At 43.3% G+C, this 57,671-nt stretch carries 51 protein-coding genes, 3 tRNA genes and 1 riboswitch (1 of these 55 running past the window's edge); of the genes, 7 read left to right on the top strand and 47 right to left on the bottom strand.

The features are described from left to right. The 3 genes from dgcN to DXX93_RS08835 form a co-directional block, all read right to left on the bottom strand. Positions 1–131, bottom strand: the beginning of a protein-coding gene (gene dgcN / locus DXX93_RS08845; RefSeq protein WP_116007786.1) for an N-acetyltransferase DgcN. The gene continues 877 nt to the left of window position 1, outside the view; the window shows 131 of its 1,008 coding nt (coding positions 1–131); its start codon is at positions 129–131; its stop codon lies beyond the left edge, outside the window. Positions 132–557: 426 nt separating this feature from the next. Next, positions 558–1,442 carry a LysR family transcriptional regulator gene (locus tag DXX93_RS08840; RefSeq protein ID WP_116007785.1) on the bottom strand — a complete coding sequence of 295 codons (885 nt, stop codon included), beginning with the start codon at positions 1,440–1,442 and terminating at the stop codon, positions 558–560. A 77-nt stretch (positions 1,443–1,519) separates the two neighbouring features. Next, a complete protein-coding gene (locus DXX93_RS08835) occupies positions 1,520–3,241 on the bottom strand; it encodes a Na+/H+ antiporter NhaC family protein (RefSeq protein WP_116009890.1) in 1,722 nt (573 codons plus the stop codon). Between the two features lie 334 nt (positions 3,242–3,575). Here DXX93_RS08835 and DXX93_RS08830 point away from each other — a divergent pair, with 334 nt between their 5' ends. After that, positions 3,576–4,727, top strand: a complete 1,152-nt coding sequence (locus tag DXX93_RS08830) for a M14 family metallopeptidase (protein WP_116007784.1) — start codon at positions 3,576–3,578, stop codon at positions 4,725–4,727. Positions 4,728–5,138: 411 nt separating this feature from the next. On the opposite strand, the gene DXX93_RS08825 is transcribed toward DXX93_RS08830, so the two are convergent. Both DXX93_RS08825 and DXX93_RS08820 read right to left on the bottom strand, forming a co-directional pair. Next, positions 5,139–6,168, bottom strand: a protein-coding gene (locus tag DXX93_RS08825) for an IS630 family transposase (RefSeq protein WP_374188926.1) whose coding sequence is annotated in 2 segments (ribosomal slippage) — positions 5,139–5,708 and positions 5,710–6,168 — 1,029 coding nt in all. Because the reading frame shifts where the segments join, the coding sequence is not laid out codon by codon here. A 459-nt stretch (positions 6,169–6,627) separates the two neighbouring features. Further along, positions 6,628–6,813: a hypothetical protein gene (locus DXX93_RS08820; RefSeq protein WP_116007782.1), complete on the bottom strand. Its 186-nt coding sequence runs from the start codon at positions 6,811–6,813 to the stop codon at positions 6,628–6,630. 319 nt (positions 6,814–7,132) lie between these two features. Between DXX93_RS08820 and sbcB the strand changes: the two genes are divergently transcribed. Beyond that, positions 7,133–8,578 carry an exodeoxyribonuclease I gene (sbcB, locus tag DXX93_RS08815; RefSeq protein WP_116007781.1) on the top strand — a complete coding sequence of 482 codons (1,446 nt, stop codon included), beginning with the start codon at positions 7,133–7,135 and terminating at the stop codon, positions 8,576–8,578. Positions 8,579–8,682: 104 nt separating this feature from the next. Here sbcB and DXX93_RS08810 read toward each other — a convergent pair whose 3' ends face one another. Then, positions 8,683–9,549 carry an NAD(P)-dependent oxidoreductase gene (locus DXX93_RS08810; RefSeq protein WP_116007780.1) on the bottom strand — a complete coding sequence of 289 codons (867 nt, stop codon included), beginning with the start codon at positions 9,547–9,549 and terminating at the stop codon, positions 8,683–8,685. A 469-nt stretch (positions 9,550–10,018) separates the two neighbouring features. Here DXX93_RS08810 and DXX93_RS08805 point away from each other — a divergent pair, with 469 nt between their 5' ends. Next, on the top strand, positions 10,019–10,501 hold the full coding sequence (locus DXX93_RS08805) for a glutathione peroxidase (RefSeq protein ID WP_116007779.1): 483 nt from the start codon (positions 10,019–10,021) through the stop codon (positions 10,499–10,501). A gap of 28 nt (positions 10,502–10,529) precedes the next feature. Next, a complete protein-coding gene (locus tag DXX93_RS08800) occupies positions 10,530–10,970 on the top strand; it encodes a MarR family winged helix-turn-helix transcriptional regulator (RefSeq protein WP_116007778.1) in 441 nt (146 codons plus the stop codon). Positions 10,971–11,106: 136 nt separating this feature from the next. Here DXX93_RS08800 and lysC read toward each other — a convergent pair whose 3' ends face one another. After that, entirely contained in the window at positions 11,107–12,456 is a 1,350-nt protein-coding gene (lysC, locus tag DXX93_RS08795) for a lysine-sensitive aspartokinase 3 (RefSeq protein ID WP_116007777.1), read from the bottom strand. 181 nt (positions 12,457–12,637) lie between these two features. Then, positions 12,638–12,824: riboswitch (Lysine riboswitch) on the bottom strand. Positions 12,825–13,256: 432 nt separating this feature from the next. Between lysC and DXX93_RS08785 the strand changes: the two genes are divergently transcribed. From DXX93_RS08785 to DXX93_RS08775, 3 genes are all read left to right on the top strand, one after another. Beyond that, a tRNA-Met gene (locus DXX93_RS08785) sits at positions 13,257–13,333 on the top strand. Between the two features lie 159 nt (positions 13,334–13,492). Next, a tRNA-Met gene (locus tag DXX93_RS08780) sits at positions 13,493–13,569 on the top strand. A 160-nt stretch (positions 13,570–13,729) separates the two neighbouring features. Continuing rightward, a tRNA-Met gene (locus DXX93_RS08775) sits at positions 13,730–13,806 on the top strand. Between the two features lie 338 nt (positions 13,807–14,144). Here the strand turns inward: DXX93_RS08775 and DXX93_RS08770 are convergent. From DXX93_RS08770 to DXX93_RS08575, 40 genes are all read right to left on the bottom strand, one after another. Then, complete coding sequence (locus tag DXX93_RS08770) at positions 14,145–15,185, bottom strand: hypothetical protein (RefSeq protein WP_116007775.1); 1,041 nt, start codon at positions 15,183–15,185, stop codon at positions 14,145–14,147. Positions 15,186–15,553: 368 nt separating this feature from the next. Beyond that, a complete protein-coding gene (locus tag DXX93_RS08765; protein ID WP_116007774.1) occupies positions 15,554–16,594 on the bottom strand; it encodes a hypothetical protein in 1,041 nt (346 codons plus the stop codon). A gap of 371 nt (positions 16,595–16,965) precedes the next feature. Further along, on the bottom strand, positions 16,966–18,006 hold the full coding sequence (locus tag DXX93_RS08760) for a hypothetical protein (protein WP_116007773.1): 1,041 nt from the start codon (positions 18,004–18,006) through the stop codon (positions 16,966–16,968). 126 nt (positions 18,007–18,132) lie between these two features. After that, positions 18,133–18,402: a hypothetical protein gene (locus DXX93_RS08755; protein WP_116007772.1), complete on the bottom strand. Its 270-nt coding sequence runs from the start codon at positions 18,400–18,402 to the stop codon at positions 18,133–18,135. After that, complete coding sequence (locus tag DXX93_RS08750) at positions 18,403–19,443, bottom strand: hypothetical protein (protein ID WP_116007771.1); 1,041 nt, start codon at positions 19,441–19,443, stop codon at positions 18,403–18,405. A gap of 372 nt (positions 19,444–19,815) precedes the next feature. After that, a complete protein-coding gene (locus tag DXX93_RS08745; RefSeq protein WP_116007770.1) occupies positions 19,816–20,868 on the bottom strand; it encodes a hypothetical protein in 1,053 nt (350 codons plus the stop codon). A gap of 37 nt (positions 20,869–20,905) precedes the next feature. Next, positions 20,906–21,154, bottom strand: a complete 249-nt coding sequence (locus tag DXX93_RS08740) for a hypothetical protein (protein ID WP_116007768.1) — start codon at positions 21,152–21,154, stop codon at positions 20,906–20,908. Further along, entirely contained in the window at positions 21,155–22,195 is a 1,041-nt protein-coding gene (locus DXX93_RS08735) for a hypothetical protein (RefSeq protein WP_116007769.1), read from the bottom strand. Positions 22,196–22,232: 37 nt separating this feature from the next. Continuing rightward, entirely contained in the window at positions 22,233–22,481 is a 249-nt protein-coding gene (locus tag DXX93_RS08730; protein ID WP_116007768.1) for a hypothetical protein, read from the bottom strand. Continuing rightward, positions 22,482–23,534, bottom strand: coding sequence for a hypothetical protein (locus tag DXX93_RS08725; RefSeq protein WP_116007767.1), 1,053 nt, complete (start codon positions 23,532–23,534; stop codon positions 22,482–22,484). A 37-nt stretch (positions 23,535–23,571) separates the two neighbouring features. Beyond that, positions 23,572–23,844, bottom strand: coding sequence for a hypothetical protein (locus DXX93_RS08720; RefSeq protein WP_116007766.1), 273 nt, complete (start codon positions 23,842–23,844; stop codon positions 23,572–23,574). Then, positions 23,845–24,885 (bottom strand): hypothetical protein, encoded by a 1,041-nt coding sequence (locus DXX93_RS08715; RefSeq protein ID WP_116007765.1) that lies wholly within the window; start codon positions 24,883–24,885, stop codon positions 23,845–23,847. 126 nt (positions 24,886–25,011) lie between these two features. Beyond that, entirely contained in the window at positions 25,012–28,833 is a 3,822-nt protein-coding gene (locus DXX93_RS08710) for a hypothetical protein (protein ID WP_116007764.1), read from the bottom strand. Between the two features lie 9 nt (positions 28,834–28,842). Continuing rightward, positions 28,843–29,883 carry a DUF4150 domain-containing protein gene (locus tag DXX93_RS08705; protein ID WP_116007763.1) on the bottom strand — a complete coding sequence of 347 codons (1,041 nt, stop codon included), beginning with the start codon at positions 29,881–29,883 and terminating at the stop codon, positions 28,843–28,845. 34 nt (positions 29,884–29,917) lie between these two features. After that, a complete protein-coding gene (locus DXX93_RS08700; protein WP_116007762.1) occupies positions 29,918–31,066 on the bottom strand; it encodes a hypothetical protein in 1,149 nt (382 codons plus the stop codon). Between the two features lie 7 nt (positions 31,067–31,073). Next, entirely contained in the window at positions 31,074–32,207 is a 1,134-nt protein-coding gene (locus tag DXX93_RS08695) for a DUF2169 domain-containing protein (RefSeq protein WP_116007761.1), read from the bottom strand. Next, positions 32,197–33,480: a hypothetical protein gene (locus tag DXX93_RS08690; RefSeq protein WP_116007760.1), complete on the bottom strand. Its 1,284-nt coding sequence runs from the start codon at positions 33,478–33,480 to the stop codon at positions 32,197–32,199. Before DXX93_RS08690 ends, DXX93_RS08695 begins: the two co-directional genes overlap by 11 nt. 41 nt (positions 33,481–33,521) lie before the next feature. Then, positions 33,522–33,959, bottom strand: coding sequence for a hypothetical protein (locus DXX93_RS08685; RefSeq protein ID WP_116007759.1), 438 nt, complete (start codon positions 33,957–33,959; stop codon positions 33,522–33,524). 52 nt (positions 33,960–34,011) lie between these two features. Then, on the bottom strand, positions 34,012–36,039 hold the full coding sequence (locus DXX93_RS08680; protein ID WP_116007758.1) for a type VI secretion system Vgr family protein: 2,028 nt from the start codon (positions 36,037–36,039) through the stop codon (positions 34,012–34,014). A gap of 141 nt (positions 36,040–36,180) precedes the next feature. Then, positions 36,181–38,943 carry a type VI secretion system ATPase TssH gene (tssH, locus tag DXX93_RS08675; protein WP_116007757.1) on the bottom strand — a complete coding sequence of 921 codons (2,763 nt, stop codon included), beginning with the start codon at positions 38,941–38,943 and terminating at the stop codon, positions 36,181–36,183. 36 nt (positions 38,944–38,979) lie between these two features. Next, positions 38,980–39,993, bottom strand: coding sequence for a type VI secretion system baseplate subunit TssG (gene tssG, locus DXX93_RS08670; protein WP_116007756.1), 1,014 nt, complete (start codon positions 39,991–39,993; stop codon positions 38,980–38,982). 13 nt (positions 39,994–40,006) lie between these two features. Continuing rightward, positions 40,007–41,722 (bottom strand): type VI secretion system baseplate subunit TssF, encoded by a 1,716-nt coding sequence (gene tssF / locus DXX93_RS08665; RefSeq protein ID WP_116007755.1) that lies wholly within the window; start codon positions 41,720–41,722, stop codon positions 40,007–40,009. Positions 41,723–41,785: 63 nt separating this feature from the next. Continuing rightward, positions 41,786–42,190 carry a type VI secretion system baseplate subunit TssE gene (gene tssE / locus DXX93_RS08660; protein WP_116007754.1) on the bottom strand — a complete coding sequence of 135 codons (405 nt, stop codon included), beginning with the start codon at positions 42,188–42,190 and terminating at the stop codon, positions 41,786–41,788. 13 nt (positions 42,191–42,203) lie between these two features. After that, on the bottom strand, positions 42,204–42,539 hold the full coding sequence (locus DXX93_RS08655) for a hypothetical protein (protein WP_116007753.1): 336 nt from the start codon (positions 42,537–42,539) through the stop codon (positions 42,204–42,206). Continuing rightward, positions 42,539–43,072 carry a hypothetical protein gene (locus DXX93_RS08650; RefSeq protein WP_116007752.1) on the bottom strand — a complete coding sequence of 178 codons (534 nt, stop codon included), beginning with the start codon at positions 43,070–43,072 and terminating at the stop codon, positions 42,539–42,541. Before DXX93_RS08650 ends, DXX93_RS08655 begins: the two co-directional genes overlap by 1 nt. Before the next feature lie 83 nt (positions 43,073–43,155). Next, positions 43,156–43,641: an Hcp family type VI secretion system effector gene (locus DXX93_RS08645; RefSeq protein ID WP_116007751.1), complete on the bottom strand. Its 486-nt coding sequence runs from the start codon at positions 43,639–43,641 to the stop codon at positions 43,156–43,158. Positions 43,642–43,801: 160 nt separating this feature from the next. Then, positions 43,802–44,209, bottom strand: coding sequence for a hypothetical protein (locus DXX93_RS08640; protein ID WP_147302664.1), 408 nt, complete (start codon positions 44,207–44,209; stop codon positions 43,802–43,804). Between the two features lies 1 nt (position 44,210). Beyond that, the gene (locus DXX93_RS08635; protein WP_116007749.1) at positions 44,211–44,528 is read right to left on the bottom strand and encodes a hypothetical protein; all 318 of its coding nucleotides are present in this window, start codon (positions 44,526–44,528) and stop codon (positions 44,211–44,213) included. Positions 44,529–44,746: 218 nt separating this feature from the next. Then, entirely contained in the window at positions 44,747–45,184 is a 438-nt protein-coding gene (locus tag DXX93_RS08630) for a hypothetical protein (RefSeq protein WP_147302663.1), read from the bottom strand. Further along, positions 45,159–45,575 (bottom strand): hypothetical protein, encoded by a 417-nt coding sequence (locus DXX93_RS08625; RefSeq protein WP_116007747.1) that lies wholly within the window; start codon positions 45,573–45,575, stop codon positions 45,159–45,161. The genes DXX93_RS08630 and DXX93_RS08625 overlap by 26 nt, the downstream gene beginning before the upstream one ends. A gap of 1 nt (position 45,576) precedes the next feature. Continuing rightward, positions 45,577–45,891, bottom strand: coding sequence for a hypothetical protein (locus DXX93_RS08620; protein ID WP_116007746.1), 315 nt, complete (start codon positions 45,889–45,891; stop codon positions 45,577–45,579). 64 nt (positions 45,892–45,955) lie between these two features. After that, positions 45,956–47,476: a type VI secretion system contractile sheath large subunit gene (gene tssC / locus DXX93_RS08615; RefSeq protein ID WP_116007745.1), complete on the bottom strand. Its 1,521-nt coding sequence runs from the start codon at positions 47,474–47,476 to the stop codon at positions 45,956–45,958. Positions 47,477–47,488: 12 nt separating this feature from the next. Further along, positions 47,489–48,007 (bottom strand): type VI secretion system contractile sheath small subunit, encoded by a 519-nt coding sequence (gene tssB, locus DXX93_RS08610; protein ID WP_116007744.1) that lies wholly within the window; start codon positions 48,005–48,007, stop codon positions 47,489–47,491. A gap of 84 nt (positions 48,008–48,091) precedes the next feature. Beyond that, positions 48,092–49,693, bottom strand: a complete 1,602-nt coding sequence (locus tag DXX93_RS08605) for a TssA family type VI secretion system protein (RefSeq protein ID WP_116007743.1) — start codon at positions 49,691–49,693, stop codon at positions 48,092–48,094. A 3-nt stretch (positions 49,694–49,696) separates the two neighbouring features. Further along, positions 49,697–50,698: a type VI secretion system-associated protein TagF gene (gene tagF, locus DXX93_RS08600; RefSeq protein ID WP_116007742.1), complete on the bottom strand. Its 1,002-nt coding sequence runs from the start codon at positions 50,696–50,698 to the stop codon at positions 49,697–49,699. A 9-nt stretch (positions 50,699–50,707) separates the two neighbouring features. Next, positions 50,708–54,376, bottom strand: a complete 3,669-nt coding sequence (tssM, locus tag DXX93_RS08595; RefSeq protein ID WP_116007741.1) for a type VI secretion system membrane subunit TssM — start codon at positions 54,374–54,376, stop codon at positions 50,708–50,710. 1 nt (position 54,377) lies between these two features. Further along, positions 54,378–55,109: a type IVB secretion system protein IcmH/DotU gene (icmH, locus tag DXX93_RS08590; RefSeq protein WP_116007740.1), complete on the bottom strand. Its 732-nt coding sequence runs from the start codon at positions 55,107–55,109 to the stop codon at positions 54,378–54,380. Positions 55,110–55,146: 37 nt separating this feature from the next. After that, positions 55,147–56,487: a type VI secretion system baseplate subunit TssK gene (tssK, locus tag DXX93_RS08585; protein ID WP_116007739.1), complete on the bottom strand. Its 1,341-nt coding sequence runs from the start codon at positions 56,485–56,487 to the stop codon at positions 55,147–55,149. Between the two features lie 2 nt (positions 56,488–56,489). Continuing rightward, the gene (gene tssJ, locus DXX93_RS08580; protein WP_258872631.1) at positions 56,490–56,954 is read right to left on the bottom strand and encodes a type VI secretion system lipoprotein TssJ; all 465 of its coding nucleotides are present in this window, start codon (positions 56,952–56,954) and stop codon (positions 56,490–56,492) included. A 5-nt stretch (positions 56,955–56,959) separates the two neighbouring features. Next, positions 56,960–57,511, bottom strand: a complete 552-nt coding sequence (locus DXX93_RS08575) for a hypothetical protein (protein ID WP_116007737.1) — start codon at positions 57,509–57,511, stop codon at positions 56,960–56,962. Positions 57,512–57,671: the final 160 nt, after the last annotated feature.

Raw genomic sequence — 57,671 nt, 5'->3', positions numbered from 1 at the left:
TGACAACCTTCAACTTGCATTTCACCAATACAAAGCTCAGGTCGGAAGTCGGCCACGCCACGTGCCATTTTGATAGATAAGGCATCAGTTGCATCGCCAATGAAAAGTAAATAAGGGCCGACAATTTGCATATCATTTCCTTTAGCTAAGTAATTCAAAATTTTAAAACTTGAAATCAGCTTAGAGTGTGTCTGCCATTTTGAAAAATAGCGTCTGTTTCCGCTCTCATAACTTGAGGTTATACAAAATTTGTACAATCAAAGAGGCCAACGGTTATCAATGACTCCTTTCACAACCAATTGAGCATGTGATGATTAAAAACCTTATAAAAATCAACGTGAACCGCAAGCTAGCGTATAAAAAGAAAGGTATCCAATAACAATCACAAAAGGTTTGAAAAAGGCAGAGAATGAGCGAGTCGTTAGCATGAATTTGCCAGAACATAACAGCGTCCATAACCTCTGATCATTAATTATGGGAGCCAAAGGTGATGAAAACAAACCGGGAAAAGTGTTCTTTTCCCGAGTTTTTTAAAACTACTAGAGTAAAAACAGCAGCTAAATACGTTGAATCTGTTGAATGAGGAATTGCATAAAGTCGTCTGCCGCCACCGATAAACGGCGGTTTTCTAAATGCAACATGCTGACATTAAACGACAAGCTTGGATTGAACGATGCATACGCCACATCTTCCATCGCGTTGCCGTAAGCCGTGTATTTATCAACAACACACACACCAGCGCCATTGGCAACCATACGCGCAGCAATAAAATATGTTTGAACTTTTATCGTCGATTGCAGCTTGATATTTTCCTTCATCATGCGCTTCCACAGTTGGTCACCTAATGGACCACTGTCGCTGATATCAATAAACGGCAGGCCTTTTAAATCGGTCAAACTCAAAGATGTTGGCTGCTCTGGAAACAGGGATTTGGGATACATCACCACCAATTCTGATTGATCACACACGGTTTCAACCACACCGGCCATCGCCGTGGGCGAGAAGACCACAGCAATATCACATTTATGCTCGTACAGCGATTGCATAACTTCGTCGTTATGAACCGTTTGTACCTGAAAATTTACTTTCGGATGCACCTTTTGAAAGTCAGCAATAGCCACAGGTAGAGCGTCAAACCCAAGGGCGGGCGTTACCGCAATACTAATATTGCCATATTCCGATTTTTTGATGTTCTCTGCGGTATTGTTGATTGACCGCATTTGCTGATAAATCTTATCTGCTTCGTCAAATAGCATTTCAGCTTCATTGGTAGGGATCAGACGCCCCTTCAAGCGCTCAAACAGTTGAAACCCCAATTGCATTTCAGCATGGGCTAATACTTTACTTACCGACGGTTGCGACACATGTAAAATTTTCGCCGCATTGGTAATTGAGCCTGTTGAATAAATGGCATGAAACACCTCTATATGTCGAAGTCTCATCTGCCCTCCTAATTATTATCTTTATTAACGACTTGGCAAAGCCGAGCAGTTGCTATTCATTGCACAAGGGCTGGCTGTTATGCCGCCAGCCACATCACGCATAATGTCCACAACGCACCAGCCGTTGCTGCCGCAAATGTTGCTGGTACAATTTGTGATTTAACATGATCCATTAAATCACAACCGGTTGTCATCGCACTTAATATTGTCGTGTCTGAAATTGGTGAACATTGATCACCGTAAATACTACCGTTAAGTACCGTTGCAAAACAGATCATCATGTACATTTCTGGGTGTGCAAGCATTTGGTGCTGGCTTATTGCCCAAGCAAGCGGCATTGCTAGTGGAAACGCAATCGCATAAGTGCCCCAACTAGTACCTGTTGAAAACGCAATCACCATGGTAATTAACTGCAAGGTGATGGGGAGCGCCCAATAAGGTAACTGCTCGCCCAATAAAGACACTAAATACAACCCGCCGCCGGTTTCTTTGCTCATAAAGCCAATAATCACCGCCATCATGAGAATCACCGAGGCAAACACCACGCCTTTTAGGCCAAGGTTTAAACCGTCCATCACATTTTTAAGGCTCATGCCTTTTAACAGCGCCATGCCAATCGCTAGCATTAATGCTGCGCCAAATGCCCAGTTTACTTTTGGCGAGCCAATGAAAATAAACGTGAAAATCGCAATACCAATTAAAGTCACCAAAGGGAAAATAAATTCAAAGTAATGTGGTCGGTAACCCTCAGGTACTGCGCTACCTTGCAACTCTTTAGCGCTTAACGGCTGAGCGTTAGGCGCGTCTAGTTGCCCTGTTGTGTTGGCGCGATGATGTGCTTCGCGAATTCTTCGACCTGAAAACGTTGTGATATTTAAACTGAGCAGCAAGGTGCCTAGCACCGCCAAAATACCGTAAAAACTAAACGGCACACTGCTGAAAAAGAAGTCGAGACGATCAGCCTCGGTTGCCAAAAACGCCACGCCAGGCACAAAAATTAGCGCTTGAATGTAAGCCGGCCAAGCATTAAAAGCTAATACAGCAGCAATCGGTGAAGCCGTCGAATCGACGATGTAACTCATTTCTTCGTGACTAACTTTTGCTTTATCGGCCAAAGGTCTTACCGTGGTACCAACAAGTACAGTACTCATGGTTCCCCCTTGGAAAAACAACACACCTAAGCACCATGACACCAGTTTTGCCGAGCGTTGCCCGCGCACAAACTTTCGCGTCATCATATCCGCGAAGGCTTGCGCTGCACCTGTTTTCGCCCAAACCCCTAACAAGCCCCCAAGTAACCAAAGGTACAGCAATAAGAGCGCAGCACTGCCCTCTTTGGCAAGTTGCGGAATAATTACACTGTCGGTAATGTCATACTCCCCGAGCATTAATGCACCGGTAATAATGCCAGTAAATAATGCACTGAGCGGCTCTTTGGTGATAAGGCACAAAGCAACGGTAATAAGTGCTGGTAATAATGACCAAAAGCCATAGTGGAATGCGGGTTTAAGCTGCTTAATGATCCCCTCATCATCAATTACCCATTGCTCACTTAACGCTGGTTCAGTGACATTGTTGAGTGTGGCTTGATTGAGCACTGAATCGCGATACGGCACTAGGTCATCAATAATGACTTGCTTATCGCGATAAGTGTATGCATTTTGACCGTTGTCAGTTTGGTAGACTTCGTAAACTAGCGTTTGCTCTAACCAAGTTTTAGGCACAAATTGGCTCACATAGATCGCAGAAATTAACCCCAAGATAACCACGAACAGTGCTGATTTGTTATAATTTCTCACACGCTTTCTCGCTGTTTTTTTGGTACACGTTTGTACCTGCGTTTTAGATATTATTTTAACGGTAGCAATTTTTTCCGCTATCGTACTGTAGCGAATCAGCCCGAACCCATAACCTAAGGTTATAGCACAACACTTAACAGTCAATTGTTAATTCTTCTAATTTTAACCAAGGTTAGCGGTATTACAGTTATCCTGCCCAAATTAGCGATTTGAGCTGCCAACTGTTTATTAAACATACACCCCGTCATCTTGTTCTTCGATAAAACGCAGTAATATGCGAGTATTTGATTAAAATCATGATGAATTACCAACAAAAACTAAAGAAGTTAAAGTTATGAAAAGAATCGTCACTTCTGCATTGCTCACACTTTTTGCGGCAAGTAGTTTTGCCTGTCAAAGTAACAAAATTCAACTTTTGAACGACTTTCCCAATGCGACATCAGACGCCTTAATGACAAATTGTGTGATTGACGAGCAAAACAAACGCATAACCGTAAAGTTATTACCTGAAAATAAGCCGATAAATAACAGCCCTTGGTACGCATTCCAATTGATCAGTGAGAAACCACAAGAAATAACGTTAACCCTAACCGTTGAAGATGGAACGCATCGCTATCATCCAAAAGTTAGTCACGATGGTGAAAGCTGGCAAGCCGTCGATTACCAAGTGGTTGATGATAAAATGAACGTCAAACTTAATATCGGCCCAAAAACTACGTGGATTGCTGGACAAGAGCTGATCACCAACCAAGATTATGTCGATTGGGGCAACGAATTAAGTCAATTTGAATTTATTGATCACAAGGTGATTGGCAAATCCGTTAAGGGTAAGCCAATCTATCAAATAATTACCAATCAACCTGCAGTAAAACAGTGGTTGGTTGTGCTTGGCCGCCAACACCCGCCAGAAGTCACAGGTGCAATGGCTCTTTTCCCATTTGTTGATACTTTGCTTGGCAACAGTGAGTTAGCGCGCTACTTCCGCCAGCAATACAATATTGTGATTGTGCCTAATATGAACCCTGACGGTGTTGAATTGGGTTTTTGGCGTCACAACGCCAATGGTGTTGATTTGAACCGAGATTGGAACAAATTCAAACAACCTGAGGTTATCGCGGTTGATAAGTTACTAACAGAGTTAGTGGCTCGCGGTGACAAGGTAGCGATGGCCGTAGACTTCCACTCTACCCATAAAGACATTTTTTATACCATGCCAAACGATTACGGTGTGCAACAGCCCTACTTGGTTAATAACTGGTTGAACAAACTAGACAGCCAGTACCCTGATTTTAACGTGATTCAAAAACCAGGTAACAACCCACAGATGGGCGTGTTTAAACAGTACGTTGCGGATAAATTTGATGTGCACGCGATCACTTACGAAATGGGTGATAATACTGACCGAAGTTTTATTGACAAACTCGCCAAAGATGCAGCCAATACGTTAATGCAAACTATGCTCAAAAATAACGAAAAACTGCATTAGTTGAATAAGTTATTGGCAGCTGCGTTTTAGCTCACACTTTTCACTATTATCTTCTAGCGTAAATCTAGTTATTAGGCACATTTGAACAACCTAAAAAGGCGATGCTTGTCGCCTTTTTACTTTTAGCAAGCCCTCTATTGCGCCGCCTACCCAACTACTGGACTTCTTTTCTCTATTTGCCTATCAGCTCTTTTCCCCTTAGCCAAGACAATCAAAACCTTGACCGCACCAGCTATTAGACACTTACAATCGTTTAGCTACATGCTTAAAAGGTAACCCTAAAAATTAATTGGCAAGCTTGCGAAGCTTTTCAGCGTATTACTTATTCTGGCGGGCTATTTAAGAGCACTAAATTTGAACGCCAAGTTAAAGAGGTAGATTTGAGCGCAATACTTATACCAATTGAAATAATTATCTGACCACTTTAATCCAATCGCGAGTACAAAGTTTTTTCACTCTATCAATATCCGAAATGAATGTGTTCCAAGCGACTGAAACCTGCTCTACTATTTCATCAAACCCGCTGAATACACGATTAGATAAACAGTGCTGGCGTAACCATTGCCACACTTGCTCAATTGGGTTTAGCTCTGGTGAATAGGGTGGCAACTTGATTAGCGTAAGATTAGAAAATGGACTAGCTGTATCCATTGTATGCCACCCCGCACCATCAATGATAACCACCGCATGTCTACCCTGAGGTGTAGCTTTGGATATTTGAGACAAGTGCTCTGTCATCATCGCTTTATTGACGAGCGGCGTAATTAGCGCTTCGGTTTGGCCTGTTGAAGGACAAACAGCACCAAATAAATAGCCATAGTCAAACTGCTGCTGCCTTACCACTCTGGGGCGACTCCCTTTCTTAGCCCATAATCTTGTCACTTGGTTTTGCTGTCCAAAACGCGCTTCATCTTGAAACCATACATCAATGTCTTCGGGCTGAACGTGCCATGGAGTGTTACGGATCGTTTCCAGTCGGAAGGTTTTTAAAAACCGCTTGGGCTTGTTCGGATTGCTTAGGATGCTTGGAGCGGCTCGTTATCCAACTAAATCCAAGTGCATGTAATAAGTGGTAAATATTGCGCAGTGAATAGGAGACATCAAATTTTTTATCGATGAATTTTTGAATATCTTCCCCAATCAGCCTGCCACCACTGTCTTTTTCGACATGAGATAACACAAATGCTGACAATTGGTTCAGTTGCGCTTGTGATAGTTTCGAGGGTCTACCTGTATTTACTTTGGTTTGCAGCCCTTTAAGCCCACCAGAGAGATACTTATTAACCCATTTATTAACACTACCGCGAGCAACACCAAGCAATTTAGCTATTTGTGCTCTATTTTGGCCGAGTGAAAAGTGATAAATGGCGAGCAATCTTATTCGGACTCTCGCATCACTCTCTTGTTGGGCAAGTTTTTTTAATTCTATTGGTTGATGCATGATGATCTAATCATTGAAAAATCATAACTATTAGATCACATGTTTATTTCAATTGGTATTAGATAGGCAATGCAGTAGTTGTGATAAACACTCTATACACTCAAAATCGGTAAACTTGATTAATAACGCAATACAGAATGGCTTTCAACTAAGTGCCTTCATGGCATAAGCTTGGAAAATAGTGTTAAAAGTTTGGCTTTCGTCGTATTAAATTGAGTGGCTCAACAGAAGAAAATAAAAGAGCAAACCACATTAATGTCGCTTGCTCTTTTGTTTGGGGATATCTTTTCTGACTTGGCTTATATAGGTTGGCTTATTTGACGTGCCTTATCTGGAAGTGCTCTAGATGGACAGCTTTCACAGACAGCCAACAGCCGCATCAGAAAAAGCAAGATTGTTGGTTATCACAAGCCTAAACTTGCAATTACTTTAGTTGATGCGTTACGTAAAAACGCAGAATTAGTTATAGCCCAGCACGTACTGTTGCGTCTGACCGCCAAGAAACTCAACTTGATATTTACGCGTTAAATCTTGTTTAACCACCTTAGATTTTGCCGAAACCACTTTCGGTAATTGCTGCAAGGTTTCGTTAATTTGATTAACAATGGTTTCTACGTTTGTGTTTGACGGTTGTTGTTGAGCCATGATATTTCCTGCCGTGTGCGCTTAGTTCAAGGTTAATATGCAATAAAGTTGCAACATTTAAAATGTACATAAATTACCCAACCCATAACGTAAAGCTATAGCTACACATCGAAAGATGACGTTTTTATTTCACTATTGACATGACTTATAGCAATAACTTTCAAGGCTATTCAAGTGATTAAGTCAAGTGAATAAGCCATTTCAGCGTTAACTATGATAAAGTGACAGCTATCACTATCGGTCAATCTACGCATATTCCACCACTAACAACTGTGGTAATTTTGACCATAACAGACTAAAAAACAACGATAATTCGCATATGACCAACCAGCCGACCATTCTTTGGCACGATTTTGAAACTTGGGGTGTAAGCCCTAAATATGACAAACCATCGCAATTTGCAGCAATTCGCACCGATTTAGACTTAAACATTATTGGCGAGCCGGAAGTTTTCTATTGCCAGCCCCCTGCTGATTATCTGCCCAATCCAGAAGCGGCTTTAGTAACTGGAATTACCCCGCAAAAGGCGATGTCTGATGGGCTACCAGAGGCTGAATTTGCCGATCGTATTCACGCACTATTCACTACGCCAAATACTTGTGTGGCAGGTTACAATAATATTCGTTTTGACGACGAAGTAACGCGTTACCTGCTCTACCGTAATTTTTACGATCCATATGCAAGGGAGTGGCAAAACGGTAACAGCCGTTGGGACATTATCGACATGCTACGCGCTTGCTATGCTCTGCGCCCTCAAGGTATTGAATGGCCGAAAATCACTGATGAAGATACCGGTGAAGAACGCGTCAGCTTTCGTTTGGAGCTATTAACGGCTGCCAATGGCATCAGCCATGAAGCAGCACACGATGCCATGAGCGATGTGTACGCAACCATTGCGATGGCAAAATTAATTAAAGAAAAACAGCCTAAGCTTTATCACTTTTTATTTGAGCTTCGCAATAAAAAACAGGTCGCAGAGCTAATTGACGTATACAACATGACGCCTGTCGTCCATACCTCTAGCAAAATATCTTCTCAACACGGTTGCACTAGCTGGTTTGCACCATTGGCTTATCACCCAACCAATAAAAATGCAGTGATAGCGATTGATTTAGCTCGTGATCCTTCACCCCTATTTGAATTAAACGCAGATGAAATAAAAACCCGTTTGTACACGCGTTACAGTGATTTAGCAGCAGATGAACTGCCGATCCCGGTAAAGCTGATTCATTTAAACAAGTGCCCTGTTGTTGCACCAGCAAAAACACTACTGCCGGAAAACGCAGCTCGGTTAGCTATTCCTCGTGAACAATGCTTAGCGAATTTAAGTAAGTTAAAAGAACACCGAGAAATCATCGACAAACTAAACCTAGTGTTTGCCCCAGACTATGACGACAGCGAATCCGTTGATGCCGAGCACGCCCTTTACGGCGGTGCATTTTTCTCAGCCGCGGATAAAGCACAAATGGCTGTGCTACATGGCTTAACGCCAGAACAGCTGGCACAACATCAATTTGAGTTTCAGGATGAGCGCTTGCCAGTCATGTTATTTCGCTATCGCGCCAGAAACTATCCTTACACGCTATCGGCAGCAGAAAAACAAAAGTGGCAGCAATACTGCCAAGACAAAATTCAATTTGGTGGTAAAGGGATACTCAGCGCCGATGAATTTATGATCCGCCTAGAAAACCTAGTGCACGAGCATGAAGATAACGCAGGGAAGATGTCGGTACTTAAAGCGCTTTACCAGTATTTACAGCAGTAAAATCGGTAACTTAATGAAAATTGAGCTGAGTGACATTGATGTGCGCTCAGCTCTATTCACTCGGTACTCGACAACAAACCTACATCTTTTGTTTTCAATACTTGCTACTTTTTATAGCGTGCAATCAAACTCGAGGTATCCCAACGGCTCCCCCCTTTTGCTTGAATTTCTTGATAAAAGCCATCGATCATTTCAGTCATCGGCAAAGCAGTACCATTTTTCTTCGCTTCGGCAAATGCAATGGCAAGGTCTTTTCGCATCCAATCAACCGCAAAGCCAAAGTCATACTCACCGGCAAACATGGTTTTATAGCGGTTTTCCATTTGCCATGAACCTGCTGCCCCTTTGGAGATAGTCTCAACGAGTAGGTCTGGATCTAAACCAGCGTTATCAGCAAAGGTGAACGCTTCAGCTAAACCTTGCACCACGCCTGCAATACAAATTTGATTCACCATTTTAGCAAGCTGACCACTGCCGACATCGCCCATTAACTGCGTAAAACGAGAATAAGCGGCCATCACAGGTTGCGCGTTATCGTAAACTTGCTGATCTCCGCCTAGCATGACAGTCAGCACGCCATTTTCTGCGCCAGCCTGCCCACCTGAGACCGGGGCATCTAAAAAGCCAACGCCTTGCTGGTTAGCAATATTTGCCAATTCTCGCGCAAGCTCTGCTGAGGCGGTGGTGTGATCAACAAGCACACTGCCCGGCGACATACCAGCAAGTACACCTGTTTCTCCCAAGCACACCAATCGCACATCGTCGTCGTTGCCTACACACGAGAACACAATCTCACAGCCTGAAGCTGCAAGTGCTGGTGTTTCAAAATACTCGCCACCAAATTCTGTTACCCATTGCTGAGCTTTGCTCGTGGTACGGTTATAAACATGTACCTGGTGACCCACTTTGGCTAGATGCCCTGCCATCGGGTAACCCATTACCCCTAACCCAATAAATGCAACATTTGCCATATCCCCTCTCCTTTAAAATTTACGAGCATCACTTCGATTGATTAAACCTCGACTTACCAAGCTTCAATTAATTACGATCTAATTCACCAAACGTCGATAGATCAGCACTGCTTTTTAATTATCTTAACTTTTTGGCTTTATCGGTATTTTTAAATCTGCCAATGCGACTTTCAGACTAACTATCTTATTGAATAGTCTTTATTAATTTCAATAAACATTTGGATGTCAAGAGAAATTAAAACGCATCATTTACACGGAAAAACAAAAACTTGCAAACAGATAAAGTCGATAATGGATACACTTAAAACGAGCGAATACTCATGTACCAAGTAAAAAGTGCTGTGTAGAATTTCTTTGTGTATTTTTAAATATCGACTGAACCTTATTATTTTATATTGCGTACAACTTAATATTGCACAATAATAAATCACAAAACTAAAGTTTAATTCACTAAAGATAAGGAACTCACATGACGTCAACCGTTTATGAATACAGCGCGGAAGATTACCGCGGCGAAGAAGTCTCGCTAAAGGAATACGAAGGCAAAGTACTACTGATTGTTAATACTGCGAGTGCTTGTGGTTTTACCCCTCAATATGAAGGACTGCAAAAACTCTACGATAAATACAAAGATCAGGGTTTAGAAGTATTGGCGTTCCCATGCAATCAGTTTAAAGAGCAAGAAAAAGGAAGCAACGAGGAAATAAAATCATTCTGTGACTTAAACTTTAATATTCAATTTCCTTTGTTCGCCAAAATTGATGTTAATGGTGGCAATACGCACCCGCTTTATCAGCACTTAAAACAAGCGGCTCCTGGTATTTTAGGTAGCCAAGGCATCAAGTGGAACTTTACTAAATTCTTGGTAGGTCGCGACGGTAAAGTGGTGCAGCGTTATGGCAGTATCACCAAGCCACAAGCCATTGAACCAGCAATTAAAGCGCTACTGTAGTCAATGGGCGAGGAAGTAAATAATAACAATGAGTGAGCATTTAACGCTAGAAAAGCAGTTGTGCTTCAGGCTATACAGCTTGAATAAAAACCTAACCAAGTTGTATAGCCCTTTATTAAAAAAAATGGGCTTAACTTATCCACAATACCTGGTGATGTTAGCACTTTGGCAAGTAGAGCAAGCCGTACCTATCAAAAAGCTATGTCAGCAATTAGACTTAGATACTGGCACACTCTCACCTTTGCTAAAACGCATGGAGCAATCAGACTTATTAACGCGAGAGCGCAGCCGTGAAGATGAGCGCTCGGTGAATATCCAACTAACCCCTCATGGCAGGGAATTAAAAACGCAAGCGGCTCAAATTCCAGAAACTATGTGTGCGTTAATGGGCTTGTCTATTAACGAAATACAAAGCCTGCAACAGACTTTAGACAACATGCTGGCAACCACAAAAGCAAAGCTAAAGTAATGGCCGTTAACTCGCTTTGCTTTATTCGCGATTTGAAACACAAGTATTACTCTGAGTTATCTACTGCTGTGCCTCAGCAATTGATAAGGCTATCAGCTGATTTGGTCACACTCCCTGTGCCGATATTTACCGTTATCTAAGCCGCGAATAGCGTATCGTGTAATTGCTCGACCACAGTATTTGCGTCTTGCTCGGGCACTAAAAAACATAGATTATTTGAACTGGCGCCATGACAGATCATGCGAATGTTAAAATCGTTAATTTTATCAAATACGCTACTGCCAAGGCCTTTCGTCGCATGAAGGTTATTACCGATCACAGCAACGAGTGACAAGCCATGTTCAACTGACACCTCACAAAGCTGCTCTAGCTCAGCCAATACGGTATTGTTAATCAACGACTGCGTGCTGCCAGTTGGGTTATCAAACGTTAAGGCCACACTAATTTCACTGGTTGTGATCAAATCAACACTTAGCTCGTGCTTCGCTAAAATCGCAAACACTTTTGCCAGAAAGCCACTGGCGTGAAGCATCGCCGGACTTTTCACTGTCACTAACGTCTGTTCTCTGCGCAGCGCAATTGAACGATAAGTGGGAGATGACGCAACTGACTGCTGAATAAAAGTGCCACCTTTATCTGGCTCTTTACTTGAGCCAACAAATACTGGAATATTTTGGCGCATCGCCGGGATCAACGTTGCCGGGTGTAATATTTTGGCACCAAAGGTTGCCATTTCTGCGGCTTCGCCAAAACTAATTTCAGGGATCGCTCGCGCTTGATCTGTAATTCTGGGGTCTGTAGTAAAAATTCCTACGACATCAGTCCATATACTCAAGCTAGTGGCATCAAGCGCTTCCGCAATTAATGCTGCACTGTAGTCAGAGCCGCCACGGCCGAGTGTTGTTGTATGCCCCAATCCATCTTGCCCAATAAAGCCTTGGGTAACAATAACGGCGTCTTGTGTGAATGGCGCTAAATGCTCGACCGCGTTGGCTTTTAACGCTTCAATATCAACCACGGCCTGGCCGTATAAACTATTGGTTTTCATCACTTGGCGAATATCAAAACACTGAGCGCTAACACCTAGTTCATTCAATACTTGTGTAAACAATGCCGAGCTTAACTGCTCACCAAAAGATAATATTTCATCGGCATTTTTTATGCTGTGCTGCTGTGCTTGTTGCTCGGCAATAACAGCCAACTCAACCAACTTTTGCTCAACAAATACCGTAAGATCATGAGTTTGTGTAAACTTTTCTACAATTTTCAGCTGAATGTCACGAATATTGGCAATGATCTCAGTACGCTCTGAAGCTGGCACATTTTCCTGCCCTAAACGCACTAAATGATTTGTAACACCAGCACTTGCCGAGACAACGACAACGCGATTTGCCAAATCATTTTTGATAATGGTTGCACAGCGGCTCATAGCCTCATGATTCGCAACACTAGTACCACCAAATTTTGCGACCGTAAAATTAGACATAAATCCCCCAATCACTTGCCCAGTCAGAAGATGAAATACGGCTTGAACAAGCCCAAGCGAGTATATGATGGAATTTATTGATGATGTTCATTAAAGGTTCTCCCTATATAGCAAAACACTATTTACAACAAAGGAAGAGCACGGCTGAGGATATGCTGTCGCATAATGAAGCAAGATATTTTCAGCCAGAAGCTCTCCACCTATTTAACGATTACCTCGTTACTGGTGACAGCCCTATGGATTCAACCCTAGTGACCGAATTTAGCTTGCCACTCAAACTAAATCCTCGGCGATAGTCCCCCTCACTAATGTTCAACGGGCAGTGACCCTCACATTAATTACCTGGCTATCGCTCCTCTTCTGGTGTTGCTGATAAATTAAAATACGTTAAAGTAAAAACTCAGCAACGGCTTCATTAAACCCTAATTAGATTTGCCAATCAACAGGCATTTAGATGTCTAAACGAAAAAATGTTAACTCTAAAACTGTATTTGCGCTTAACTAAAGGAGGTTTTAGCTCGCCGGATTAGCCTGTTTTGCGACGAATTGAGATATAAGAATGCGCGGGTGACTGCTCAAACTCGTTAAAAAACCAGTCATTTTAGAACAATTAACCACCCCATCGTTCACAATTACACCGAACAGTAAAAACATTGAAAAAAGCAGTTGCAAATCACAGGAAGTATCCTTAACATACGCCTCGCTTTCACAGAGATGAAACAAAACTTTGCTAATAGCAATCAAGCTTATTAACAAAGGTATGTCGCTGGTAACCGACGTAAAACAGTTACAATACTTGGCGCGGGATGGAGCAGCCTGGTAGCTCGTCGGGCTCATAACCCGAAGGTCGTCGGTTCAAATCCGGCTCCCGCAACCAATTTCTTTAGATGTTAGAAATAAAACAAACATTAACTGGTGTGTAAGACGACTAAGCTGTCGGGTCGCTTTTAAAAAACAAGGGCTCACACAATCAATTCTTCGTTATAGATTCAGAAGTAAAATAATCTTGGCTCGTTTACTTAGTAAACCATTCGGACGCGGGATGGAGCAGCCTGGTAGCTCGTCGGGCTCATAACCCGAAGGTCGTCGGTTCAAATCCGGCTCCCGCAACCAATTTCTTTAGATGTTAGAAATAAAACAAGCATTAACTGGTGTGTAAGACGACTAAGTCGTCGGGCCGCTCTTAAAAAAACAAGGGCTCACACAATCAATTCTTCGTTATAGATTCAGAAGTAAAATAATCTTGGCTCGTTTACTTAGTAAACCATTCAGACGCGGGATGGAGCAGCCTGGTAGCTCGTCGGGCTCATAACCCGAAGGTCGTCGGTTCAAATCCGGCTCCCGCAACCAATTTTTGTTAATGTTATCAACCACATTAAACACTAGCTGTTTTGTAAAAACGACCAAGTCGTAGGTTCCCCCTATCAAAAACAACGGCTTCTGCAATCAATTTCATTATTTCCAAGCTATATCACTAATTAATTTCTCCCCATTGGGATTAACCCTAATTATTTTATTAGCCTTAAACTACTTTTCTAAACTTTAGTACCAGCTGATAACTCAATATTAATTTCAAGGCCCGGCCTTTTAACGTTCGCAGCTCTTTAAGCGCTCGAAATACGGTCAAGTTGATTTTGCGCCCTTCGCGTTTTCATATCAAAATACAAAGAACACCTTGTTTCGAGCATTTACCAAACGTGCTCCCGATTCACTTGTTTATCATCTGGGTCTAGGTACGGTTTTATCTCTTCAGGAAATGGCTCGGTTTCTAATGCGTTTTTACCTAAGGTGTAATAATACTCGATGCTTTCATGCAGGTTTTCATTTACCGGGATACTGGTATCCATAAAGGCTAAGTAGCCTGCCCAGCTACCCTGATCAATTCCGCCAAATTGGGCGATAAATTCTGGGGTTTTAAGGTAGAAACGTTTGGGGGTTTTCATACAGCGGAACTTGGCGCTCTCTCGGGCGCCACCACCGCGCGCCGATTTGACCACGCCGCCGTGGTAACATTCGATATCTTCATAAGGAATATAAAACGAGCGGCGCCACCAGTTATGGGGGGTACGCACTAGCCCGGTATGGCGGTTAAAAATAAACTGGTCATAGGGCCTAAGTGCGCGGCGTATATAGGTCATGGCAATAAAGAGCAACACAGCAACGCCACTTCGCGTCCAATAATCGATAAAATCCCCAGTAGAAATCCCTGCGATAATAAATATTAAACTGAATAAAAAGCTAAACCCTTGAATAATATAGCTATAAGTGACAAAACCATTTAAGCGCCCCATAATCGCAATTTTGCCGTCACATCGGTTTCCAAAGCTGTCTCTCCTTTCGTGTAACACCCTATCCATCGGCTCGCCCCAGGTTTTACTTTTATACGGGGGCGAGTCTCTGAATTTGCAGCCGTTTAACGCTTCGGCTTTCGCTAAACGCTGTGCGTAACTTTGCTTGTGAAGGTAGTCTTTGGGTAGCTCTTTAAAATATTTTTTTTCGAGTATGTACCTCTTTCGATTTTTTCCACGTCTCCTGATCTCAGCAGCTTCCTCTGGATTTTCTTCGCGCCATTTTCGTAATCGCTCCTCTAAATGTCTGTCTCTCTCTTCTTTGGTTTCATTGTAATAAAAGTGTGAGCCGTCAGAGAGCATAATTTTTTCACCCTTGGGCTTATTTTCAGGCGCTGGCTGCTCGTTATCGGTAGTTTGGTTATTATCTGAGGTAGTCAAAACAATGTCTCGTGGTTAATCTTCAATAGTGACAGGTAATCTCAAACAATATGATCGTGCTCGTCGATTACCTGTTGCTTATGTGTCTATTAATCAAGTGCTTGTTAATTAATATGCAGCCATTAAAGGTGAGTCAATATTGACTTTTTGCTCAGGCTGACGGTACGACTGCTTATTGCCGATAAATGTTAGTGGTTATATTCCCGCTCATCGCTTTGCCAAAACCCATCCGGCGCTTCCCCTTGTTTGTAATAGCTCACCGGCAAACTAAAGTCGGTGTCAAAACTTGGTAGCAACAGCGCACCTTGACCTTCTGGGTAGGCGTTCAGGCTGGCTTTTAGTTCAATTTTTTAATCGGATTTAACCACTTACCAAACATGCTCTCGATTCACTTGTTTATCATCTGGGTCTAGGTACGGCTTTATTTCTTCGGGAAATGGCTCGGTTTCCAAGGCGTTTTTATCTAGGGTGTAATAATACTCGATGCTTTCATGCAGGTTTTCATTTACCGGGATACTGGTATCCATAAAGGCTAAGTAGCCTGCCCAGCTACCCTGATCAATTCCGCCAAACTGGGCGATAAATTCTGGGGTTTTAAGGTAGAAACGTTTAGGGGTTTTCATACAGCGGAACTTGGCGCTCTCTCGGGCGCCACCACCGCGTGCCGATTTGACCACGCCGCCGTGGTAACATTCGATATCTTCATAAGGAATATAAAACGAGCGGCGCCACCAGTTATGGGGGGTACGCACTAGCCCGGTATGGCGGTTAAAAATAAACTGGTCATAGGGCCTAAGTGCGCGGCGTATATAGGTCATGGCAATAAAGAGCAACACAGCAACGCCACTTCGCGTCCAATAATCGATAAAATCCCCAGTAGAAATCCCTGCGATAATAAATATTAAACTGAATAAAAAGCTAAACCCTTGAATAATATAGCTATAAGTGACAAAACCATTTAAGCGCCCCATAATCGCAATTTTGCCGTCACATCGGTTTCCAAAGCTGTCTCTCCTTTCGTGTAACACCCTATCCATCGGCTCACCCCAGGCTTTACTTTTATACGGGGGCGAGTCTTTAAATTTGCAGCCGTTTAAGGCTTCGGCTTTCGCTAAACGCTGTGCGTAACTTTGCTTGTGAAGGTAGTCTTTGGGCAGCTCTTTAAAATATTTTTTTTCGAGTATGTACCTCTTTCGATTTTTTCCACGTCTCCTGATCTCAGCAGCTTCCTCTGGATTTTCTTCGCGAAATTTTGCAAGTAATTTATCTGCATCGGCCAGTATTTCTGCTTCGGTACGATAATCATAAAAATAGGTGCCGTCATCGCGCATAATTTTTTCACCCTTGGGCTGATTTTCAGGCAATAGCTGCTCGTTATCTGTAGTTTGGTTATTATCTGAGGTAGTCAAAACAATGTCTCGTGGTTAATCTTCAATAGTGACAGGTAATCTCAAACAATATGATCGTGCTCGTCGATTACCTGCTGTTTATATGTCTGCCTATCAGTTAGGTGCCTGTTAATTAAAGTGCAGCCATTAAAGGTGAGTCAATATTGACTTTTTGCTCAGGCTGACGGTACGACTGCTTATTGCCGATAAATGTTGATGACCATATTCTCTATTATCACTTTGCCAAAACCCATCCGGCGCTTCCCCTTGTTTGTATAGCTCACCGGCAAACTAAAGTCGGTGTCAAAACTTGGCAGCAACAGCGCCCCTTGACCTTCTGGGTAAGCGGTCAGGCTGGCTTTTAGTTCAATTTTTTAATCGGATTTAACCACTTACCAAACATGCTCGCGATTCACTTGTTTATCGTCAGGGTCCAGATACGGTTTTATCTCTTCGGGAAATGGGCCCGTTTCTAAGGCGTTTTTACCTAGGGTGTAGTAATACTCAATACTTTCATGCAGGTTTTCATTTACCGGAATACTGGTATCCATAAAGGCTAAGTAGCCAGCCCACTGGCCTTGGCTAATGCCGCCAAAACGGGCGATAAACTCAGGCGTTTTAAGGTAAAAACGTTTAGGGGTTTTCATACAGCGGAATTTAGCGCTCTCTCGGGCGCCACCGCCGCGCGCCGACTTGACCACGCCGCCGTGGTAACATTCGATATCTTCATAAGGAATATAAAACGAGCGGCGCCACCAGTTATGGGGGGTGCGCACCAGCCCAGTGTGGCGGTTAAAAATAAACTGGTCGAAAGGTTCAAGGAAACGGCGCACATAAATCATGGCAATAAAGAGTAATGTCGCGATGCCGCTTAGCGGCCAATAACCAATAATATTTCCGGTAGTCAGTCCGGCAATGATATACATCAAGCCCAACCAAAAACTAAACCATTGAATAATGTAGCTATAAGTCACAAAGCCATTTAAGCGCCCCATGATGGCAATTTTACCGTCGCATCGGCTCCTAAAGCTGTCTCTTTTTTCGTGTAAAACTCTATCCATCGGCTCACCCCAGGCTTTACTTTTATACGGGGGCGAGTCTCTGAATTTGCAGCCGTTTAAGGCTTCGGCTCTAGCCAGACGCTGTGCATAGCTTTGCCGGTGGAGATAGTCTGTTGGAGGTTGTTGATAATATACCCCCGCGTCTATGTACTTAAATTGATTATCCACACGTAAAGCGGTAGCTGCAGCTTCCTCTGGATTTTCTTCGCGCCATTTTCGTAATCGCTCCTCTAAATGTCTGTCTCTCTCTTCTTTGGTTTCATTGTAATAAAAGTGTGAGCCGTCAGAGAGCATAATTTTTTCACCCTTAGGCTCATTTTCAGGCAATAGCTGCTCGTTATCTGTAGTTTGGTTATTATCTGGGTTAGTCAAAACAGTGTCTCGTGGTTAATCTTCAATAGTGACAGGTAATCTCAAACAATCTGCTCACGCTTGTCGATTACCTGCTGTTTATATGTCTGCCTATCAGTTAGGTGCCTGTTAATTAAAGTGCAGCCATTAGAGATGAGTCAGAATCGATTTTTCGCTCAGTCTTACCGTACGACTGCTTATCGCCGATAAATGTTGATGACCATATTCTCTATTATCACTTTGCCAAAACCCATCCGGCGCTTCCCCTTGTTTGTAATAGCTAACAGGCAAACTAAAGTCAGTGTCAAAATTTGGTAGCAACAGCGCGCCTTGACCTTCTGGGTAAGCGGTCAGGCTGGCTTTTAGTTCAATGTTTTCGTCAGTTTTAAGCCCCTTTCTGTCATAGGGCTTAACCACTTACCAAACGTGCTCGCGATTCACTTGTTTATCGTCAGGGTCCAGATACGGTTTTATCTCTTCGGGAAATGGGCCCGTTTCTAAGGCGTTTTTATCTAGGGTGTAGTAATACTCAATACTTTCATGCAGGTTTTCATTTACCGGAATACTGGTATCCATAAAGGCTAAGTAGCCAGCCCACTGGCCTTGGCTAATGCCGCCAAAACGGGCGATAAACTCAGGCGTTTTAAGGTAAAAACGTTTAGGGGTTTTCATACAGCGGAATTTAGCGCTCTCTCGGGCGCCACCGCCGCGCGCCGACTTGACCACGCCGCCGTGGTAACATTCGATATCTTCATAAGGAATATAAAACGAGCGGCGCCACCAGTTATGGGGGGTGCGCACCAGCCCAGTGTGGCGGTTAAAAATAAACTGGTCGAAAGGTTCAAGGAAACGGCGCACATAAATCATGGCAATAAAGAGTAATGTCGCGATGCCGCTTAGCGGCCAATAACCAATAATATTTCCGGTAGTCAGTCCGGCAATGATATACATCAAGCCCAACCAAAAACTAAACCATTGAATAATGTAGCTATAAGTCACAAAGCCATTTAAGCGCCCCATGATGGCAATTTTACCGTCGCATCGGCTCCTAAAGCTGTCTCTTTTTTCGTGTAAAACTCTATCCATCGGCTCACCCCAGGCTTTACTTTTATACGGGGGCGAGTCTCTGAATTTGCAGCCGTTTAAGGCTTCGGCTTTCGCTAAACGCTGTGCGTAACTTTGCTTGTGAAGGTAGTCTTTGGGTAGCTCTTTAAAATATTTTTTTTCGAGTATGTACCTCTTTCGATTTTTTCCACGTCTCCTGATCTCAGCAGCTTCTTCTGGATTTTCTTCACGCCATTTTCGTAATCGCTCCTCTAAATGTCTGTCTCTCTCTTCTTTGGTTTCATTGTAATAAAAGTGTGAGCCGTCAGAGAGCATAATTTTTTCGCCCTTGGGCTCATTTTCAGGCAATAGCTGCTCGTTATCTGTAGTTTGGTTATTATCTGAGGTAGTCAAAACAATGTCTCGTGGTTAATCTTCAATAGTGACAGGTAATCTCAAACAATCTGCTCGTGCTCGTCGATTACCTGCTGTTTATATGTCTGCCTATCAGTTAGGTGCCTGTTAATTAAAGTGCAGCCATTAAAGGTGAGTCAATATTGACTTTTTGCTCAGGCTGACGGTACGACTGCTTATTGCCGATAAATGTTGATGACCATATTCTCTATTATCACTTTGCCAAAACCCATCCGGCGCTTCCCCTTGTTTGTAATAGCTCACCGGCAAACTAAAGTCGGTGTCAAAACTTGGTAGCAACAGCGCACCTTTACCTTCTGGGTAGGCGGTCAGGCTGGCTTTTAGTTCAATTTTTTAATCGGATTTAACCACTTACCAAACATGCTCGCGATTAACTTGTTTATCATCTGGGTCTAGGTACGGCTTTATTTCTTCGGGAAATGGCTCGGTTTCCAAGGCGTTTTTATCTAAGGTGTAATAATACTCGATGCTTTCATGCAGGTTTTCATTTACCGGAATACTGGTATCCATAAAGGCTAAGTAGCCAGCCCACTGGCCTTGGCTAATGCCGCCAAAACGGGCGATAAACTCAGGCGTTTTAAGGTAAAAGCGTTTAGGGGTTTTCATACAGCGGAATTTAGCGCTCTCTCGAGCGCCACCGCCGCGCGCCGACTTGACCACGCCGCCGTGGTAACATTCGATATCTTCATAAGGAATATAAAAGGAGCGGCGCCACCAGTTATGGGGGGTGCGCACCAGCCCAGTGTGGCGGTTAAAAATAAACTGGTCGAAAGGTTCAAGGAAACGGCGCACATAAATCATGGCAATAAAGAGTAATGTCGCGATGCCACTTAGCGGCCAATAACCAATAATATTTCCGGTAGTCAGTCCGGCAATGATATACATCAAGCCCAACCAAAAACTAAACCATTGAATAATGTAGCTATAAGTCACAAAGCCATTTAAGCGCCCCATGATGGCTATTTTACCGTCGCATCGGCTCCTAAAGCTGTCATCTTTATCGTGCAGGACCCTGTCCATCGGCTCACCCCAGGCTTTACTTTTATACGGGGGCGAGTCTTTAAATTTGCAGCCGTTTAAGGCTTCGGCTTTCGCTAAACGCTGCTCATAGCTTTGCTGGTGTAAGTAACCCTTGGGAATATTTTGAGTATAAACACCAGCTTTACGATATTTTCGACGGTTCTTTCCACGCCTTCTAGTTTCAGCCGCTTCTTCTGGATTTTCTTCACGCCATTTTCGTAATCGCTCCTCTAAATGTCTGTCTCTCTCTTCTTTGGTTTCATTATAATAAAAGTGTGAGCCGTCAGAGAGCATAATTTTTTCACCCTTGGGCTGATTTTCAGGCGCTGGCTGCTCGTTATCGGTAGTTTGGTTAGTTTCTGGGTTAGTGTCTGGCTTAGTCAAAACAGTATCTCGTGGTTAATCGTCAATAAGGTGCTGGTTAAACAATATTCGACAAAATCGATTTTTCGGCTAACGTTACCGTGCGACTGCTCACTGTCGGTAACTGTTGATGACCATAGTCTCGCTCATCACTTTGCCAAAACCAATTTGGCGCCTCCCCTTGTTTGCCATAGCTCACCGGCAAACTAAAGTCAGTGTCAAAATTGGGCAGCAGCAGCGCGCCTTCACCTGCTGGGTAAGCGGTCAGGCTGGCTTTAAGTTCAATTTTCTCATCGGATTTAACCACTTACCAAACATGCTCTCGATTCACTTGTTTATCATCTGGGTCTAGGTACGGCTTTATTTCTTCGGGAAATGGGCCCGTTTCTAAGGCGTTTTTATCTAGGGTGTAATAATACTCAATACTTTCATGCAGGTTTTCATTTACCGGGATACTGGTATCCATAAAGGCTAAGTAGCCAGCCCACTGGCCTTGGCTAATGCCGCCAAAACGGGCGATAAACTCAGGCGTTTTAAGGTAAAAACGTTTAGGGGTTTTCATACAGCGGAACTTGGCGCTCTCTCGGGCGCCACCGCCGCGTGCCGATTTGACCACACCGCCGTGATAGCACTCAATATCTTCATAGGGAATATAAAACGAGCGACGCCACCAGTTATGGGGGGTACGCACTAGCCCGGTATGGCGGTTAAAAATAAACTGGTCGAAAGGTTCAAGGAAACGGCGCACATAAATCATGGCAATAAAGAGCAGTATCGCGATACCGCTGTACAACAAATACTCGATAAAGAGACCCAAAAATAAAAACATTAAGCTTGTTAAAAAGCTAAACCCTTGAATAAAGTAGGTGTAGGTGACAAAGCCATTTAAGCGCCCCATGATGGCTATTTTACCGTCGCATCGGCTCCTAAAGCTGTCTCTTTTTTCGTGCAGGACCCTGTCCATCGGCTCACCCCAGGCTTTACTTTTATACGGTGGCGAGTCTCTGAATTTGCAGCCGTTTAAGGCTTCGGCTTTCGCTAAACGCTGTGCGTAACTTTGCTTGTGAAGGTAGTCTTTGGGTAGCTCTTTAAAATATTTTTTTTCGAGTATGTACCTCTTTCGATTTTTTCCACGTCTCCTGATCTCAGCAGCTTCTTCTGGATTTTCTTCGCGCCATTTTCGTAATCGCTCCTCTAAATGTCTGTCTCTCTCTTCTTTGGTTTCATTGTAATAAAAGTGTGAGCCGTCAGAGAGCATAATTTTTTCACCCTTGGGCTGATTTTCAGGCGCTGGCTGCTCGTTATCGGTAGTTTGATTAGTTTCTGGGTTAGTGTCTGGCTTAGTCAAAACAGTATCTCGTGGTTAATCGTCAATAAGGTGCTGGTTAAACAATATTCGACAAAATCGATTTTTCGGCTAACGTTACCGTGCGACTGCTCACTGTCGGTAACTGTTGATGACCATAGTCTCGCTCATCACTTTGCCAAAACCAATTTGGCGCCTCCCCTTGTTTGCCATAGCTCACCGGCAAACTAAAGTCAGTGTCAAAATTGGGCAGCAGCAGCGCGCCTTCACCTGCTGGGTAAGCGGTCAGGCTGGCTTTAAGTTCAATTTTCTCATCGGATTTAACCACTTACCAAACATGCTCTCGATTCACTTGTTTATCATCTGGGTCTAGGTACGGCTTTATTTCTTCGGGAAATGGGCCCGTTTCTAAGGCGTTTTTATCTAGGGTGTAATAATACTCAATACTTTCATGCAGGTTTTCATTTACCGGGATACTGGTATCCATAAAGGCTAAGTAGCCAGCCCACTGGCCTTGGCTAATGCCGCCAAAACGGGCGATAAACTCAGGCGTTTTAAGGTAAAAACGTTTAGGGGTTTTCATACAGCGGAATTTAGCGCTCTCTCGGGCGCCACCGCCGCGCGCCGACTTGACCACGCCGCCGTGGTAACATTCGATATCTTCATAAGGAATATAAAACGAGCGGCGCCACCAGTTATGGGGGGTGCGCACCAGCCCAGTGTGGCGGTTAAAAATAAACTGGTCGAAAGGTTCAAGGAAACGGCGCACATAAATCATGGCAATAAAGAGTAATGTCGCGATGCCGCTTAGCGGCCAATAACCAATAATATTTCCGGTAGTCAGTCCGGCAATGATATACATCAAGCCCAACCAAAAACTAAACCATTGAATAATGTAGCTATAAGTCACAAAGCCATTTAAGCGCCCCATGATGGCAATTTTACCGTCGCATCGGCTCCTAAAGCTGTCTCTTTTTTCGTGTAAAACTCTATCCATCGGCTCACCCCAGGCTTTACTTTTATACGGTGGCGAGTCTCTGAATTTGCAGCCGTTTAAGGCTTCGGCTCTAGCCAGACGCTGTGCATAGCTTTGCCGGTGGAGATAGTCTGTTGGAGGTTGTTGATAATATACCCCCGCGTCTATGTACTTAAACTGATTATCCACACGTAAAGCGGTAGCTGCAGCTTCCTCTGGATTTTCTTCGCGAAATTTTGCAAGTAATTTATCTGCATCGGCCAGTATTTCTGCTTCGGTACGATAATCGTAAAAATAGGTGCCATCATCGCGCATAATTTTTTCACCCTTGGGCTGATTTTCAGGCAATAGCTGCTCGTTATCTGTAGTTTGGTTAGTTTCTGGGTTAGTGTCTGGCTTAGTCAAAACAGTATCTCGTGGTTAATCGTCAATAAGGTGCTGGTTAAACAATATTCGACAAAATCGATTTTTCGGCTAACGTTACCGTGCGACTGCTCACTGTCGGTAACTGTTGATGACCATAGTCTCGCTCATCACTTTGCCAAAACCAATTTGGCGCCTCCCCTTGTTTGCCATAGCTCACCGGCAAACTAAAGTCAGTGTCAAAATTGGGCAGCAACAGCGCCCCTTGACCTTCTGGGTAAGCGGTCAGGCTGGCTTTTAGTTCAATGTTTTCGTCAGTTTTAAGCCCCTTTCTGTCATAGGGCTTAACCACTTACCAAACATGCTCGCGATTCACTTGTTTATCATCGGGGTCTAGGTAAGGCTTTATTTCTTCGGGAAACGGCTCGGTTTCTAAGGCGTTTTTATCTAGGGTGTAGTAATACTCGATACTTTCATGCAGGTTTTCATTTACCGGGATACTGGTATCCATAAATGCTAAGTAGCCTGCCCAGCTACCCTGATCAATTCCGCCAAACTGGGCGATAAATTCTGGGGTTTTAAGGTAGAAACGTTTGGGGGTTTTCATACAGCGGAACTTGGCGCTCTCTCGGGCGCCACCACCGCGCGCCGATTTGACCACGCCGCCGTGGTAACATTCGATATCTTCATAAGGAATATAAAACGAGCGGCGCCACCAGTTATGGGGGGTACGCACTAGCCCGGTATGGCGGTTAAAAATAAACTGGTCATAGGGCCTAAGTGCGCGGCGTATATAGGTCATGGCAATAAAGAGCAACACAGCAACGCCACTTCGCGTCCAATAATCGATAAAATCCCCAGTAGAAATCCCTGCGATAATAAATATTAAACTGAATAAAAAGCTAAACCCTTGAATAATATAGCTATAAGTGACAAAACCATTTAAGCGCCCCATAATCGCAATTTTGCCGTCACATCGGTTTCCAAAGCTGTCATCTTTATCGTGCAGGACCCTGTCCATCGGCTCACCCCAGGCTTTACTTTTATACGGGGGCGAGTCTTTAAATTTGCAGCCGTTTAAGGCTTCGGCTTTCGCTAAACGCTGCTCATAGCTTTGCTGGTGTAAGTAACCCTTGGGAATATTTTGAGTATAAACACCAGCTTTACGATATTTTCGACGGTTCTTTCCACGCCTTCTAGTTTCAGCCGCTTCTTCTGGATTTTCTTCGCGAAATTTTGCAAGTAATTTATCTGCATCGGCCAGTATTTCTTCTTCGGTACGATAATCATAAAAATAGGTGCCGTCATCGCGCATAATTTTTTCGCCCTTGGGCTGATTTTCAGGCAATAGCTGCTCGTTATCTGTAGTTTGGTTATTATCTGGGTTAGTCAAAACAGTGTCTCGTGGTTAACCTTCAATAGTGACAGGTAATCTCAAACAATCTGCTCACGCTTGTCGATTACCTGCTGTTTATATGTCTGCCTATCAGTTAGGTGCCTGTTAATTAAAGTGCAGCCATTAGAGATGAGTCAGAATCGATTTTTCGCTCAGCCTTAGAGTGCGACTGCTTATTGCCGATAAATGTTGATGGCCATATTCTCTATTATCGCTTTGCCAAAACCCATCCGGCACTTCTCCTTGTTTGTAATAGCTAACAGGCAAACTAAAGTCGGTGTCAAAATTTGGTAGCAACAGCGCGCCTTGACCTTCTGGGTAAGCGTTCAGGATGGCTTTTAGTTCAATTTTTTCGTCAGCTTTAAGCCCTAGTGCATTTCTTAGTTGATGATAAGATACGGTAAACTTCCAACCAGTGCGGTTAAGGAACATTTGCCAAGTACCGCTAGTTTGTGCCAGTTGCTTTAAGGAGATTTCATCAAAGTCGGATTCTGGTACGCCCAAGAATTTTGAGAGTTTGCGCCATTGTAGTGAGAAATGCAGACCATTTTCTGGCGCTGATTTAGGTACATTCACGGTGATTTCAACGTGCATAAAAATGGACTGATCAGTAACACTGACACTCGGGCTATAAAGCACGTTGTATAAATCCAGCAGGCAGTAATCAGGGCGCTCTAGCCAATAGCTGGCGCGAATGCTGCTGTTATTGGCGCTGTCGTTTTGGTACGGGTGAATACCCCATGGGCAGGCTTGTAACCAGCTTTCAATAGCAGATTCGGTAAAATAATACACCACGCCCGTACCAATTAGCACAGCAACTAAACCCACTAAAAAGAAAGGGCCAGTGGCAATAATGCCAATCAGGTTGGCATAGCCCGCCAACGCAAGGCCAGCGCCTGCGGTCATCGAGGCAAAACCGACCGCCATAATCGCATGACCGACGGCTAAGCCAGTATTACCGGCCTTTTGCGCTTTATCAAACTCAATTAGTGCGCAGTATAAGCTCATCGCGCTAGCGACAAACGACAGAGTGTCAGATGCTATAACCAGTAACACCTTTAGCGCCAGCTTACTAACAGAAAAGCCTAATATACGAGTTTGGGCACTATTGGTTGGCATTCCTTTGCTGTAAATAAACACCTGTACTTGTTTACTGGTAGGTAAACCGACTTTATATTCAACAATATTACGACCAATACTGACCATTAAATCGGCTAAATCGAATATAGCTGAATATTGATTTATTCCCCACTCTTCTTGCCCTTTGAATGTCTCGTAAAAATTACAAACTTCCAACGTCGCCACAAAAGGCAACATCACTTTAAACGCGTTATCAAAGGTTTTAGGGTCAAGGTTAAACTGGTGATAAGTGGATAATGCCTCGCGCTGCGCTTGATAGGTCATACTATCCCAGTTGGCTATAAATTTTTCTTTTTTTACATCGCCAACTTCGTCAATATGTTGGTCGATGGTGATATCTAGTTCTGCTAGCCTTGTACCATCAATGACCAGTAATTTACGCCTTAACCCCTTTTGCCCTTGTTCGGCGGCCAGTACTTGCTGGTCAATCATCTGCTCTAGCTCATGCAATGAGCCGTCAAGGTTCACTAAGTGATCTAAGCGGGTTTGAATACTGTGTTGGTCGTTAATTTTCACTTTAGCACTGGGGGTGGCATGCTCTGCTGATATCGCTTGATCGAAATCGCCGCTAAGTTGATTAAATTTATTGAGTTTTTGCTCGGCACGCTGAACGCGGTTGGCAAAATTTAACGGAATTTTACCTTCTGGCAGCTTGCCACTGAAATAGTCGTTAACGTCTATCTCTATTTCGGTGATCAGGCCATCGGTGACTAAATCAGCGAGGTTTCTAAATTTCACATAAGGATCGTTTCTTATCGCCAAGTCGCGAAACTTAATGGTGCCTTTATCACCCAAATAATACTTAGCGCCCGACACTAAGTTGGCCACATGTTGGCGATTGCGAATATTGGCGTTTTTCGCTTGTTGGGCTTCTTGCTGTAAGGCAGCCAGCTCTTGCTGGCGTTGGGTGATAATATGTGTTAATTGGGCATCAATTTGCTGTGTATCTAGGCCACGCGCGCGCAGATCGGCGCGCATCGCTTCTTGATTTGCCTCGACCTCTTTAATTTCAGCCTGCTTATTCTTAATTTCAGCTTCCAATGCTTTAGACTTTTTCTCAAGCGTCTTGCTTTTAATTTTTAAGTCATCTTCTTTTTCCTGCAGTTTGGCATAGCTGGTTTGCAGTGGCTGATTATGCTGGTTCATGGTAAACATGGTGGTGGGCACTTCCATCACAATATTTAAAAAGCCCCACACCACTTGCATACCACGCCTAGCCAGTTGCAGTTCAGGGTTGCCTATGGTGCCTTGTGCCTGGTTAGCCCGCGTAAAATCATCGACATTAAAGGTAATGTCGTATGGCGCATTGGGATCGGCATAACTTTCATAATCGCTTAGGCCGTCGCCGGTTTGTTTGGGAAACAGCAATTTCACCAGTTTGAGCTGTTTACTGCTGTCTTCAAGGCCTTCAGGGTGGGTGCCAATCACTTTAAGAATGGTTTCTTGTCCCATGTCTTGCTGGTCAAGTTCGGCAACTTTTGCTTGGTCGGCATCACTAATAACAACGTGTTGAATAAGGTCAGTGGTGTTATCTTTTAACGGCGCGAGTACATCGGTGATCACTTCATAAATTTCAAGTTTGCGTTTGTCTTTAAAATAAGCGTAGTCAGCCATGGCCTGATAAAAGCTGCCGACTTCATCTTCTGAGGTAATCAGGTCAAACGATTTGGTTTTTATTTCATTAATAAATTCGGCCAGTTTAAGAGCTTCTTCGGTGTTTAGATAACGGCGCAAGTCGGCGATTTTTAGCGACTCTTCTGCCCACTTTTTGTAATCTGCCGCCAATTCGAGCTCAGCTTCGTTAACATTGCTCTCGCCCATGGCACTTACTTTGCGTTGCACTGTTTGCGGAAACGCAAAAAACTGGTTTTGAATGGTTTGGGCAATCACTTGCTTCGCGGCTTGCTCTTTGGTTGGCTTGGGGATGTTGTTATCGGTTACTAATGGCGCTTCCAGTGCAGACGATACTTGCAAGAGCTCTAGCGCTTTTCGGGCAACGCTTATTTCCTTTGCCGCGCCACGGGCACGGCCAATTTCGTCATCAATAATTGGCGTATAAACGCCAGTGGGATCATTAAACGGTAAAGTTAAGTGCTTGGGTTGTTGTTGGTTGCTGTAGCCTTGTTGGTAGTGCGACAGGCCATCGAGCAGGGTCATACGCTCAGCCCGACGCTGTGCGGCTTCTCCTCGGTCTGCTTCATCTGTTTTCACGGGTTCATGACCAGTTAAACGCGGGTCTTGCGGGTTCATACCACCAAAAGCTTGAACTTGTCGCCATGACCATTGCACTTCCGAATAAGCCACTTCTACTGTGCATTCTTGCCCTTGCAGTTTATAGGGCACGAGAAAGCAAGTAAGCGCCTCACCAGTGGCTTCACGCTCACCAGGGGTTTGCTTCCAGCGTTGTTCGCCTTTTTGTACCCTGAGGTTAACATCGCTGTAGCGCACGGTTTTACTGGTGGGGTTGTAAGCCACTTGCAGTTCGCGCCAGAGATAGCCATTAACATAAAGGTAGCCGTCGCGCAGCCAGTGTTGGTGGTCGATAATGTTATTGCCAACTTGGGCATAGCGCTTAGGGCAAATGTGCACTAATTCAATATCAGCTTGGTCGCTGTCATGTGCCACACTTCGGGCATTGTAGAGCGGAATTTTATAGTAGTTTTTATCAGCAAATGGCTTGACCCCTTTGGGGGCGGAGTCGTGGATCATCAGCGACAAGTTTTCTTCGTCTTTAGTTATATTTTCAAAGACTAATTCACGAAAATTGCCCTTGGCTTCTACTTTGTCTGGAATGGTTTCTGTCATGGGTTTTCCTTAACCTTGCGCCGGATTTTTATTGATATTGTCTTGCGCAACTTTTTCATTACTTGAGACTTTAATCTTCACTTTATTCGCTTTTGACTGTGTAGCCAGCGCTTCTTTTGCTCGAATATTAAGCCCCGTTGGCATTGGCCCTCCTGGCTGATTAAGCGGTGCCGGTGGTGTGTTTTTATTGTTTGACACCATTAGATCTCCTTGGCGAACAGCGGGTTTGCCTTCGATAAATACGTCAAATGAGCCAAGAATAAATTCTGCCTTGCCCTCAGTTGTGCCACTGGCGACACCTTTTTTGTCACCGGGTTGATCGCCGGTACTTTTTGAAAAATTACTGTTGAGATGGCAGGCAGGATTGCCATTGATCTTTACTGAGCTAGCGGTGCTGGCCGCATCGCTTGATTGGGCGACATTAGGGTAAGCAATAGGTACTGCTGAGGTGCCAATAGTGGTTAAGCAAACATCTACGGTTTGCAGTACACCGCCGCTGTCTTGATGAACGGCAGTTTTTCCATTGATAAGCACGTTGTGCCCATTTACTGTCGATACATTAGGCGCCTCAGCTTGCTGGCCTTTTTCAATAGTTTCTGTTGAACCTGCTTGCCAGCCAATATGCTCTTCAACAAGCGTTAATAACGCATCATAATCGGTAAGCTCGGCATTCACATCAAGACCGGTTATTGGTTCGAGCCAAGGCAATACGGGCTCGTTTTTCTCTTCATCCCAATGTGGTGGTTCAACAATATAATCCGGTATAAATTGGTTGATCATTTGCCCCAAAGAATTACCCGCGTATTTTGGACGCTGACATTCCGCTAAAAAAGCTTGTTGGCTCGACGCCTTGTCAGGAAAAATAGCCACACCACTGGCCATGCCAATGGCATTTGCTTGTCGTGCTGAGATATTAAATGGCAAAAGAGCCACATTATTGTGACGCCAAGCTTGATTGCCCTCGCTACAAACGTCAGCGGTTAGCTGATCGATATCGTATTGAATACTTTGCGGGGTGCTACCGACTTGCGCATTGATGTAGTTTGTCATGGTAAATCCTTTTACGTGTTGTTCCTTTAGCCAGTTATGGTGACGCTGTGTTCGACAAGCAAACTTTGTAAACTTGATTTCGACGAAGGCTAGTTTTTGTGTTTAGTTGATATTCCACTACCCACAGGTTTGTTAGTTGATTCATGGGGCTTAAAAGCCAAGCTACAGCGCTGCTAAATGCCATGCTCAAGTTAACCGCTCCTAGATAACCTAGGGTTTTATTCTGCTCTAAAACGGTAAGTTCAACGTCACTTGTTTGCGCTGAAACATGGTCAACTTCAATAAACTCCTCAGTTTGATATTGTTGACGCGATTTACCCTGAGAGCCATTAGTTGCTGCTATTTGGGGATGAAAGAATTTAACGGTTTGACTATACCAATGCTTAACCCATGGCTCTGAATATGTACCAGTATGGATAACGGTATTTGGCAAACCGAATCCCAAATGCGATAACTGGCTGTGTAGTGGTATGTCAGTAGGAGCAGCTTCAATGCTTAGCACAGGTTGTTGGGTAGACAATGGGTAATCCTTTGGCATCACCAAGCTACAACTAGCCGCCTCAGCGGGCATAACGCCAGCTGCACTGCCCTGACATAAAATATCCATTGAATTATTGAGTTGGCTAACTTGCCGGTATTCAGTTAACGCTTCGACACATAGCAAGATGAACGGCGCTTCTGGCTGTTTTTCATTCTCAAAAAGCGGCGTATTAAGCGCGTTTTCATCTGCGTAGTTTTCATCGGCATAGCTAAAAACAATTTTACTGGCGAATGCAGGTAATACTTGCCCGACAAGCTCAGTAACACTATTTTGCCAAGTAAGCTTTATCTCTTGCAGTTGTTCAGCTTGCTCAACGTCACTTCTCGCATTGCTTTGGCCAATTAAGCTCGTCGATATAACAAGCTGTTCAATAGCGCTTATCGACATATCATTTGCCAGTTCATCAAGGGCTATTGCGGCACTGGCTAGGCATTGCTCTGCTAGGATGAGTTTTTTAAGCGCTTGATCAAGCGAGAATAACTCTATTAACGGCACTGAAAGGTATGGCGCAGTTAGCGCCTGATCACACTTGATTTTGTTGCTCGAAAGTTGCCCGAAAAACATTTCTGTCGCGAGCGCGCTGTACAAAGCTTTAGTACTTGTACCGGCTGCATTAATCGTCGCTAAGTTAATAAATTTCATCAACCATTTACCCCGTCACAGTCTTATTGACTTGGCGATTATTGATTGTTTCTACGGACGCTTTTTCATCATTTCCTTCTGCTGATTTTCTTGTATGTTGCACAACCACAGTCGCATAGGGGCTGAGACTTTTATTGGCAATGCTATGACGCCAGATCAAGTGGAACGTATTGGCATCACCGTCTATGACTAAGGTGTCACAGGTTAAATCGATAGTGGTTTGTTTTTCTCCTTGAACAATCGCAACTTCTGGCGGAAAGAATGGCAGTGGAATATCCACTTGTTGGTGATAATCTAAATTAGGTACCAGCCCCTTCAACGATAACATCATGTTATTGTCATAAGTAATAGCCAATTGCTGATCTTGAGGTGCGTAATTATAAGTATTCTCAGGTAATGCAGATTGGAATGGATACTCCCCAGCCATCGTCGCAACTTGATCAATTTCAGGCAAAAGCTCAAACCTTGGTTGCCAAAATTGCGGTATAGGTAAATAGCTTGCTGCAACGCCATCTTTTTTAGGGTGTGTTAACAGATTATTAGGATACTCCACCGGTGGTAGCATTTGCCCTTTTGGCTGTTTTACACGATAACCAGTGCCTGCGGGATTAAATGTAAAAGTCTTATCTGCCTTATTAGCATCAATTCCACCAAAGGTATTCTCATAGCTCAGAGGTACTGGGCAAAGTGGCTTAGGATCAGAAGCTTTTGTGCCGAGCAATGACCCTTGCCAAGTTCTTTCTCCCGTGACACGTAAGACCTTATGAAAAAGTGGCGCTGGCTTACATGATTCATCATTCTGGTCATGCGCACTAGTAATCTGACAAAGTGATAAATGCACCTCTATCACTTTTGCCTGTTTCCCCTTGGGCGGGTATGCAGTAAAGTTTCCGTAGACCTCAAATCCTTGTTTAAAAGGTACAGTTTCACAAGCCGCAATAAGTGAGCTGCATTTAGGGTCGCCCTGCATTTCATCAGCCGCAATAATTACCGTGCTGTTATTACTTTTATCTAGTGGGTAAACATCCCCTTGCTCACTAAATTCAAATGATTGTTTAACGATTAGGGTTTTGCACGCTTGCTTGTTAGCCAGCCAGTTATCCACTATCGTTGCATGCCAATGAGTTAAATTATGCAGCATGAGTTGCTCCTGCTGTTACGTTGGCAGTAGTCATTAACTGACTAAAGGCGTTCTCGCTTAATGTTTGCTGATAAGACTCGAGAACTGGGTTTATAGCGCCAGCAAATATCAGTGACCTTTGTACTGCTAATCCTTGATAAGTTCTAAGCTTTATCGCGGCAGAATCTGAATTAAACAACACGCCCTTTAACAATCTCTCACCGCGCTTTGTTTTGGCATTGTTTGTTTCAGCACTCTTTGTTACAACATTGCCTGTTTCAGCATGGCTCGCTTGCTTTATTTGCGAAAGCGTATGTTGTCGATAGAGCTCTGCTTGTTTAATGTTTGGAAACCGTTGTTTACCTGCGATTTGCTGCTTGTTATCGATATCCGTTAGCTGAGGAGTCATCAACAGCTCGTATTCTGTAAGCGTTAACCAAACTTGATACGCAGCTTCAGCCGTATGGGCTACCGACATTAGCTCAATTATCAGGGGTAATGCGATTACATGCTGAAAATGACACAAAACATCAAATGCGAATTCAAGATGTTCTAGGCAAAAGGCTTTGCAAGGCTCTAACCACTGTGGGTCGCCAGACAGCCCAGCAATTTCAAGTAAACGTGCTTTTTGTTTCGTATCATCAGTTTGTGAAAAACGATTAAATAGTGCTGTGTTCGCACTTTTTCGGTGATTGGTGCAGTTTAACCCACGCACAAAACACGCAACGGCGATATCAGTATTGTTATGTTGATAACCTGCTGACAACTCTTCGTCACTAATCTCGCTAACACTAAACAAAAGGCTCACAAGCGATGTTGTTGGCTCTATGCTACCATTCAAAAGCGCTTTTCGAGCTGCAGTCAAATCCTCTACTTGCCAATTAAGTTTAAAGTGCTGAACGAGATCCGCTAGGTCAAATTGTTGATAGAGCAGCAGATCAAGTAAATGAGTTTGCATCTCTACGGAAGGCTTATTTGAGAGTAACGAGCACACTAAAATGATGGCTTGGCGATGTTCTGCTTCTTGAACATCAGAGAAATACTTGGCGATAACCTCACCAGTCGATGACTGATTTGAGAGAACCTTTAGCGATTCAACTAAATAGCTTACCTGAGGTTTTAATTGCAGAAACTCTTCATCACATAAAGCGTAAACATGCGCTAACAAATGCTGTTCAAGTGTTGCCATTCGGCTTTTATCGTATACTAATGCGCGATGCAATTTACTGCGTTGTTTGAGCAACTGGATAACTTGCTGCTGATGGGTGGCAGCGCGGGCAACTGGACTAAACATGTTTGTTATTAGATCTATTTGTTATCGTGAGCGTGAATAAATTAATTTAAACGAATTGGCCAACCGGCAATGGTAAAGTCCCGTTCGCTAGCGGCCACCACTTGGGTGCCCTCAAGTACTATATTTCCGTCATCGAACACCTCTATGCTGCCTTTTGCTGTTGACAAGCTAACACTTTTGGCACCTTCTATTCGCACATGCCCATTGTGGTTGATGACCCTAGCTGCTGGCGCGTCGCTTTTATCTGCTAGCTGTGAAACCACAACCCAGCCTTGTCGTGTATTTAATACCACGACTAACTCTCCCTCGATGCCAGGAACTATGTGTTTAGCTTGCGCACTGACCGCCTGCAGACTATCGCTTGTCAGTAAAATGATGGACGCAATTCGCCCAAATTCGTCAGTGCTATGCACGCTGGCTATTTCTGGTAGGTTAGTGGTTGTTTCACTATTTGAAAGTAAAGATATTGAAGCACTCATGTACGATTCCTTGTGTCTAAATCCGAGGGTTTCATTAACAGCTAACAGTAAGTTAGTTGTTGGAAACCGCATTGCCTTTTATAACAATATTGGCGGCGCTAAGCGTTATTGAATTTGCATCAACGGTTAAGTTGCCGCCAGCATCAATTTCCAGTGAACCATTGCCTTGAGATATATGGATGCTACCGTTATTGGTGCTTTTGAACACCAGATTGGCACCGGCGCTAATTTCGACATCAGCTTGCTCCGCTTTAAGTGAAACATTTCCCTGCTCTGCATAAAGCGACATATCCTGACGAGCCTGAACATTAATATTGGCGCTAGCCGCAATATCGATGTTGTTGTCTGTTGCTTCTAGGCTAATACCAGCACCAGCTTTTGCTTGAATAGCTTGGTTTGCGTTAATAGAGATATCGCCCTCTCGCGTGGCGAGTTTGAAATGCTCACCAGCAAGCAGATTAACGTCTTGCTCAGCAGTCACTATGTAGTTTTTATTGGTCGAGACATTAATATTCTCTTTGGCGTGAATGTTGATTTTTCCTTCAACCGATGTGAGTGAGGCTGCATGGCTGCCATTAGTGGCATCAAGCTTTAATTGATTGAGTTTGTCTGGGCTGGCTAAACTGATCTTCTCTTCGCCTAGCTTGTCGTCCATCAAAAGTGTATGACCAGCGCGCGTGACAATCAGGTTTTCATGACTGTTGGCCGAAGTTACCGGGTTTACTGCTTGTTCATTGTAGACTGCGCCTAAAATTATGGGCCTATCCAGATCGCCATTTTCCCCACAAACGATCACTTCTGTACCCTGCGTCAAAGGAAAGTTCATCCCGTGACCACTGCCGCCATAAGGCTGAACCATACGCGTTGGCTTGCTTTGTTCGCCTTCACCGTCTTGATTAAATGGCAGTTTAACGATGTAGCGCCCCTGATCGTCAATCTCTTGCTCTATGGTTGCATTAAATGAAGTAAAGACGCGAGCGCTATCAGGAACAGCGGCAACATAAGGTTGTTTCGCTGGTACTAGGTGTGCTTGGTTTTTGTAGTGCAGGTTTTTTACTTTATTGCCGTAATTTACGCCACCCGCTTGACTGCCCAGATGATCGACTTTCACCACAAAATAGCTACCACTGTAGTCTTGGTGGTCAACAACATTAATCAGCATGCCCGGGCGAATGGCGCGGCAATCGGTGTCGATTATTATGATGTCTCGCTGACAGTCTATCGCTTGCTGACGAACTTTAGCCAAGTTGTCACCTTGGCCAGTGTCTTGATAATTTTCGCCGTATCGCTCATCGGCACCAAAGCCATTTATCGCGCTATTGTTAGTAGTTTCAGTGCGCAAATTTCCCGATTGCTCGTAGTTGTAATCGTTTAATGAGACACTATTGGTTAACAGGCTGGATTTTCTGCTAATTGCAAAAATAGATTCATTCGCTCTATTAGTGCCAGTTGGTGCTTGGTACAGAATATCTATCGTTTGCGATTGGCTAGCAAAATCTGCACTGGTGTTAGACACGGTAACAACAGGTGTCCCCTCTTGTTCAATAACCCCATAAACCATGCCGTATCTGCGCATAATGCGATCTACAAATTGAAAGTCGGTTTCGTTGTATTGTACCAACATATCGACATTTGGCCCCGATGCTTGCATATTGAAATTAGCCATCGGAAAGCCCGATTTTTCGAACACATTGGTGATGATGGCATCCACTGTCATGGCGGTATACACACGATTTGAGCGCTTGTGGTTAAGTAGTGACAAATGTGAACTGAGCGTTAGTGAGTAGTGATAGCCTTGGTGGCTTTGACCACGAGCAATAAAACGACTTATCAAGCCAGAAATGGTTCGGTCAGCCAATCCCCAAACAATACCTAGACTGACGTCTTTACCGACGACAGTATCAGCACTAATGAGCTCGCTACTTAGTACGTCAACGGTAAATTCATAGCTAGCGCACATTTCGTCAGACACGGAAGCTATGTCGGTCACTGACAATAGCCCTTGGGGTAGCCCAGCGACATTAAGATAGTATTGACTTTCGTTGGCAACAACATCCTTTAAAAACTCAGGCGCATTCATCTTGTCTCTTCCTTTTAACTAAGCTTTTTACTTGGTTTTTTTAGTAAGCTTTTGAATATGCTTTTTAGCTTGTTTTTAACTGCGCCTTAATGCAGTGGGCGCAGAGCTTCAAAATCTCACAAACTTTTGTGTTGATGCCGCTTATGCAGCTTCACTATCTGTTGTGTTGTCAGCAAAGATAGCCTCAATTTTCCCGTGCTCATCGAGCGCTAACGTTAAAATATCTGGCATATCTTCTTCAGCCATAAATTCCAACACTGAGCGAGCAATACCCGGTAACAGTTGCTGCTCAATCATGGCATTAACCATACGGGCACCTGAATCAGACATCTGGCATTGAGAAGCAATCTGCTTGACGACGGCACTGTCTACCCGCAACGACATTTGATGATTGGTTTGTAAGCGTTTAGCGACCGACTCAAGTTTTAGCGCGACAATAGACGAGAGTGATTCTTGGTCTAACGGCAAAAATGGAATAACTTGCATACGGGCGAGTAATGCCGGTGCAAAGAAGGTCAGTAACTCTGGCTTAATCAATTCAGTCATGGCACTAAGACTTGGCCTTTCCCATGCTTCGTTATCAAACTCGTTAATATCGGAGACATCAACTTCATTAATTTCAAGTTCGCCATTGACTAACTCGCGCGCCAACTCTTGCGCTACACCCTCAGGATCATCTTTTCGCGCAGGTATACAGGCATCAACCAAGGTTTGTGAACCTAAGTTTGATGTCATCAAGATAATGGTATTGCGAAAGTCAATTTCTCGGCCTTCCCCGTCACGCATAAAGCCCCGTTCAAATACTTGGTAGAAAAGGTTTAAAACATCTGGGTGGGCTTTTTCTACCTCATCAAGTAAAACCACTGAATACGGCCTTTGCCTAACCGCTTCAGTCAATACACCGCCCTCACCATAACCAACATAACCCGGAGGCGAGCCTTTTAATTGAGAAACCGTATGCGCTTCTTGGTATTCACTCATATTAATAGTGGTTAAGAATTTATCGCCACCAAACATCTCGCTGGCGAGTGTTCGCGCTGTTTCCGTCTTACCAATACCCGAAGGGCCGACCAGTAAAAATACCCCCAATGGACCTTCTGATGGGCTAACACCAGCCTTACTTACGCGCAATGACTGCGCAAGCTTAGCTAAACCTTCACTTTGACCAATAACGCTGCTGCTAAGCGATTCTTCTAATGAAATGAGTGTATTTATTTCATCTTTGACCATAGAGCCTGCTGGAATACCCGTCCATTCGGCAATGATCTCAGCGACTGAATCCGCATCTACTTCAGAAAACAAACCGTTACCTTCGGCGTTTTGTTGCTTCAATAGTGCTCTAGAAGCCAGCAACTCTTTGCTGATGTTTTCACCGTTTGATTGCTGCTCTTTTAAGGTATTGATTTGTTCAAGCGTTGCTTTTTGCTTAGTACGATCGCCAAGCATCACAGCCAACTTCTCAGTAGAAATGTTTTTTTCTGCGGTTAATTGCTCGATTAGCCCATGATTAATATCCAGCCCTTGTGCTAACTCTGTCGACAGATTGTCGATGCGGCGCTCCAAATAAGCTAAATGCTCTAGTTCTGCCTCTATCGCTGCCGGCTCTGTCGCAGCAGACATACGAACTCGCGCAGCTGCTGTATCAAGCACATCAATCGCTTTGTCAGGTAAATAGCGACCAGAAATATAACGAGAAGACAGTGTTACCGCCGCTTCTATCGCACTATCCGTAATTTGTATATTGTGATGTGCCTGATATTTTTCTTTTAAGCCAGACAACATCAGCTTAGCGGCATTTTCTGATGGTTCATCTACTTTAATTAATTGAAAACGGCGCTCTAACGCTGCATCTCGTTCAAAGTATTTCTTGTACTCAGACCAAGTGGTCGCAGCTACAGTTCTGAGTTCACCACGCGCTAATGCGGGTTTGAGTAAATTAGCCGCATCGCTCATGCCAGCATCGCCACCAGCCCCTATTAATGTGTGGGCTTCGTCGATAAACATGATGGTGGGTGTGCTTGATGTTTTAACCTCATCAATCACTTGTTTTAGGCGACGCTCAAATTCCCCTTTAACACCAGCGCCAGCTTGCAATAAGCCCATGTCTAGCGTTAGTAAGCGCACTTGCTTTAACTCTTGCGGTACTTGGCCATCGACAATTCGTTGTGCCATGCCTTCAACCACAGCTGTTTTACCAACGCCCGGCTCGCCAACCATTATCGGGTTGTTTTTTCGGCGGCGACATAACACGTCGATCATCATACGTATTTCGTCGTTTCGGCCCAATACAGGGTCAATTTCACCGCGTTCTGCTTTAGCCGTTAAATCGTCACAAAAATCGGCAAGTGCATCACCCGTTTCTACTTTTGCTGCCTCGTTTGACGAATTTGAATGCGACTTTGGTGCAGTTTTTTGCACCGTAAATCGCTCGCACGAGCCTTCACAAATTTTGTTGTGATTCTCCCGTAAAAAACGGGTGTCTAACTTTTCCAAGAGCTCCGGCAGTGCGAGTACTGGGCTAAACGGTGCGATTTCAGCCAAGGCATCAACTAAAGTCACGCCAGAAATCCAATCACCACCGTAATTCATATTGCTAGAGAGCCAAGATTTTTCTAGCCACTCGTATAGACGACGTGAAAACACAGGTTTGCTTTTACTACCTGCTGGTTGCGTATTTAGGTGAGCTAACAACGCCTGCCAGACTTGATCCTGATCGATATTAAAAAAGTGAAAAACTCGCTCTAAATCGCCATTAGCGCCCTCTTCCATTAGCTTAATGAGTAGATGCTCAGGAAGCACTTCGTAATGACTGCGACTTGCAGCAAACCCCGCAGCGGCTTCAAGTGCGCTTGCGGTGTGTCCATTTAATTTATCAATAAGCTGCTTAATACCTTTTACATCCATTTTATTTTCCCTGTATTAATTTTTTGCAATTCGCTGTTAAGCACTGCGCGCTAACGACAAGCGATTTTTGTATTGGCTATCTTTAAATTCTTGTCGGGTGACCTTTGGGGTGACATTCCCTATGTGACTATCGATCCCCAGCACGATATTGGCCTCGCCGATAGTTTGAATCTTTTTTTCACTATGACGTACCGACACTCGGCACTGCCAAGGAAGATCAACAGGAAGCTGTTTTTTTAGCAGCTGACAAAGTTTATCCCCCTGGGTTTGGCCCGGAAAAAACGCGGTTCCCTCATTTGCGGCCAACTCTCCTAAATCAATAATGACTTTGCCACCAGCAACAAGGACCTGATCACCCAAAATCAGAGACTCGCCCAGTACACTGTTATTGGCAGAGCCAAGCGCGGATACTTGACCAATTGATTGCCAATGAGCGCTAGCGTCGTCAACTGTAATTTGTGATAGCGCAAACTCATCGTTTAATAACTTTGCCAGACCGCTAGCACTGGTGGTTTTTAATCCTGCAACGCCCGTATTTACCTCTCGCTCGTTATTGATATCTGAGCTAGATAAAATCGCATCGAGCAAGCCGTCATACTGTTCAGCGCCGACACCTTGGATATTAAGCTGAGATTTTTTCCACGCTTGATACAGCAAACAGTAATACTGGTGATTAAAAATATCTAAAAACGCACGGGTTCGCGCACCATTCACATCATCTTGTGCTGCCTGCTCAAGCACATAATGTGGCATTGCGGCATCTGCACCATATAAACCTGAATAACTCACTTCTAGGTGAATGGTGCCACGATGGCTCGCCACTATATTGGCTTTTTTGACTTCTGACGCAGGAAAACCAAGCTCTTTGTTTGGCGTAATAAAAACGCGACTGCTCAGCCCTGAAGCGAGTTCCCCTGCTTCGGCCCACTCGGTTTCCAAGACATTAATGGCCCGAAACAAGCCGAACTGCCAAGGTTTCTCATGCAATGCCAATAGTTTTTCTGATAATTTGCTCCAGCTAGGCTGTTCCATATAGGTTGCTATTTTCATCTACTGCGTTTTCCTATATGTGTGCGCTTTGTCCGGGCGTAATTGTCCAGACAAATTCCTGATAACTGGGGGTACACTCGATACGAGTTTGAATACTCTGATTAATCGGGGCATACATGATAAAAAACTGATGCAACATGGTCGCAAAGTGATATACATCTGCCTGACAAGAAAATTTAGTTTCATCGAGTGTGATGCAAAGCTCAGATCCTTGAATAAAAATACCGCGTTTAACTTGATTAAATTTTTTACTTTGCACCGCTGTAATTGACTCAATGCGGCGTTTGTTTTCACCTCGCCCAGACCAATCAAATAAAGCGAGTAGCTGCTTCAATTCAGTGACACTGGCCAAAGAAGAAAACTTGAGGTTGAGCAGACTAATGAGCTGCCAATGCTGGGCCGATTCATGGCTTGTTTTGTAATTGGATGGACGAGCGACGTTTCTAACTTGCAATAATTGCGGCATATCTTTACCGCCCACAGAAAGCTGCCCTTCCCTTATGGTTTGCTTTGGCCAACGGCCGTTATAACACGTTAATTTAGCTGACACTGTGTCGTCAATGCCACTATGTTGAACGGGCAAGTTGATGTAATGGCTAGGAACTGCCGCGCCAATATCTCGCAAATTCAGCGTATATAAACGTTGCTCATCACCAAATACACTCTGATAACGGGGCGTATAGTCACTCTCTTCAGCTGTTAGCTTGTCGCGCCCTTGTACTTTGTCAACTGAATAAGTATGAACATAGTGGCGTTTGCTTTGATCAGGAATTACGGGGTAATCCGTTCGATTAAGCTCTAATCGAATAGGCTCAGCGTCTTGGCTAAATAAGTTAATACCGACAACGCAATTGAGCTTAATGTTTGCGGCTCCGAGTTTATGGCCAGGTGGCAGTTTTACAGATGATTTAACATGTAAAACAAAGTCGTCAAATCGCTCTGGTAAGTTAAATTGATCACCGAGGAATATATCCAAAAAGTTGAAACGCTCTCGACCATTAAAGTAATCGTGCAGTAACGCATACCCCGGATGACTTGTTGAGGCGTTTGGTAATAATGCACTGCGCTGATCGATAAATGCTGGTTGGACACTAGCATGAGACAGTTGTTTGTTAAAGCTTGCGTTAGTGTGGCCAAAGTCAACCGTTAATGGTTCATTTGTACTCATCAGTAATTGATACAAACTGCTGACCAGTGGTGTGTCACCATCAAGGTAAACTCTTAATTTCTCCAGGTCATAATTTTCTTTTTCACCTTGGCATATCCACTTGAACTTAATAAAAAGCTCGGAACCTTCAAAGGTATCATGACACTCGACATTAACGATTTCGAGCGGAAGCATCTTAACATCATGACAAGTTGTGAATTTGCATTTTACATTCTCTACCGCTTGCGCTGTGGTGATCTCCAGCCCTTTTTCTACCACTAAAGATTCTTGCATTGAAAACTTGGGGGTGAATTGAAACACTGTAGTCGATGGGTAAAAGTTTAACAGCGCGGGGCAAAGCTGCCTTAGCACCTGTTCAGAGACTTCTGGCAGTGATTCATCTAATCGTTTGTGGATGTTTGCATTTAAGTAGGCAACGCCTTCAAGCAAGCGTTCTACATGAGGGTCGCGCTCTTTAATTGAATCGATATTGAGCAAGCCAGCATGCTCCGGATAATTCTCCGCGAACTGCTTCCCTGCTTGTGTTAATAACCGCATTTGAGCATCAAAGTACTGCTGCATGCTCACTCCTTTTGCATATGTTTATATCTTGCCAAGCTGTATTTTTAGTCAGTAGCCAAATCGTCATTGCGCATTCGCCCTTTTTTGCACATTGGCTTGGCCACCTGACGCAAATTTAGTGCTCAATTTTATCGCCGAGCCACTGACTAAAAATGCCTGTATATCTAACTTAATCACGCAATCATGCTCGTGAATATCGTTTGCTATCACGTTTACCATACGCACTCTTGGCTCATACTTTTCGATAAGTTTTTTCACTTCCAATGCCAGCGTTTGTTGCGAATAAGGCAAACCTTCGTATATATCTTCGACATCAGGCAAGCCGTAATCTGGCATGTGTGATAACACCCCTCGACGAGCGTTCAGCAATAAACTAATGTGCTTACATACACTCTCCACCTCTTCAACATACTCCGCATTTACGGCGGTATATTTAACGGGGGCGGCTAATTTATCGAATAAGGCCATGATGTTGAGCTCTCTAGCTCGCCGATACTAAAATTGCTGATTTCCAACGCGATTTTGTGGTAACCAAACACCCATAGCCTTTTAATTCGTGTTTACCAATGAATTTACTCAATGCATCTAATGACTTTTTAAGCCAGCCATTACTCGTTAAACTCTTACCGCTCGATAAACTAGCTAACAACTTTTTCACCAAAGCGTTGCAGTCAACATTAGCTGCGTTCATCTTCTCCACAACCTTGACCGTTTTTTGATTAAAGGCTGACTTTCTGGCTCTAATACTCTCATCTTCACCAATCAAAGCTGAGATTAACAGATAGAGTTCATTTTTTTCCTTTTCACTTAGCATCATTATTTTTCCCTAAATAAATCATCAACAAACCCAGACTCCAATCCCACAGCATTAACCAGTAAAATTTGGCTCGTTGTATTTTTAGCAATCACAAATCGCGTGATTTCTTGTTCATTTAATAGTGTGTATGTCGTGTATTTTCGCTGACTATTGACAATATACGCCCCACCGTTGAATCTTTGCTCCAACTCGCAGCGAGCGTTATTAAACTTGTTTTTCCACTTTTCACTAAGGTCATCGGTACTCCTAATTTTAAGCAAGTACTCAGGATAAGTTCTCAAGTCAAAGTTTTCGGGAAGTTTTTCCATAGCTCTCGTAATAACAGTTGCATCGAAATAACTTCCATCATCAAAAGCAACAATTAAAGAAGTTGCTCCCGAGGCTATCACTTTGGCACCAGAAAGTTTGCTCGCATCGATTTTCAATTTGAAATGTGCGCTCAAACTAAGTGTTGCGAATTCTCCAGCCTTGACATTTGACACGACAACAATCAAAACAAGAATAAGGCTTGATATAAACGAATGTAATTTCAATGTATTTCTTACCAACGTTAGCTAGTTTTGTTTTGAAATAGTGCCGATGTTAAATCGGCACTAACATTAGTGATTGCTATGAACTAGCGGCCTTCTGTCCAAGAATCAGCGAACTCGATGTTGCCATCTAAATAAGTCCATGTGATTTTCTTGTAACGTAAAGAAACAGTTTCAAGGTGCGGGTAACGCTCCTTGTCTAAGTCTTTTACGTTGTGCATAGTTGGTGCGATAGAAGTGATTTTTACGTCTTCCAGTTTTTGGCAGAAGTACTCTTTTTCTGTACCTGTATCGTCGATGCGGTACCATTTAAGTTCTAACTGCTTCAACGTTTGACCGTTAGCACAGGCTTTGTACAAGTATGGCGTTGCCGCATCAACCGCTTTCGTAATGACGAACGGCTCGTGCTTGCGCGTACCGGTTAACTCACCAGTGTCATTGTCAATTGGAATACGTAATTCATGATCAAAGTGCAAAACTTCAATTGAGCCTTCACGCTCAGCTACCGTTACCGAACCTTTGATATCGTTAGCTTGATCATCTTTTAGCCACATATAAGCAGGAATTGCCATTTAATTTCTCCTTTAATTAAAATAATTTTCCTAATTGGTGGCATACACCTCTACACAATTAAGTGATATCGTATAAAGGTGCCCCAAAAAGCCGTCCGCTTTATGCCGAGGGGTTACATGTCCCGAGCCAGCTGCAACTAGCTCGGGGCAATTTTCTACTCTAGTGAATATTACTTACAGGATCTGATTTCCTAATATCTGCAACGCATTGCAAAACTGGAAATATAAATAACATCAGTAAAGGCAATGCTATCAAACCTTGTGCAATCATATCAGTCACTGAATATCCGCCAGACGAAAATTCCCAATAGAACATTGCAATATTACTACTTACAATTCCTATTAAAGCTATGCGCCAAAACCAAACATGTTTTATCAGCTGAGACCTAAACGCTACAGCAAATGCTGCATATAAATTAACAATATCAACAACTAAGCCGACATATGAAAACCATGTAGGATGAACAGGCTTCAATGAGCTTGGCAATGTAAAGCTTTCGTATATACTCAGAGCATTGGCAAGCAATATTATTACAAACAGTACTTTCCAAAAAGCACGATCTCTCATGTTAGTACCAGAATCCATATGGAATATTTTTAGGGTCTCTTGGTAGTTTCTGCCATCCATCAGGCCTGTCAACATAGTACCTTCTAAAATTCCTTCCTTTTGCTCCATCAGGTGCTAGAGAAGCTAGAGCTTTAAGTGCATCTATCGCTCGCGGGCTATTCCTGCCCCCATTTTTCACTTCACCTTTGACTAGCAATACAATGCGAGAGTACATTTCGTTTGCCTCTTTTTCATTTTTGTAAAAGGTCGTGTAAATAATATTGGTCAAAGATGCTAGAGACATTCCTTTTTTAAAGTTATTTACCAGTTTTTTAGTCATAGTGCCTTCTCCTCTAGACAAATCTTCCTAATTGGTGGCATACACCTCTACACAATTAAGTGATATCGTATAAAGGTGCCCCAAAAGCCGTCCGCTTTATGCCGAGGGGTTACATGTCCCGAGCCAGCTGCAACTAGCTCGGGGCAATTTCTCACAAATTAACTAATCTACTGCAAGAGTTTTTTGCTCTAAATCTTCATTTTCCATCGTCAAGTTGTTCACTTTTCTCTCGCCAAACATAAGCCACGTATATCTTGGCAATATCGAAGTGGCGCCAGCAAATAAACACACAACACTACAAATGTAACTAATGAAACTCCTATCATTTCATCTTCTGCATATCCACCAGCGAGAAATTCGAAATAAACGCTGAATCCGCTAGCAAAAACATCTATCAAAACCACGGAGCACCAAAATTTAAAATTTACAATCCAGTACTTTTTGAATGCTGCGCCAAAGGCTGCAAAAACAATTAACGAGTTTGACAGCCACAAAACAATCGACAAAATGATTGGATTGCTTGGCTCATATTCTGGTACTTCACTCAATTGATAGCCCGCATATACATCATGTATATTCAGAATCATTAGAACCGTAAACAATGCCTTGTAAATAAACCTGTTTTTCATGTTAATCAGCGATTTTTCTTCGCTCAAAATCCTTTATCAATTTAAATAAAGGCAGCAAAAACAGAACTAATAACCAAAATGTACCTAGGCCATAGGCCATCATATCCGAACTAGAGTAACCACCTGCGGTAAACTCAAAATAAAGAACTAAAACTACGCTAACTGGTGACATTATCAATGTAAGCAACCATGCAGCTCGGTTTAAATAGAACTTGTTAGCAATTACACAATAGTTTGCAAACAAAACTAATTGATCGAAAACAAAAACTAAGATGGATACAAAGAACGGATGGCTTGGCTGTAATATTACGGACTCAATTGACATCCTATGTAAATCCATAAGAGTAGCGCTAAGCTGTAGGACAAATAATATTTTCCATAGCCAGTGCGTACTCTCTAAATTAACAAGTCGTTCCATATTAATACCAGCGTCCGTATGGAATATCATTTGGATCTTTAGGTAACTTTTTCCAACCTTCAGGATCATTAATATAGTATCTAGTAAAATTTCGTTTTTTAGCTCCAGTAGGTGCATAAGAAGCTAAGAGCTCCAAAATACCCTGTGCCTTTTCCGAGCTTACTCCATGAGCTCGAATAGTAGCCTTCATTGCTGGGTAAATCTTTTTATAAGCCTCGTTAGCATCTTTTTCATTTTTGTAAAGTGCCTTATAGAGGAAGTCAAAACCTGTGTAGTATTTACCAAACTTCCCTATTTTTGTTACTACTTTTTCCATAGCTATTCCCTAATGCTAACTTAGTTAAAAGTGGGTAGCTTTAAGCGCTGCCCACCAAATTCATTTATTTCTCACCTGGCATTTGCCCTACCAAGGCTAAACGTACATCGACCCCTTCTACTTGGAAGTGTGGAACGATAAAGGTATTCACGCGGTAGTACCCTGGGTTCCCCGGAATTTCAGATACCGTCACGTTTGCATCTTTGAGTGGATGGGTAGCAATCAAGTTTTCATCAGGGTTATTCATTTTAGTGACCAATGAACCTAACCAGTCGTTTAGTTGCTGCTCTAACTCATGGCGAGGCTTGCTTGAGCCGATATTTTCACGTTGCAGTACCTTCATGTAATGTGCGATACGAGATACCAGAAAAATGTACGGTAAGCGCGAGTTAATTCGAGCATTTGCGGTTGCTTCAGGCGTATCGAATTCTACTGGGCGTTGAGTACTGTTGGCAGAAAAGAAACACGCAAAATCTGAATTTTTGTAGTAGCTAAGCGGAATAAAGCCTTGGTTGGCAAACTCCAGCTCTTTAGTTTCGGAAACGAGTACTTCTGTCGGGATCTTTGTTTCTGTGCCATTACCCGCTTCGAATGTGTGTAGTGGCAGATTCTCGACTTTACCGCCTGATTGTGGGCCTCGAATATTGACCGCCCAGCCATTCTTGTGGAAGCTTTGAATAATATTGGCAGCAAAAGTAAATGAGGCATTCCCCCATAAGTATTTGTCATGACTTTCGCCCGTAACATCTTCTTGGTAATTGAAGTTTCTGACAGGATTGGCTTCACCATAAGGCAAGCGCTGTAAATAACGTGGGAAAGTCAGTCCGATATAGCGAGAGTCATCCGTATTTCTAAAGTTCTTCCAGCGCAGGAATTCTGCTCTGTCCATATACGAACCTAAGTCTTGAATTTTTGCGACATCTTCAAGTGAGTCCTTCAAGAAGAACTTAGCACCTGCGCTCGCTAAAAACGGGGCATGGGCTGCGGCAGAGACACGCGATATTTCTTGTAATAAGCTCACGTCTGCTGCGCTGCAATCAAATTCATAATTAGAAACAATGTTAGAAATTGGCTCACCACCCGGCGTGTCAAACTCAGCCGTATAAACGTGCTTATACAGTGCTGATTGTGTGGTATCAGGTGCTTCTTCAAAGTCATCGCGCAGCGTTTCTTTGTCTACGTCAAGCAGTTCGATTTTAATGTTTGAATTGCCCGGGGTACGATTAACTAGATATTGCAAAGATCGCCAAGCAGATTCTATTTTTTGAAATTCTTGGTGATGAAGGATTTCATCAAGTTGCTCGGAAATAATGCTGTCGATTTTAGACACATAGTTGTCGAGCAAGCTTTTGTCGATACGCGTTACACTGGTATCGCCTGCCATGTCTAAGAATACGTTTAATGCTGCGGTTAAGCGCTCGTCAGCATTGGTTTCAGCAAGGCTATTGGCATCGCGAAACGTATCCAATGCAACTTGCTCGTCCACAGGAGCAATATCGACAAGATCACACAGAGTTTCATAGGTTGATTTAGCGACAGTTTCTTCTACCTTTGCGGCTACATTTAGATTTTCTTGCATAGACATAGTCAATCCCCTCTATTCTGACGCTGTTTCTTCTGGTGCATCCAACAATGGTGCAATGTCATTTAATTTAGCTTTAAGCTCTTCCAATTCAGGCTTGTTTTGTAACACTCGCTCAAGCTCTTTGCGAAGCGATGAATTGTCTAGCAGGTTTGACTTTAAGTCCTTTAATAGGTTACGCATCGCCATCATTTTGTTAAGTTCAGGGATTTGTGCAGCCACTTGCTCTGGTTCAAATGATTTAAAAGAGTCGAAGGTTAGATCGATGCCAATGGCCCCTTCACCGCTAATCTTGTTATCCACCATAAATTTGGCTTCCGGTGCAGTGGTTTTTAATACCTGATCAATATTGTTTTTATTGATCGGAACTCGCTCGCGTTCAGCCAACTCTTCCTGATTTTTTCCGTTTGAATAATCCCCCATTACCAGCATTTTCAGCGGCAATTCTTTACTACTCGATGCACCATTCGTCTCAAGCTCTAAAGAAATATTTACGCGAGCTCTCGGAATTTCTTTTTGAAATGTATCTGACATTGTTTTCCCTTTTATATTCCGTTATTTCCAACGCGCAAATAGCGCGAACTAGTGTTCAAGCGTTAAAAACCGCTTGCTATTGCTTTAAATCCAACCCAAGGCTACTTCGGGCTGAGTTAAAATCATTTTATTTTTTAGCTGTTTTGAAAGCGTCCAATATTCGTCGCCCTCTTCTGTGCTCAAGGTCTCAAAGCAGGTAACTGCACTGCGCCATACCTGCATTGAAAATGACGGCTGCCACTGACCAATTTCACCTTGTTCAATTTTGCTAATAAGCGCACGCAGCATAGGCTCGGCAAATTCATATTTTTCTGCACTAAGACAAAGTTTTACCTTTAACAATTGTTGTTTAGCCTGGGCAAATTGATTATTAGCAGGTAACTCATTGGCGAGAGATAAGGCTTTATCTAACTTGCCTTGTGCAAGGAGCTCTTTCGCTTTTAACTCCAATGTATTGTATGTATTGTCATCATCGCCAGTGTTCTCACTTGCTGAGAACTGCTCTGCAATTTCACTTAGCAGCTCTTTAGTTTTTGCACTGCAAAACGGGCTACCATCTTCGTAGCTAAGTCCTGCCAATTTTGGAAATTCTTGGTTAAGTTGATGAACCAACATCGCTAAATTATTAACAACACGAGTTTGATTCATCCCTTTAAGCGCGCTTAAAGCCATCCCTTGCAGGTCAAAATTAAAATGCATTGCACCTTCCAAAAATAGGCTTTCGGCGGCAAACAAAGCGTCTTCGTAGTCTTCATTTACTAGCGCATTTTTGATTGGCGCAAAAGCGGTCTGTCTGGGCGCTGGTAACCTTGTTTTGCCATTTTCATTGGGTGGTATTTTGAGCGTTGACCAACGAACAGCACGAGCAAGGCTAATCATGCGATTGATGTTGTTAGTTTCTTTGTCAAATGCAAGCAATTTCCTCGCAAGTGCCAGGTACTCACTATCCGATTCAACACTAATCGGTTTTTCAACCACAACTGTTTGTTGCGCTAGCGGGGTATTTACTTTATTCGCTTGGTTAGCTTGATTGGCTAGAGTCGCTATTGGTTGTGAATCTGTCTGCGTCGACACTTGCTCATCAGCCAACTCGGCTATCAGCTCTTGAGTACTTTGAGTGGCGACAGGCTTGTCGACAATAGGATATTTTTTACTAAGCTTTTCAGCCCATTGCTTTAAATCTGACAGTGTGCCAGCATTTTCATCTAAGACTCTTGCGGTCGTGCTTCCATATTGGTTAAGTTCTTCGAGTAACGAAACAATTTGTGAGGGTTGCTCCAAACTGTTCATTTCTGCAAAAGCGATCATTCGCTGTTGCTGACTAAGTAACCAAGTATGAACAGCTGCCCTTGCCTTTGGGCGAAGAGGATGTAATTTTTCACTGAAATCGGCCGTTAATTGATTAACTAGCTTTAGGCCATAAGCTAGACCTTCAACACTATATTCTTGTGCAGCAGCACACATAACATAACTAGCAATTCTCAAATCTTTTGATTTTTCGGCAAGTAAATGTGTGCCAGTAATGAAAACCTTTTTACAGTCAATTTCCGCTATTGTTGAAAAAGCTGACTTTAAATATTTAAAGTCTTCTTCGTATTTCAGGTCTTCACCACACGCTTCTCCTGCTAGAGGCGAAACTAGATGTTCAAGCCAAACTGACCAATTGTCGTGGGTATAATGAGTCATAAACTATGCCTTACACCAACGACGAAGCGCATCATACATACTGACATTGTCCGCCTTTGCCAATGACAGGAACTCTTGTTGTAAAGGCTCGGAAGGACTAACGGTTGCAAAATCAATCACTGTTTGATGACCACATTTTGAAGACCAAATAGCGTCAAAAAATGAGGGGGGTACAGGTGTGGTAAAAACCGTCAGACTCGCCGGTTGACCACAGCTACCTGTTTGATAAAACACCCAAGGTCGCCAGTTGTGATCAGCAACGATGACAGTAACTAGATGCAGCCAGAATGCAGCGATTAACTCAAACCCCTCGCTGAGTTTTGGCATTGGAAATCGCAATCCAACTTGTGTTCGCAGGCAGCCACGATTCGCAATTGACTGCATCAACAAAGCAGACTCTTGGATCAACGTCGCTTTGGTTTGCTCATCGTCTATCCCTGTTGCTTGCCAAAGATCACTCATCGGCACATTGCGAAACTTCTCTAGCAGCTGATTGATACTTGTAGATGATTTAAATACATGGGCCATTTGTGTCAGTTTTTGAGCTTCTTGCTGCATCTCGAGTTCACTTTGCGCCATAAAAATAGCATTAGCTCTTTCACTCAAGTGTATAAAGTCGTTACTTTCATTTAAAAACAAAGCAGACGGATGCACTCGGTATAGCTCCTGACCAATATTAACAAAACTCGCAAATGGATAGTGTCGACCACTACTATCCAGGCTTGGCGTAATCATCCCTAGCAAGCTGGTTTCTGAATCATTACCTGCCATAAAAAACAAGTTTGTAAGACCAAAGTTACTATTATCGGTGCCGGTTGTTGCAGACTGACGCGATGCATAAGAGAACCCCTCTTTGACCCAATGGTCGAGGGCAATTGATTCTCTACTATTCACCTGATATTTAATGAAATCTGGGCGAAGCTCTGTTTTCCCGAGATAACCAAACTCATCTTGCCTCGCAATATCTGGTTTTCGCTCTTTGCTCTTTTTAAATAAACTAAACATGTAACCTCCTTAGTTTAACTTCGCCAAATCCGCAGTTATCTGCGCTTTACTAAACAACGAGTTTGGTAAACTAAAAGACGTCATTGTGCTTTTGCTGAAAATACCGTTACTTCTGCCAGATTTGAGCATAAACTTAGCGGTCAACTTTTGTTCAGTCGATTTATTCTGCTCATTAAACGCCCAGTTAACCGCGTATTCTGTTCCCTTAATCCATTTTATTTGCGCCTCATTTAGCACACGCAATAGCGCCCAAGGCCCAGATTTTTCGACACTGACTCTGCGCCCGGTTCTATCAACAGCATAAACCCTTGCGACTTCTGTCGTTCCTTTGCCTGGCCAGCTAAATTTACGCCACTCCTCTGGCTCATTGCGGTAACGATATGATTGCTCGCTAAAGCCTAAATAGGTTTCTCTAACACCGCGCTGTGGGACGGGGAGCGCTTGGAATTGAAAGCCTGATGTTTCACTGTCTTTGGAGAATAGCGACCTTGTCACTCTATTCGCTCTTTTTAGACCCGTTAACAATTGCTTGTCAAAGCCAACTCCCATGCCATTCCAGGTGCGCTCTTCCCAATTACCCTTACGTTTTTTCAAAAATGGGGTCAGCTCATCGTCAACAAACTTCCACAGCACACCAGAGCGGCTATTCAATAACTCAGCAACATCCGCTACTGCAGCATCTGGGCCTTTAGTGTAAAAAGGAAACTTACCTTTAATACCTGTTTCGTAAAGAGAATAAACCAGCTCTTGCCACTCTTCGTCTAACTGACGGCGTGAAACAACTGCTATCGAATCAAAACTTGAGCGAAGTGCACTTTTAAACAGGTTTTCAATCGCTTTTTTGGTTACAGGCTCCAGCGCTCTAAGCTGGCTTTCAACAACAATCCATGAGGCTTGAAGACCACTATCGACATCTTCGCCACTGAGTAATTGTTGAGCAAACTCCATTGCTTGCGCTTCAGGTTCATTGCTACCAATGAGGCCTTTAATATCACTGTGCACTGTGCTTAACGTACGAATATATTGCTGTAAAAAGTCAGATGCTTTGCCTGGTTCACTGCTTTGTGTATAACGGCGCAGATCCGAAAATCTATTCCCTAACTCAGGTACTTTAGTCACCACAACCGTCGGCATTTCTACATTAATTTTTTCAGCGAGTTTTTCAGCGTCACTGGTCACTTTTTGCTGCTTGGCAACAGGCTTGTCCGTTAGGTTGATGTTTTTATTAACATTGGTCATTAGTTGCGTTAGTGGACCATCTAACGCACTTAGTTTTGCTAACGAAATACTCGCATCCGCTAAACCAGTAAATTGCTTCACTTGCGCGTCACCTAAAAGTGCAAACCAGTGTTCAGCATAATCTTTAAAATACAAAGCTCTTATGGCTTTTTCTAAGACTTGGGCTTTCGACTTATCAACCAGATTCTCGCCTGCTTCATTGGCTGTACCCATGACCCAATCACCAGAACTAACGATAGTCACGATGCGTTGCATTTCAGGATAAACGTAGTCTTCCCAGCCAGCTTTGGTATAGGCATACGGCACTCGGTAGTTGCTGTTTAATAACTTTCTATTTTTCGGCTCAAGTAAGTTACGAAGTGTCAGCGGCTTTTTCTTGGCAGCTTTACTAGCAATAATTTGCTGATATAGAGGTTCAGGTTCTGGCTGTGTATCCAGTTGTAATCTCGCGGTTGCAACTAGATCTTCATCACTTTCCCAAAATGCTAATTCACCTGGTTCATCAACACTTTTACCAAACAAACCAATATACATGGTGACAATGTTATCGAGCTTGCTATTGAAAGCCTCAAGCTCTTCACTTTCAAAATTCAATCCAAGCAGCGAACGCCAGTGTTTACCTATTTCCTGAGCGGCAAATTCCAGATCCATTTGCTCAGGATTTTCGGAAAACATTAGTTGTAGCTTGAGCAAACGGTAGTATTCTTGGCGCAACACATTTTTGCTGTCCATATCGGGGGCTAACGCCCATTTTTCGCTAAAGCTTGTAAGCTCTTGCTTAACATGGTTTTGAATCGGCATTGAAATCAAGGTTGTCATCTCTTGCTGTGTAATACTCGCAACAGAGTCAAGTGTTTCATCCCCCTCATAAATGCCTAAAATAAATCGCCATGGAAGTTTTTGCTCATAAGATTGCAACAAGGTGTAATGCTCAAAAACGTCCATAAATGCTGCGACATGCTCTGCGGGTTCAACACCAGATACCGCTTTATCAACTAATACTTCGATTTTCTGCTCGCCCGCTGACACCAGCAAGCTATTCATGGTGTATGAAGTTGTCAGTAAGGCAACGGTTGCTGCAACGCTGGCAAGTGTTGCTGAAACTGATACGGCTTTTAACCAACGTTGAATTTTTCGTTCTCGACGATTACCTCTCGTCAAATCTTGTAATTTAAAAACTACGTCATTAAAAAAGCGGTTAATAAAGTAACTTTTGGTAATGGTTTCTTGTGTTTGTTCGATGGCAACCGAACAAAACTGCTCACGGACACCAGACAAAATTCGCTCAACTGGCGTGCCCTCTTGCGTACCTGAGGTGAAATAAACCCCAGCAAACCAAGGTACTTCTTGATAGGGGTTGTCTTTGAATAGTAAGTTCACAAACTCTGTGAGCTTAATAGAAGCGGACTTGAACTGATTTGGAAAATCGAAAATTAAAGCTTTGCGATGCACGTTACGCTCTCTCGCAAGCTTGCTCAAACGCTGTTCGCACAAACGCTGATAGAGCTCTTCCATGCGAAGTTCAAATAGCTCAGCAGGATCTTGGCTCTGATCTTCACTTTCATCGAGCAAATAGGCACCCCAGACTTGCTCGCGCTCTTTTTCAGATAAGTCAGCGAAGAAAGGCTCAAAACCACTGATAAGATCGGTTTTTGTGAAGCTGATATGAACAGGGAAAACAACACCAAGCTCAGTAATAAGCTCTTGAATGCGCTCTCTAACCAAATTTACATGATGACGCACCCCTTCACTGTCACTAGTTAAAATATCTGAGACACTAATGGCGACAATGACACCATTAACAGGCAGTTTGGGACGATGTTTTTTCAGTAGTCCTAAAAACGACAACCACTCTTTGTTGTCTGCAGATTCGGTGGTATACCTGCCTGCAGTGTCGATAAGCACGGCTTGATCTGAGAACCACCAATCACAATTTCGCGTGCCACCAAAGCCCTGAATATGAAGTTCATTGGCGTTGGCATAAGGAAAATGAAGACCTGAATTAGCAAACAGCGTACTTTTACCTGTGGCAGATGGGCCAATAATCATATACCACGGCAGCGCATAAAGGGCGGCATTACCGCGATGACCCGCCCCTAAATGTGAGGCTTTAAGTGACTTTAATACATCGGTCATTTTCCCTTGAATTTCATCAATCTCTGCCTGCGAACCTGCATTATGTGTGGCTAGTTCTTCGACCAATTTATCGCCTGAGCGCTTAGTCCAAAACCAACGGGCAATTAAATAAATAACAAAGGCAGCAAAAACTGCCAACATGGCAATAAGCTTTTTATCTGTGGTATCTAAACCAGCCAAATGGCCAGCAAACCAAACAATAGTAAGTACCGCAATTAAGCCTACTACTTGGCCTGAAGCTCTTGATGAGGCTAGGCCAAGTAAAAAGTGGATAAGACCACTGGTGTTCGCGCGACCTGACATGCTATTCACCCTCTCCACTATGCTCTGCTTTACTGAATTGCTTCAATACTTCTAGTTTTTTCTCGATCACTTGGTTACTGGCTTTTGCTTCTTTGCTAATCACGTAGTGAAAGCCCATAAACAGAAACATAATCAAACTCATGCCAATGCTAAAAATCACCCAATATGGCAAGTTACGGCCAACCTTCATCACAAACCCTTCGGTGGGTTTACCATTGTCAGAAAGTGTGGTGTTAGCGATACCACTGATATCTTCTAGTTGTGCTCGAATATCGACGATTAAGGCTTTAAGCTGCTCCAATCCTTTCACTTTGTAGGCACCTTCGAAACCCATCTGCAAACAGATGTAGTAAACTTCTAGTACTTTTAGCTTGTCCTCATTGCCCATTCGAAGCTTTTCCATACGTTCGAAAAATTCTTCACCAGCTCGATTATTACCGTAAAACTCTAGTTGTAAGGGCCGACTCATCCAATCTAAGCGAAAGTCTGCGCCAGAGCTCATGACCAATTCATCGCAAGTAGCGGTCAGTGCAAATTTAGCTTCTTGCATTTGAGACGTGGTGATTTGGTTTTCGTAGCACTTCTTTTCAAACTGATCGAAACAGCCAATGATTTGCTCTCTGAAATCACCAGATATTTGATCGCTTTGTTGATGCAATTTTAGAGGCATTAGTGCGTGTATTACGGGCGCAATACAGCTCAGTAAATCCTGCTTTGTGTCTATGGCTTCCATGCTCTCTCTATTTGTTATTTATGTAATTAGATTTAGGCTATTGTTTGTCAACAGTGACGATTTCAATATTCGCGCCTTGCAGATGGTAGGGAACAAATATCGCTAGGCTTTGCTCCTCTATTATCTGCTGCCAAATGTCACCATGCGGTTCAATTCTGAAATATTCGTAACCACCTTTAACGGCGAGTTTATTGGGAGGCCGTTGACAGTGTGTAACTGACACACCATTAAGCGCTGAAGACACGATGATTTCAATGTGCTCTATTGACCCCACCTTTACTTGCTCGCCAAATGTGTCAAGCCATTTACTGTCAGACGACTCATAGTAAACCGCCAAATAAAAATCGTTACTTGCGATTTGCGCAGAATCTATCGTTGGTAAGTGATAGAGCGCGTCTGATACCTTAGTTAGCTTCAATCCCGACATTTTTTTAGGCACAACACCATCAAGCATCTGCGAGATTAGCATCTCAAATTGACTAAACACCTCCGTCAGATTCTTGTGTTGATATGGCGGTAATGTATCGATTAATTGGCTATGCTCGAAAATTGAAATTCGACTCAACAGCTCAGTTAATTCGCAATACAGGCGCTCGGGGTGTATATGCCCGATATGCTTTAAGTGTGACAAGATTTTCGCGCTCGGTAGCAAACCACTTAACAACAAAAAACTGTTCATTTCGTTGGGGCCAAAATCAGTCACTGAGCCTAAACCTTGTCGACGATTAAGCAGTACATTAGCTTTGGCACTCACCAAATTGTTGGTTCGAGTTAGCAAATCATTCAAAAAGTTTGACGCATTGATATCTAATAGTGGCGGTACAAATTTCTCGTCCAACGAGAACAATCCATCTGCGCCTCTAACAACCTTGAGTAAAGGCAAGATATCAAAATAGGTTTTGGCATCAGTATCAGTTAACAAAGTTAAGCTCGGCTCAGCAACCATGACTTCCCTAATTCGAGAGGCATCATGTAAGTCTGTTACATCAATATATTCTGCCTGATATGTTGCAAGCTGGCTGGCATTGTCATAGCCACTTATGCCACTGGCTGAACCGCTCGAAGCAATGCCGACATAAATAATTAAGCTTTCTTGGTCTTGCGGCAGCGGTAACACTAATTCACTCTTCGTTGTGCGACTAAATTCAACATATCGCCCCGACTCCAAAACGAAATCTAACTTTAAAACGTTGACTTCCCCGCGAGCTAACGCGGTTTGATCGATCGTAATATGCTTAAAACCATAGGCTAACGACGATTGTGTAAATTGCCGCTTAGCATGCATATATTCTTGATAGTCATCAAACACTTGAAAATGCTGTTGACCAAGCAACACACCTTCTGCCCAAACCGGCTTTCGTCCAACTACAGCTGCCATATCTAGTTAGTTTCTTTTCTGTTAGGTAGAGTAACCGCGTTACTGGTCAACATTACATCAAGCGACGTAGATAGTTGCACCGTACCGGAGTCTAACTCATGGTGGACGCGCCAGTTTTCATCAGAGCGATCTCTAAACAACGCGAAAACAGCAACATACTTGGCTTCCTCAGCTTGCTCAAAAGCAATATTGAGTCTATCTGAGGGATTAACCGTGCGCTCTTCCACGGTAATGAGTGAATTGGCCAAAACCGATTTATCCGATTTCCACAACTCTTCAAACGTAGCTGAATTGAAACTTTGAATATCAGACAGTTGATAAATGCGCAGTACGACAGGCAATGCTTCATCAAACTGATTCAAATTCAAATTATCAGTCGCTACAACATCGAGTTTCACCTGGGTTGATGTACAAGCTATCAATACCGAGCTTAATACAAACGTACTTAGTAACTTAGCTATATTCATTATCGTTATACCTGCTTATTGTGGGGTTTTCGGGGTAATTTTTGCTCTAGCACCGGGCAAATGATTTGTTCAAATCGGCTTTTAGGACACGATTTCCAGTCTTGATTTTTACCTAATGCCCTTGCGACGATTGTTTGTTGCTTTTGCCTTTGATCTTGTTGATTGAATGTTTCAAGTACAAAAGAATCCATTGCCAGAATGATGTTTGAATTCACGGTGAACAAATTATCATTTAATTCACTCACTGCTGGCACCGTAAAGTTGTCTAGCGAGTAGCAAACAGATAATTCTGTATTAATTAATACGATGAAAAGCTCTAGCGCTTTGGGTTCAAAAACTCGGTGATAAGCTAAGCCAACTTGGTCAAGCAAGGAGGCAATTAAGCGACTTTGTTGCCAAACCGATGCTAATAAACTGTGCTTATAACTTTTGTCGATTATTTTTGTCGCATGATTGAGTGATGCGCTAACCGAAGATGAGATAGTTTGACTATCTTTATTGGGTGTTGACACACAAGAGCGTTCAACAGCGTTTATTTTTGGAGGTGCAAGATCCATCTGCTCGTGTCCTTTCAACTGCTTTTCTCAATTGCTGACTGATTTTTCAGCGCGGTACCCTTTGATATCAGTGCTAGTTATCAGCTTTGAGAAGTAGTGACGTATTCCATTTGTTACAATTTAGATGATAGAGATTTTTATTTTCCTGTCAAAACAAAAT

This window comes from Thalassotalea euphylliae (assembly GCF_003390335.1).
GTDB lineage: Bacteria > Pseudomonadota > Gammaproteobacteria > Enterobacterales > Alteromonadaceae > Thalassotalea_F > Thalassotalea_F euphylliae_B.
The sequence above is the reverse complement of the archived record's forward strand: the minus strand, read 5'-3'. Positions and strand labels throughout refer to the sequence as shown.

What these genes read in the sequence shown, in the direction of transcription:
- DXX93_RS08700 (WP_116007762.1), bottom strand. Translation starts at nt 31,066, where the DNA reads ATGAAATTTATTAACTTAGCGACGATTAATGCAGCCGGTACAAGTACT.
- DXX93_RS08705 (WP_116007763.1), bottom strand. Translation starts at nt 29,883, where the DNA reads ATGACAAACTACATCAATGCGCAAGTCGGTAGCACCCCGCAAAGTATT.
- DXX93_RS08620 (WP_116007746.1), bottom strand. Translation starts at nt 45,891, where the DNA reads ATGGAAAAAGTAGTAACAAAAATAGGGAAGTTTGGTAAATACTACACA.
- tssM (WP_116007741.1), bottom strand. Translation starts at nt 54,376, where the DNA reads ATGTCAGGTCGCGCGAACACCAGTGGTCTTATCCACTTTTTACTTGGC.
- DXX93_RS08810 (WP_116007780.1), bottom strand. Translation starts at nt 9,549, where the DNA reads ATGGCAAATGTTGCATTTATTGGGTTAGGGGTAATGGGTTACCCGATG.
- DXX93_RS08710 (WP_116007764.1), bottom strand. Translation starts at nt 28,833, where the DNA reads ATGACAGAAACCATTCCAGACAAAGTAGAAGCCAAGGGCAATTTTCGT.
- DXX93_RS08635 (WP_116007749.1), bottom strand. Translation starts at nt 44,528, where the DNA reads ATGACTAAAAAACTGGTAAATAACTTTAAAAAAGGAATGTCTCTAGCA.
- DXX93_RS08805 (WP_116007779.1), top strand. Translation starts at nt 10,019, where the DNA reads ATGACGTCAACCGTTTATGAATACAGCGCGGAAGATTACCGCGGCGAA.
- DXX93_RS08575 (WP_116007737.1), bottom strand. Translation starts at nt 57,511, where the DNA reads ATGGATCTTGCACCTCCAAAAATAAACGCTGTTGAACGCTCTTGTGTG.
- sbcB (WP_116007781.1), top strand. Translation starts at nt 7,133, where the DNA reads ATGACCAACCAGCCGACCATTCTTTGGCACGATTTTGAAACTTGGGGT.
- tssH (WP_116007757.1), bottom strand. Translation starts at nt 38,943, where the DNA reads ATGGATGTAAAAGGTATTAAGCAGCTTATTGATAAATTAAATGGACAC.
- DXX93_RS08605 (WP_116007743.1), bottom strand. Translation starts at nt 49,693, where the DNA reads ATGACTCATTATACCCACGACAATTGGTCAGTTTGGCTTGAACATCTA.
- DXX93_RS08820 (WP_116007782.1), bottom strand. Translation starts at nt 6,813, where the DNA reads ATGGCTCAACAACAACCGTCAAACACAAACGTAGAAACCATTGTTAAT.
- DXX93_RS08840 (WP_116007785.1), bottom strand. Translation starts at nt 1,442, where the DNA reads ATGAGACTTCGACATATAGAGGTGTTTCATGCCATTTATTCAACAGGC.
- tssE (WP_116007754.1), bottom strand. Translation starts at nt 42,190, where the DNA reads ATGGCCTTATTCGATAAATTAGCCGCCCCCGTTAAATATACCGCCGTA.
- DXX93_RS08830 (WP_116007784.1), top strand. Translation starts at nt 3,576, where the DNA reads ATGAAAAGAATCGTCACTTCTGCATTGCTCACACTTTTTGCGGCAAGT.
- DXX93_RS08625 (WP_116007747.1), bottom strand. Translation starts at nt 45,575, where the DNA reads ATGGAACGACTTGTTAATTTAGAGAGTACGCACTGGCTATGGAAAATA.
- DXX93_RS08680 (WP_116007758.1), bottom strand. Translation starts at nt 36,039, where the DNA reads ATGAATGCGCCTGAGTTTTTAAAGGATGTTGTTGCCAACGAAAGTCAA.
- DXX93_RS08640 (WP_147302664.1), bottom strand. Translation starts at nt 44,209, where the DNA reads ATGAGAGATCGTGCTTTTTGGAAAGTACTGTTTGTAATAATATTGCTT.
- tssB (WP_116007744.1), bottom strand. Translation starts at nt 48,007, where the DNA reads ATGTCAGATACATTTCAAAAAGAAATTCCGAGAGCTCGCGTAAATATT.
- DXX93_RS08690 (WP_116007760.1), bottom strand. Translation starts at nt 33,480, where the DNA reads ATGTTTAGTCCAGTTGCCCGCGCTGCCACCCATCAGCAGCAAGTTATC.
- DXX93_RS08695 (WP_116007761.1), bottom strand. Translation starts at nt 32,207, where the DNA reads ATGCTGCATAATTTAACTCATTGGCATGCAACGATAGTGGATAACTGG.
- tssK (WP_116007739.1), bottom strand. Translation starts at nt 56,487, where the DNA reads ATGGCAGCTGTAGTTGGACGAAAGCCGGTTTGGGCAGAAGGTGTGTTG.
- icmH (WP_116007740.1), bottom strand. Translation starts at nt 55,109, where the DNA reads ATGGAAGCCATAGACACAAAGCAGGATTTACTGAGCTGTATTGCGCCC.
- tssG (WP_116007756.1), bottom strand. Translation starts at nt 39,993, where the DNA reads ATGAAAATAGCAACCTATATGGAACAGCCTAGCTGGAGCAAATTATCA.
- DXX93_RS08655 (WP_116007753.1), bottom strand. Translation starts at nt 42,539, where the DNA reads ATGATGCTAAGTGAAAAGGAAAAAAATGAACTCTATCTGTTAATCTCA.
- lysC (WP_116007777.1), bottom strand. Translation starts at nt 12,456, where the DNA reads ATGTCTAATTTTACGGTCGCAAAATTTGGTGGTACTAGTGTTGCGAAT.
- tagF (WP_116007742.1), bottom strand. Translation starts at nt 50,698, where the DNA reads ATGTTTAGTTTATTTAAAAAGAGCAAAGAGCGAAAACCAGATATTGCG.
- DXX93_RS08800 (WP_116007778.1), top strand. Translation starts at nt 10,530, where the DNA reads ATGAGTGAGCATTTAACGCTAGAAAAGCAGTTGTGCTTCAGGCTATAC.
- tssC (WP_116007745.1), bottom strand. Translation starts at nt 47,476, where the DNA reads ATGTCTATGCAAGAAAATCTAAATGTAGCCGCAAAGGTAGAAGAAACT.
- DXX93_RS08645 (WP_116007751.1), bottom strand. Translation starts at nt 43,641, where the DNA reads ATGGCAATTCCTGCTTATATGTGGCTAAAAGATGATCAAGCTAACGAT.
- tssF (WP_116007755.1), bottom strand. Translation starts at nt 41,722, where the DNA reads ATGCAGCAGTACTTTGATGCTCAAATGCGGTTATTAACACAAGCAGGG.
- DXX93_RS08685 (WP_116007759.1), bottom strand. Translation starts at nt 33,959, where the DNA reads ATGAGTGCTTCAATATCTTTACTTTCAAATAGTGAAACAACCACTAAC.
- tssJ (WP_258872631.1), bottom strand. Translation starts at nt 56,954, where the DNA reads ATGAATATAGCTAAGTTACTAAGTACGTTTGTATTAAGCTCGGTATTG.